At 63.9% G+C, this 57671-nt stretch carries 52 protein-coding genes (1 of these 52 running past the window's edge); 33 read left to right on the top strand and 19 right to left on the bottom strand.

Translation table 11 applies throughout. From position 1 onward, the window contains the following. Nucleotides 1–491, bottom strand: the beginning of a protein-coding gene (locus tag QMK31_RS10045; protein ID WP_349361556.1) for an MDR family MFS transporter. The gene continues 1111 nt to the left of window position 1, outside the view; the window shows 491 of its 1602 coding nt (coding positions 1–491); its start codon is at nt 489–491; the stop codon falls past the left edge of the window. A gap of 328 nt (nt 492–819) precedes the next feature. Between QMK31_RS10045 and rplJ the strand changes: the two genes are divergently transcribed. Together rplJ and rplL are read left to right on the top strand one after the other, a co-directional pair. Beyond that, nucleotides 820–1335 (top strand): 50S ribosomal protein L10, encoded by a 516-nt coding sequence (gene rplJ / locus QMK31_RS10040; RefSeq protein WP_092340410.1) that lies wholly within the window; start codon nt 820–822, stop codon nt 1333–1335. Nucleotides 1336–1388: 53 nt separating this feature from the next. Then, entirely contained in the window at nt 1389–1772 is a 384-nt protein-coding gene (gene rplL / locus QMK31_RS10035; protein ID WP_092340409.1) for a 50S ribosomal protein L7/L12, read from the top strand. Nucleotides 1773–1950: 178 nt separating this feature from the next. On the opposite strand, the gene QMK31_RS10030 is transcribed toward rplL, so the two are convergent. After that, on the bottom strand, nt 1951–2619 hold the full coding sequence (locus QMK31_RS10030; protein WP_283500808.1) for a GntR family transcriptional regulator: 669 nt from the start codon (nt 2617–2619) through the stop codon (nt 1951–1953). Between the two features lie 650 nt (nt 2620–3269). Between QMK31_RS10030 and QMK31_RS10025 the strand changes: the two genes are divergently transcribed. Then, on the top strand, nt 3270–4514 hold the full coding sequence (locus QMK31_RS10025; protein ID WP_283500807.1) for an amidohydrolase family protein: 1245 nt from the start codon (nt 3270–3272) through the stop codon (nt 4512–4514). Further along, nucleotides 4498–5727, top strand: a complete 1230-nt coding sequence (locus tag QMK31_RS10020; RefSeq protein WP_283500806.1) for an MFS transporter — start codon at nt 4498–4500, stop codon at nt 5725–5727. Before QMK31_RS10025 ends, QMK31_RS10020 begins: the two co-directional genes overlap by 17 nt. Nucleotides 5728–5740: 13 nt before the next feature. Here QMK31_RS10020 and QMK31_RS10015 read toward each other — a convergent pair whose 3' ends face one another. Beyond that, on the bottom strand, nt 5741–6754 hold the full coding sequence (locus tag QMK31_RS10015; RefSeq protein ID WP_283500805.1) for a LacI family DNA-binding transcriptional regulator: 1014 nt from the start codon (nt 6752–6754) through the stop codon (nt 5741–5743). Nucleotides 6755–7074: 320 nt separating this feature from the next. On the opposite strand from QMK31_RS10015, the gene QMK31_RS10010 reads away from it, so the two are divergent. The 4 genes from QMK31_RS10010 (at nt 7075) to QMK31_RS09995 (ending at nt 12712) form a co-directional block, all read left to right on the top strand. Further along, nucleotides 7075–8394: an ABC transporter substrate-binding protein gene (locus tag QMK31_RS10010; protein WP_283500804.1), complete on the top strand. Its 1320-nt coding sequence runs from the start codon at nt 7075–7077 to the stop codon at nt 8392–8394. A 149-nt stretch (nt 8395–8543) separates the two neighbouring features. Continuing rightward, nucleotides 8544–9677: a carbohydrate ABC transporter permease gene (locus tag QMK31_RS10005; RefSeq protein ID WP_283500803.1), complete on the top strand. Its 1134-nt coding sequence runs from the start codon at nt 8544–8546 to the stop codon at nt 9675–9677. Next, nucleotides 9674–10648, top strand: a complete 975-nt coding sequence (locus QMK31_RS10000) for a carbohydrate ABC transporter permease (RefSeq protein WP_283500802.1) — start codon at nt 9674–9676, stop codon at nt 10646–10648. The genes QMK31_RS10005 and QMK31_RS10000 overlap by 4 nt, the downstream gene beginning before the upstream one ends. Nucleotides 10649–10765: 117 nt before the next feature. Then, nucleotides 10766–12712, top strand: coding sequence for an ABC transporter ATP-binding protein (locus QMK31_RS09995; protein WP_502852992.1), 1947 nt, complete (start codon nt 10766–10768; stop codon nt 12710–12712). 131 nt (nt 12713–12843) lie between these two features. Here QMK31_RS09995 and QMK31_RS09990 read toward each other — a convergent pair whose 3' ends face one another. Continuing rightward, the gene (locus QMK31_RS09990; RefSeq protein WP_283500800.1) at nt 12844–13548 is read right to left on the bottom strand and encodes a DUF305 domain-containing protein; all 705 of its coding nucleotides are present in this window, start codon (nt 13546–13548) and stop codon (nt 12844–12846) included. A gap of 14 nt (nt 13549–13562) precedes the next feature. Then, nucleotides 13563–14261, bottom strand: a complete 699-nt coding sequence (locus tag QMK31_RS09985; RefSeq protein WP_283500799.1) for a thioredoxin-like domain-containing protein — start codon at nt 14259–14261, stop codon at nt 13563–13565. Between the two features lie 275 nt (nt 14262–14536). Between QMK31_RS09985 and QMK31_RS09980 the strand changes: the two genes are divergently transcribed. Beyond that, a complete protein-coding gene (locus QMK31_RS09980) occupies nt 14537–15901 on the top strand; it encodes a cystathionine beta-synthase (RefSeq protein WP_283500798.1) in 1365 nt (454 codons plus the stop codon). 26 nt (nt 15902–15927) lie between these two features. Then, complete coding sequence (locus QMK31_RS09975; protein WP_283500797.1) at nt 15928–17079, top strand: cystathionine gamma-synthase; 1152 nt, start codon at nt 15928–15930, stop codon at nt 17077–17079. A gap of 102 nt (nt 17080–17181) precedes the next feature. Here the strand turns inward: QMK31_RS09975 and QMK31_RS09970 are convergent, their stop codons facing one another. After that, the gene (locus tag QMK31_RS09970) at nt 17182–18000 is read right to left on the bottom strand and encodes a shikimate 5-dehydrogenase (protein ID WP_283500796.1); all 819 of its coding nucleotides are present in this window, start codon (nt 17998–18000) and stop codon (nt 17182–17184) included. Between the two features lie 162 nt (nt 18001–18162). Here QMK31_RS09970 and QMK31_RS09965 point away from each other — a divergent pair, with 162 nt between their 5' ends. From QMK31_RS09965 to QMK31_RS09910, 12 genes are all read left to right on the top strand, one after another. Continuing rightward, nucleotides 18163–19209: a LacI family DNA-binding transcriptional regulator gene (locus QMK31_RS09965; protein ID WP_283500795.1), complete on the top strand. Its 1047-nt coding sequence runs from the start codon at nt 18163–18165 to the stop codon at nt 19207–19209. Between the two features lie 84 nt (nt 19210–19293). Continuing rightward, a complete protein-coding gene (gene mmsA / locus QMK31_RS09960) occupies nt 19294–20844 on the top strand; it encodes a multiple monosaccharide ABC transporter ATP-binding protein (RefSeq protein ID WP_283500794.1) in 1551 nt (516 codons plus the stop codon). Further along, complete coding sequence (gene mmsB, locus QMK31_RS09955; RefSeq protein ID WP_283500793.1) at nt 20841–22178, top strand: multiple monosaccharide ABC transporter permease; 1338 nt, start codon at nt 20841–20843, stop codon at nt 22176–22178. Before mmsA ends, mmsB begins: the two co-directional genes overlap by 4 nt. An 80-nt stretch (nt 22179–22258) precedes the next feature. After that, nucleotides 22259–23350 carry a substrate-binding domain-containing protein gene (locus QMK31_RS09950; RefSeq protein WP_283500792.1) on the top strand — a complete coding sequence of 364 codons (1092 nt, stop codon included), beginning with the start codon at nt 22259–22261 and terminating at the stop codon, nt 23348–23350. 496 nt (nt 23351–23846) lie between these two features. Continuing rightward, on the top strand, nt 23847–24080 hold the full coding sequence (nrdH, locus tag QMK31_RS09945; RefSeq protein ID WP_283500791.1) for a glutaredoxin-like protein NrdH: 234 nt from the start codon (nt 23847–23849) through the stop codon (nt 24078–24080). 59 nt (nt 24081–24139) lie between these two features. Continuing rightward, on the top strand, nt 24140–24544 hold the full coding sequence (gene nrdI, locus QMK31_RS09940) for a class Ib ribonucleoside-diphosphate reductase assembly flavoprotein NrdI (RefSeq protein ID WP_283500790.1): 405 nt from the start codon (nt 24140–24142) through the stop codon (nt 24542–24544). Between the two features lie 29 nt (nt 24545–24573). After that, nucleotides 24574–26679: a class 1b ribonucleoside-diphosphate reductase subunit alpha gene (gene nrdE, locus QMK31_RS09935; protein WP_283501015.1), complete on the top strand. Its 2106-nt coding sequence runs from the start codon at nt 24574–24576 to the stop codon at nt 26677–26679. A gap of 46 nt (nt 26680–26725) precedes the next feature. Next, complete coding sequence (gene nrdF, locus QMK31_RS09930) at nt 26726–27700, top strand: class 1b ribonucleoside-diphosphate reductase subunit beta (RefSeq protein ID WP_283500789.1); 975 nt, start codon at nt 26726–26728, stop codon at nt 27698–27700. 176 nt (nt 27701–27876) lie between these two features. Beyond that, a complete protein-coding gene (locus QMK31_RS09925; protein WP_283500788.1) occupies nt 27877–28773 on the top strand; it encodes an ABC transporter ATP-binding protein in 897 nt (298 codons plus the stop codon). Next, complete coding sequence (locus QMK31_RS09920; protein ID WP_283500787.1) at nt 28755–30326, top strand: transporter; 1572 nt, start codon at nt 28755–28757, stop codon at nt 30324–30326. Before QMK31_RS09925 ends, QMK31_RS09920 begins: the two co-directional genes overlap by 19 nt. A gap of 140 nt (nt 30327–30466) precedes the next feature. Next, nucleotides 30467–31156, top strand: a complete 690-nt coding sequence (locus QMK31_RS09915; protein WP_283500786.1) for a hypothetical protein — start codon at nt 30467–30469, stop codon at nt 31154–31156. Then, nucleotides 31153–31482, top strand: coding sequence for a hypothetical protein (locus tag QMK31_RS09910; RefSeq protein WP_283500785.1), 330 nt, complete (start codon nt 31153–31155; stop codon nt 31480–31482). The genes QMK31_RS09915 and QMK31_RS09910 overlap by 4 nt, the downstream gene beginning before the upstream one ends. Nucleotides 31483–31489: 7 nt before the next feature. Here QMK31_RS09910 and QMK31_RS09905 read toward each other — a convergent pair whose 3' ends face one another. After that, nucleotides 31490–31894: a hypothetical protein gene (locus QMK31_RS09905; protein ID WP_283500784.1), complete on the bottom strand. Its 405-nt coding sequence runs from the start codon at nt 31892–31894 to the stop codon at nt 31490–31492. A 112-nt stretch (nt 31895–32006) separates the two neighbouring features. Between QMK31_RS09905 and QMK31_RS17365 the strand changes: the two genes are divergently transcribed. The 8 genes from QMK31_RS17365 to QMK31_RS09865 all read left to right on the top strand — a co-directional run bounded on the left by QMK31_RS17365 (nt 32007) and on the right by QMK31_RS09865 (nt 41474). Beyond that, nucleotides 32007–32318: a WXG100-like domain-containing protein gene (locus QMK31_RS17365; protein WP_502852989.1), complete on the top strand. Its 312-nt coding sequence runs from the start codon at nt 32007–32009 to the stop codon at nt 32316–32318. Between the two features lie 664 nt (nt 32319–32982). Further along, entirely contained in the window at nt 32983–33909 is a 927-nt protein-coding gene (locus QMK31_RS09895) for a TNT domain-containing protein (RefSeq protein WP_283500782.1), read from the top strand. Then, nucleotides 33906–34418, top strand: a complete 513-nt coding sequence (locus tag QMK31_RS09890; protein ID WP_283500781.1) for an Imm61 family immunity protein — start codon at nt 33906–33908, stop codon at nt 34416–34418. The genes QMK31_RS09895 and QMK31_RS09890 overlap by 4 nt, the downstream gene beginning before the upstream one ends. A gap of 367 nt (nt 34419–34785) precedes the next feature. Next, a complete protein-coding gene (locus QMK31_RS09885; protein WP_283500780.1) occupies nt 34786–35043 on the top strand; it encodes an SseB family protein in 258 nt (85 codons plus the stop codon). A gap of 652 nt (nt 35044–35695) precedes the next feature. Continuing rightward, nucleotides 35696–36181 (top strand): hypothetical protein, encoded by a 486-nt coding sequence (locus tag QMK31_RS09880; protein ID WP_283500779.1) that lies wholly within the window; start codon nt 35696–35698, stop codon nt 36179–36181. 113 nt (nt 36182–36294) lie between these two features. Then, entirely contained in the window at nt 36295–38415 is a 2121-nt protein-coding gene (gene betT, locus QMK31_RS09875; RefSeq protein ID WP_283500778.1) for a choline BCCT transporter BetT, read from the top strand. Next, on the top strand, nt 38412–39893 hold the full coding sequence (locus QMK31_RS09870; protein ID WP_283500777.1) for an aldehyde dehydrogenase family protein: 1482 nt from the start codon (nt 38412–38414) through the stop codon (nt 39891–39893). The genes betT and QMK31_RS09870 overlap by 4 nt, the downstream gene beginning before the upstream one ends. A 12-nt stretch (nt 39894–39905) precedes the next feature. Then, complete coding sequence (locus QMK31_RS09865) at nt 39906–41474, top strand: GMC family oxidoreductase (protein WP_283500776.1); 1569 nt, start codon at nt 39906–39908, stop codon at nt 41472–41474. 34 nt (nt 41475–41508) lie between these two features. Here the strand turns inward: QMK31_RS09865 and QMK31_RS09860 are convergent, their stop codons facing one another. The 6 genes from QMK31_RS09860 to QMK31_RS09835 form a co-directional block, all read right to left on the bottom strand. Next, nucleotides 41509–42867 (bottom strand): ABC transporter permease, encoded by a 1359-nt coding sequence (locus QMK31_RS09860; RefSeq protein ID WP_283500775.1) that lies wholly within the window; start codon nt 42865–42867, stop codon nt 41509–41511. After that, nucleotides 42864–43544 (bottom strand): ABC transporter ATP-binding protein, encoded by a 681-nt coding sequence (locus tag QMK31_RS09855; protein ID WP_283500774.1) that lies wholly within the window; start codon nt 43542–43544, stop codon nt 42864–42866. Before QMK31_RS09855 ends, QMK31_RS09860 begins: the two co-directional genes overlap by 4 nt. A 7-nt stretch (nt 43545–43551) precedes the next feature. After that, a complete protein-coding gene (locus tag QMK31_RS09850; RefSeq protein WP_283500773.1) occupies nt 43552–45150 on the bottom strand; it encodes an efflux RND transporter periplasmic adaptor subunit in 1599 nt (532 codons plus the stop codon). After that, complete coding sequence (locus QMK31_RS09845) at nt 45151–46107, bottom strand: hypothetical protein (protein ID WP_283500772.1); 957 nt, start codon at nt 46105–46107, stop codon at nt 45151–45153. A 342-nt stretch (nt 46108–46449) separates the two neighbouring features. After that, the gene (locus QMK31_RS09840) at nt 46450–47217 is read right to left on the bottom strand and encodes an MBL fold metallo-hydrolase (RefSeq protein ID WP_283500771.1); all 768 of its coding nucleotides are present in this window, start codon (nt 47215–47217) and stop codon (nt 46450–46452) included. Nucleotides 47218–47281: 64 nt separating this feature from the next. Then, nucleotides 47282–48337, bottom strand: a complete 1056-nt coding sequence (locus QMK31_RS09835) for a 2,3-butanediol dehydrogenase (protein ID WP_283500770.1) — start codon at nt 48335–48337, stop codon at nt 47282–47284. A gap of 162 nt (nt 48338–48499) precedes the next feature. Between QMK31_RS09835 and QMK31_RS09830 the strand changes: the two genes are divergently transcribed. Then, nucleotides 48500–49255, top strand: a complete 756-nt coding sequence (locus QMK31_RS09830) for an NUDIX hydrolase (RefSeq protein ID WP_283500769.1) — start codon at nt 48500–48502, stop codon at nt 49253–49255. A gap of 4 nt (nt 49256–49259) precedes the next feature. Here the strand turns inward: QMK31_RS09830 and QMK31_RS09825 are convergent, their stop codons facing one another. From QMK31_RS09825 to QMK31_RS09805, 5 genes are all read right to left on the bottom strand, one after another. Continuing rightward, nucleotides 49260–50468, bottom strand: coding sequence for a coiled-coil domain-containing protein (locus QMK31_RS09825; RefSeq protein WP_283500768.1), 1209 nt, complete (start codon nt 50466–50468; stop codon nt 49260–49262). Then, the gene (locus QMK31_RS09820) at nt 50465–51397 is read right to left on the bottom strand and encodes a hypothetical protein (RefSeq protein ID WP_283500767.1); all 933 of its coding nucleotides are present in this window, start codon (nt 51395–51397) and stop codon (nt 50465–50467) included. The genes QMK31_RS09825 and QMK31_RS09820 overlap by 4 nt, the downstream gene beginning before the upstream one ends. A 126-nt stretch (nt 51398–51523) precedes the next feature. After that, nucleotides 51524–52387, bottom strand: coding sequence for a universal stress protein (locus QMK31_RS09815; RefSeq protein WP_283500766.1), 864 nt, complete (start codon nt 52385–52387; stop codon nt 51524–51526). Nucleotides 52388–52539: 152 nt separating this feature from the next. Next, nucleotides 52540–53106 (bottom strand): flavodoxin family protein, encoded by a 567-nt coding sequence (locus QMK31_RS09810; RefSeq protein WP_283500765.1) that lies wholly within the window; start codon nt 53104–53106, stop codon nt 52540–52542. Nucleotides 53107–53131: 25 nt separating this feature from the next. After that, nucleotides 53132–54187 (bottom strand): zinc-dependent alcohol dehydrogenase family protein, encoded by a 1056-nt coding sequence (locus QMK31_RS09805; protein WP_283500764.1) that lies wholly within the window; start codon nt 54185–54187, stop codon nt 53132–53134. 232 nt (nt 54188–54419) lie between these two features. On the opposite strand from QMK31_RS09805, the gene QMK31_RS09800 reads away from it, so the two are divergent. Further along, nucleotides 54420–55274, top strand: a complete 855-nt coding sequence (locus QMK31_RS09800; RefSeq protein WP_283500763.1) for a universal stress protein — start codon at nt 54420–54422, stop codon at nt 55272–55274. 68 nt (nt 55275–55342) lie between these two features. After that, complete coding sequence (locus tag QMK31_RS09795; RefSeq protein WP_283500762.1) at nt 55343–57106, top strand: GAF domain-containing sensor histidine kinase; 1764 nt, start codon at nt 55343–55345, stop codon at nt 57104–57106. On the opposite strand, the gene QMK31_RS09790 is transcribed toward QMK31_RS09795, so the two are convergent. Next, nucleotides 57006–57665, bottom strand: a complete 660-nt coding sequence (locus QMK31_RS09790; RefSeq protein ID WP_283500761.1) for a response regulator — start codon at nt 57663–57665, stop codon at nt 57006–57008. The two genes, QMK31_RS09795 and QMK31_RS09790, sit on opposite strands and share 101 nt — an antisense overlap. Nucleotides 57666–57671 lie beyond the last annotated feature (6 nt).

Genomic DNA, 57671 nt, shown 5'->3' with positions numbered 1-57671 from the left:
CCGCCGATGGTGCCGAGCGCCATGACCGCGCCGAACAGGCCGGCATAGCGGCCGCGCTCCCGGGGGCTGATGATATCGGCCATGATGATCTGACTGAGGGCCACCAGGCCGCCGGCGCCGAGGCCCTGCAACACGCGGAAGGCGATGAGTGTGCCAGCATCCTGCGAGAAACCGGCGAGAGCGCTGCCGATCACGAACACGGCGAGGGCCAGCTGGATGAGTAGCTTGCGGTTGAACAGGTCTGCGAACTTGCCCCAGATCGGTGTGCTCACCGTCGTAGCCAGCAGGGTTGCCGTGACCACCCAGGTGTAGGCGGACTGCGAGCCCTTGAGGTCGCTGAGAATGAGCGGCAGCGACGTGCTCACGACGGTGTTCGCAAGAATCGACACGAACATGCCCAGCAGCAGGCCCGACAGGGCTTCGAGCACCTGCCGATGGGTCATTGACCCCGCGTTGATGGGCTCCCGAGCGGTACGGCTGGCGCGACTCATGCGTCTCCTAAAGTGATTGACAGCTATCAACAATAGATAAGTAGTTGACGAATGTCAACCATCTGTTCAGCGGATGCCGCCGTCCCCGACTTGCACGCGCCCAACCAGTGCCGTACAGTAAGCCTCAGCCACAGACCGCCGGTTGCTGCTCTATGTCGAAAGACAGAAGTGCAGACGAAGGTTCATTCACGTGAACGGCCCGCGCAGGTGTTCGAAGTTTAGTTACAGTCTTTTGGATTGTTCCCCCAAGCTCCGGCGCCCTGCGCTGGAGCTTTTTTCATGTCTGCGCCCCGGGCTAGCCGGCACATGATTATTAATGAGGAGCACCATGGCGAACAAGGAAGCAACGGTCGCCGAGCTTACGGAGAAATTCGAAAGCTCGACCGCCGTTCTGCTCACCGAGTACCGCGGTCTCACTGTTGCGCAGCTCAAGAGCCTGCGTAAGTCCATCAGTGAGGACGCCACGTACGCCGTGGTAAAGAACACGCTCACCAAGATTGCGGCCAACAAGGCCGGCATCACCTCGTTTGACGAGGAACTTGTCGGTCCGTCCGCTATCGCCTTCGTACACGGAGACCCTGTCGCCGTTGCGAAGACCCTGCGTGCCTTTACCAAGGCAAACCCTCTCCTGGTGGTAAAGGGCGGTTACTTTGACGGTAACCCGCTCACCGCAGCGGAGGTTGGCAAGCTTGCCGACCTCGAGTCCCGCGAGGTGCTGCTGGCCAAGCTGGCCGGCGCCTTCAAGGCATCGCTGTTCGGAGCCGCTTATCTCTTCCAGGCACCGCTGTCGAAGGCTGTTCGCACCATCGACGCGCTGCGTGAGAAGCAGGAGTCCGCGAACTAGGCATTTGCTTGGTTTACGGTTCACGAATTTTTAGAAACTATTAGGAGTACATCATGGCAAAGCTTTCCACTGAAGACCTGCTTGAGCAGTTCAAGGGCCTGACCCTCATCGAGCTCTCCGAGTTCGTCAAGGCGTTCGAGGAGACCTTCGAGGTCACCGCAGCCGCTCCCGTCGCCGCTGCCGGAGCCGCTGGCCCCGCCGCTGCTGCCGAAGAGGTTGAAGAGCAGACCGCGTTCGACGTCATCCTCGACGCCGTCGGCGACAAGAAGATCCAGGTCATCAAGGTTGTGCGCGAGCTCACCAGCCTGGGCCTCGGCGAGGCCAAGGCCGTTGTCGATGGCGCCCCGAAGGCCGTCCTCGAGGGCGTTGCCAAGGACGCAGCAGAGAAGGCCAAGGCTTCCCTCGAAGAGGCTGGCGCAACCGTTACCCTCAAGTAATCTGCGCCCCACAAGGGCTCTGATTGAGGTATGACTGGCGCTTGTCTTCGGGCAAGTTCAGAGGGCGTCATCTCCGCGAGGAGGTGACGCCCTTCTTATTTGAGTGATGCCGCGGTGGCCTGTTTTAAGCGAGCGGCCGCGTCATCGGTCGCCGTCGTAAACAGGTAGGCGACCAGGGTCAGGAATCGAGAAAGGATTCCAGGGCAGCCAGAGTGGGTGCGCGGCCAAGTTCGATGTGGGAATAGGCCTGCGCAGCAGCCAGCTCGGCGTTTCCGCTGACCAAAGCCTCATACAATTGCTGGTGCTCGAGGGTCTGCTCGGCCTCGCGCGAGGCGTGCGTAAGACCGAAGACCCACTCCATACGACCGAGCATAGGCTGCAGAAAATCAACCAATAGAGTATTGCCACTCAGGCGCACGATTTCGTCGTGAAAGCCGAGATTCGAGTTGAGACCGCGAGCTCCATCGCCCACCTCAAACGACCGCGTCGAGTCGAGCAGAAACTCATGCATCCGACTGGAATCGCCGATTCCGGCCTGTAAACGGTCGGCCGCCATGCGGGTGGCGAATGGTTCAATGCACAGGCGCGCATCGAAAAGCTGATTGATATCGTCGGTCGAGACCTTTCGAACAACAGCGCCGCGTCGGGGCTCGCTCAGCGCGAAGCCCTCCGCCTCGAGGCGTTGAATCGCCTGGCGCACGGGTACGCGCGACACGGAGTAGAGCTCCGAAAGCTCCCGTTCCTTCAGGCGAGTTCCCGGGCTACGGGCCCCGGAGATGATCGCACGAAGAAGATCACGATAGACCGGCTCGGCCAGAGACTCGCGGTCGGTCTCGGCGCTGGTCATTGCTCTAGATTACGGGGAAGACCGGGGGAACAGGTCATCTATCGTGCCGCCTAGGTAATCGCGCTCAGCGTAGGCGGCGCGCATCTTCTTGAACAATGCCGGCCCACGGCGCCGCATAGCCGCTAAATCTACGTCGCGGATTACGCCGTCGCGCAGCACGACGATCCCGGCCGCCATCGTGAACGCTGCATCGCGAGCGGTGCCACTTAATATGTTTTGGTATTCAGAACTCGCTTTCTGTGGCGAGCGGCAATCAGGCGCTAAAGGTCGAAGCGTCGATGAATTTAATCAAATTCCCTGCAATTTCGCGACATTTTCGATGAATTTCTCTGAAATATCCCGGAGAGATCCTCGCGGACCTTTTACACTTTTCTACCTTTGGTATACAATTACTCATAACAAAGCGGGCACCAGCGAGCAAAACCGTAAGGGATGCACAGCAGCGTGACAGACCACCACTCTGCGGGCTCGCCCGTGTCCACGCGACGAGGCCAACCGGCCCGTTGCTTATCGCTATCGCCTGACTGCGCATCACGAAGAGCCCGGTTGCCCTGATCTCGCGCAGCACAGTCGGCCCGTGGCTTGCCATCACCCGGCCACGGCAGCAACCCTGCTCGCGGGCCATGCCGTCTGATCTGAAAGGACACACAATGCCCAACAGGAATGTTCGTCTCATTCGAAACGTTCGCCCGTGGGGTGCTGACGCGGTCGATCTGCTCATCGAGCACGGACGGATCACCGAGGTTTCGCCGTACCGAGCGGCCCCAGAAAGTTCTGCGGTGAGTGTCGGCGACGGGCTGCTCGACGGTCGTGGACGGCTCGTAGTTCCCTCATTTAGTGATGTGCACGTGCACCTCGATTCGACTCGGATCGGACTGCCGTTTCGAAGGCACACCGGCGGTCCTGGCGTCTGGGCGATGATGATGAATGACCGTAACAATTGGCGTACCGCCGAGATCGGCATCGACGAACGAGTCGCCGGAACGCTTGAGCAGATGATTGCCAAGGGAACGACCAGGGTGCGCTCCTACGCCCAGGTTGACGTGGACTGCAAGCTCGAGAAGTTCGATGCGGTGATGGCGGCGAAGCAGAAATTTGCCGGGCACGCCGATGTGCAGGTCATGACCTTTCCTCAGGCCGGAATCCTTCGGGAGAAGGGCACAGTGGAGTTGCTTGAGGAGTCACTCAAGCAGGGTGCTGATGTCATGGGTGGCATCGATCCCAGCCAGCTTGACCGTGATCCGGTTAAGCACCTCGACATCGTTTTCGGTCTCGCCGAGAAGTACCAGGTCGAGGTCGATATCCATCTGCATGAGCCCGGTGAACTTGGTGTTTTCAGCACGGAGCTAGTGCTTGAGCGCCCGCGAGCGCTGGGCATGCAGGGCAAGGTCACGCTCTCTCACGCATACGAACTCGGCTCGGTATCTGAGGCGGTGAGCAGCCGCCTGATTGATGCATTCGCCGAACTTGACGTGGCGATGGCCACTGTCGCACCCTCGGTGAATCGGCAGCTCTCACTGCTCGCCCTGACCGAGGCCGGCGTTCGAGTCGGGCTCGGGCAGGATGGCCAGCGCGACTATTGGAGCCCCTACGGCAACTGCGACATGCTCGACCGCACCTGGCAGCTGGCATTCACAAACAACTTTCGTCGAGACGAGCACATTGAGCACTGCCTCGCCGTGGCTACCATTGGCGGTGCGAGCATCATGGATCACGACAGTGCCCGTCTCGCAGGGGTTACTGATCGGCCGGGCGTTGCCGTCGGTGATCGTGCCGACCTGCTGTTGGTCGATGGCGACAGCGTGGTCAGCGCCGTCATGGATCGCGGAATTGACCGGACCGTGCTGCACAACGGACGCATTGTGGCAGACGGGCTCCGTGTTCTCACCCGCTGATCCGTCACACCAGAAGCGAACGGCTCGACTTCTCGGTCTGGTCTCAGCGCTACTCATTGGCCTGAACCTTCGACCCGCGGTCACAAGCGTCGCCGCAACGCTCATTGAGGCGCAGCGGATGCTCGACCTGAGCGGGGTCGAGATGACCGTTCTCGCGACCCTTCCCGTCATCGCCTTTGGCTTGACCGCGCCGCTCGGCCCTTGGCTCACTCGCCGCTTCAGTGTGTCGCGGGTGCTGCTCTGGTCAATGTGTGCGCTCGCTGCCGCGCTGGTCATTCGGGTACTCTGGCTGCCGCTCCTGCTACCCGGCACGTTTCTCGCTGGTGCGGCCATCATGGCCGCTGGTACATTGCTGCCTCAGTATCTCAAGTCGCTGAATGCCTCCGGGTTATGGGTGGGGCTGTGCAGCATGACATTTGGTTTGGGCGCCGCCCTGGGTGCAGCGTTCGTCTCGCCCATCTACGCGGCTTCCGGTTACCGTATTGATGTGGCCTGGGGCGTGTGGGCGCTGCCAGCCGCGGTTGCCGCAGCGTCCCTGCTTCTGGGTGTTCTCCGCGCGCGCACCGCAGGCGGTGGGCGAGGCGAGTCGCGCGCGAAAATCGTCTTCACCTCGAATTCCGTGGGCACGATCGCCCTACTCACCCTGGTGTTCGGGGTGCAGGCACTACTTTATTTCGCGGTGACGGCATGGATGCCGTTGCTTTTGACAGATCGGGGGCTTGACACCGCACAGACCGGCTGGTTGCTCGCCTGGTTCAGCATCGCTGGGTTTATTCCGACACTGCTTACTCCCGTTATTGCCCGGCAACGGTCGATTCTGCTGTGGTTCGGCCCGGGGCTGGGAGTCGCGATCGCGGCCGGGATGCTGTGGCTTCTCCTGGCTCCGGCCGATCAGGTCGTCTGGGCAGTCGGTGGTTTGGGTGCCGTGCAGAGCGCGGCATTCGGGCTCTCTATCAGCCTGATCGTGACCATGTCTTCGAACCCAAGCACGGTCGGTGTCGTGTCCGCGTTCGGCCAGGGCGCTGGCTATGCACTCGCGGGTGCTGGCTCCTTGGGAATCGGGCTCCTGCACACTCTGACGGGCAGCTGGGTACCCAGTTTTCTCGTCATGGCTGCCCTTGGCTTGGTGCTGAGCCTGGTCACTGCGGTTGCCATTCGCAGGCACGGGGTTGATTTGGTTGGCAACCCTGCGGTAGCAGTCACAACCCGGTAAGGGCTAGGTGCGCCTAGACCGGTCGCGGGGCGCTCGTGCTTGAGCGGATGACGAGGTTGGTCGGCAGCAGCGTCGGGTTGCCAGGCGGGGCGGCCCCGGGCCCCAGTGCGCTTAGAAGAGAAGCAACGGCGAGTCGGCCCTGTTCTCTGGGGTGCTGCTCGAGCGTAGTGAGACGAAACATGTCGGCATACGGATGACCGTCAATGCCGATGACGCTGAGTTCAGCCGGAACCTGGATGCCGAGTTCTCGAGCGGCGACGATCAGACCGATAGCAATCTCGTCGCTCGCCGCGAAAATCGCGGTCGGGCGCCTGCGCGGATCACCGAGGAGCGCGAGGCCACGTTCGTAGCCGCCGGGGATGGTGAATTCGCAGGAGTAAAAGCATCCGTCTATATGACGGCCCGCGGCGAGCATTGCCGTCTGGAACCCGCGCAGACGATTGCTGTGCACGTGAAAGTCCATCTCGTCGAGCTGGCTGCCTCCCACGTGCAGAATCTCGACGTGGCCGAGGCTGAGCAGGTGTTCGGTGGCGAGTCGGGCTGCAGCAATGTCATCGATGGCGATGGTCGGTACCCCCCGGATCGTGCCGCCGATGCCCACGAGCGGGCGACCCAGCCGATGGAGCTGGTCAACTTCGGGGTCGCTGAGCGCGACACCGATCGAAATGATGCCGTCAAATCGTTTGCGGGCGAGAAAGAATTCAAAAATACTGTCGCGTTCGGGGGAATCCGCGGGGAGGTTGTACAGCGTCATGTCGTAGCCCTGCTCGAGCAGGGCAACCTCGATGCTTTCGAGGATTTCAGCGAAGAACCATCGGCTGATGAACGGGATGACGACCCCAATGCTTTTGGTTCGTCCGGTGACCAGGCTGGCCGCATTGGGGGAGGCGACGTAGCCGATCTGCCGAGCAGCATCGATGACCTTCTGGCGGGTTTCAACTGATACATATCCGCGACCGCTGAGAGCCCTGCTGGCGGTGGCCTTGGCGACGCCGGCCAGGCGCGCGACATCGGCGATCGCGCTCATGGGGCCTCCGTTCCTGAGGGCTGCTGGCAACAGGTTAGCCCTATTGCGGCCGAACTGGAACCGGTTCCATGACGGCCCTTGATTTACCCAAGTCTGCTTCAGTAGACTCATGGGCCACACAGTGGGAAAAATTCAATCTTTGTCATTTTGTTACATTTTCGGCCTTGCCAACCCTCAACCGGCCACGTAATTTATGGTCTGGAACCGGTTCCCGATCTGCGACGACGCGCGCCCGGCGCACGGCGGATCGTCCGCGTTCACCATTTTTCGGCGACTACTCAATTCGGCACCACCAACACCACTCAACGAGGAGAAACAAGATGCGGCCTTCCCTGCACCGTCGAATTACAGCACCGATTGCCATGGCGGCGATTGCTGGTCTGGCTCTGGCCGGTTGTTCCGGCGGCCCCGGGTCAACAGCCAATGACGCCGGAGCCGAGGGCGACGGTGTCGTCACCGTCTACAGCACCATCGCCGATTTTGAGGCCGAGCAGCTTGAGAAGTCCTGGGCCGACTGGGAGAAAGACAACAACATCGACATTCAGTACGAGTCGTCGAAAGAGTTCGAGTCCCAGATTTCCATTCGCGCCCAGGGTGGCAACCCGCCCGACATCGGAATCTTCCCCCAGCCGGGCCTACTGGCTGACCTGGCCAGCCGTGGCTTCATCAAGAAAGCCCCCGCCGCCGTCGAAGCCAACGTCGACGAATACTGGTCGGCTGACTGGAAGGCGTACGGCACCGTGGACGACGTCTTCTACGGCGCTCCATTCAAGGCCAATCTCAAGGGCTTCATCTGGTTCTCGCCAGCCAAGTTCGCCGAGTGGGGTGTCGAGGTTCCCGAGACCTGGGACGACCTGCTCGCCCTGACCAAGACCATCCAGGAAAAGACCGGGACGGCACCGTGGTGTGCCGGATTCGGTTCCGGTGACGCCACCGGCTGGCCGGGCACGGACTGGGTCGAAGACCTCGTGCTGCGTCAGGCCGGCCCCGACGTCTACGACCAGTGGGTCGCCAACGAGGTTCCCTTCACCGACCCCGCCATCGCCGAAGCCTTCGACTCGGTCGGCGAGATCCTGCTCAATCCGGCCTACGTGAATGCTGGCTTTGGCGACGTGAAGTCGATCAACAGCACCCCGTTCGGTGACGTGGCTGCCCCTATTGTCGACGGCACCTGCGCACTGACCCACCAGGCATCCTTCTTCGACGGATTCCTCGGTGACGCCGGCGGGAAGGTCGGCCCGGATTCGGACATCTGGGCGTTCATGACCCCGTCGATCGAAGCCGGTGGCCAGGCGGTGACCGGTGGTGGCGAGATCGTCGGTGCCTTCGCCGATGACGCCGACACCCAGGCCGTTCAGGAATACCTCTCCACCCCGGAGTGGGCGAACAGCCTCGTCTCGATCGGCGGCGGTATCAGCGCCAATAACGGGGTCGACCCTGACCTCGTCGACAGCCCGATCCTTGCCGAATCGATCAGGATCCTCCAAGACCCCGACACCACGTTCCGCTTCGACGCCTCCGACCTGATGCCGGGTGCGGTGGGAGCCGGAACGTTCTTCAAGGGCATTGTCAGCTGGGTCAACGGCACCCCCACCTCCGAGGTGCTCACGAGCATCGAAGCGGGCTGGCCGTCGAGCTAATCCAGTAACCAGCACCACAGCCTGACCGGTGTGCCGCCCGCCTCGAAACACGGGCGGCACACCTCGCTTGGCAGGTGTACGTTACCGATGTGTTTTCACCGGTTCGTGCGCGATCTCGAGGGTCCACTGTCGTACTCGAAAGGTTTCAGATGTCCGCATTCTTCTCCTGGTTGGCGCAACTCCCCGCGCTGGCGCAAGTTCCAATCATCATCCTGGCCTTCGCCGTTGTCGTCGCCGCCATCCTGTTCTTTGTTGAGATCGCCCCCCGCTCCGGGCGAATCTATACGGTCATTCGTCTCGCGGTCTGCGTGCTGGCACCGTTGCTCATCCTCGTCGCTGGCAACTCGTACACCTGGGCCATCATCGCCGCTGGCGTTCTGGGTTTGGGCTTCTTCTATATTGACTACCGCTCGCGCAAGGGTGCCGGCTACCTGTTCCAGCTGGTCGGATTTCTCGCTCCCGCCATGCTGCTGCTGGCCATCGGCCTCGTCATTCCGACCATTCAGACCACGGTGCAGGCCTTCATGAACGCCCGCGGAGACCGATTCGTCGGCCTGGAAAACTTCGCCTGGATCTTCACCCAGCCCGAGAACGTGCGCATCGTGCTCAACACGGTCGTCTGGGTACTCATCGTTCCCACCATTTCGACCATCGCCGGTCTCGCCTACGCGGTCTTCATCGATAAGAGTCGTGGTGAGAAATACTTCAAGATTCTGGTCTTCATGCCGATGGCTATTTCGCTGGTGGGAGCATCCATCATCTGGCGCTTCGTCTACACCGCCCGCCCGGCTGACCAGGAGCAGATCGGTCTGCTCAACCAGTTAGTTGTTCTGTTTGGCGGCCAGCCGGTCGATTTTCTCTCCGTCTCACCGTTCAACACCCTGTTCCTGATTGTCATCCTCATCTGGGTGCAGACCGGATTCGCCATGGTCGTGCTGTCGGCCGCGATTAAGGGCGTTCCGACCGAGCAGATGGAAGCCGCCGAACTCGACGGTACCAATGCCTGGGAGCAGTTCCTGAACGTGACCGTTCCGGGCATCCGCAGCGCACTCGTCGTCGTTCTGACGACAATCTCTATCGTCTCGCTCAAGGTCTTCGACATTGTGCGCACCACGACGGCCGGGTCGAACGAGACCAGCGTCGTCGCCAACGAGATGTACACGCAGTTCAAGAACTTCGAGCAGGGCCGCTCCGCAGCCTTCGCCCTGGTGCTGTTCCTGCTGGTGCTCCCGATCGTCGTTTACAACGCCCGCCAGATCAAGAAGCAGAGGGAAATCCGATGAGCGCGGTCATGCCCCTAGAACTTCCGCTCGACTCCCAGACCAAACGGCAGATCCGTCGCGGCGAACGCCGCCTGGAATCCTCCATTGCTCGCAAAACCAAGAAGCGGCTGACCAGCCGCGGGGCCACCATCGGGGCCCTCATTATCGCGGTGTTATGGTCCATCCCCACCCTCGGTCTGCTGGTCTCCTCGTTCCGCCCGGCGCAGCAGGTGCGCACCACCGGGTGGTGGACCATCTTCACCAACACCGGGGTTACATTCGACAACTACACCACCGCCCTGGCCGCCGGAAACAGCCAGCTGAACCTGGCCGGGTCATTCATCAACTCGGTCGCGATCACCCTGCCGGCTACGCTCATCCCGTTGATGGTAGCGAGCCTCGCCGCTTACGCCTTCGCCTGGATCGACTTTCGTGGCAAGAACGCCCTATTCATCGGCGTGTTCGCTCTGCAGATCGTGCCAATTCAGATGGCGCTGGTACCGCTGCTTCAGTTCTTCTCCGGCGGAACTATCTTCGGCTTTCCCGTCGTCGAAGCGCTCAACCCGGGCAGCGGCTACTCTCAGGTCTGGATCGCTCACAGCATGTTCGCCCTGCCGCTGGCCATCTACCTGCTGCACAACTTCATCTCAGAGATTCCGGGTGAGGTTATTGAAGCTGCTCGGGTCGACGGTGCCGGTCATGGGCAGATATTTTTCCGCATCGTGCTGCCGCTGACGATGCCGGCCATCGCCTCGATCGCTATCTTCCAGTTCCTGTGGGTGTGGAACGACCTGCTGGTGGCGCTGATCTTCGCCGATGGCGCGGTCGCCCCGATGACCAAGCTGCTCGCCGAACTCTCCGGTGCCCGCGGACAGGACTGGCATCTGCTCACCGCTGGAGCGTTCCTGTCCATTCTGGTGCCGTTGATCGTATTCTTCTCACTGCAACGCTTCTTCGTGCGGGGGCTGCTCGCGGGATCTACGAAGGGATAAGGCTGTTTCAAAGACTCGAGCTGGATTCTCGAGAAAGCGGATGCCCGCGGCCCGGCCGGCCGCGGGCATCCGTTCTGGCGGGTGCGTGGTGACGTTTAGAGTGAATGCATGAGTGGAATGCACGGTGCCCCTGGCCCTGGCCCTGGCCCTGGCCCTGGTTCGCGTCAGCAAGCGGGTGTGGAGCGCCCGCGCAAGAGGGTCAGTGGAGCGGATGCCGCAGCGCAGCGCGCCGAGAACGCGCTCGCCCCGCGCATCCCGCACCTGCTGGCTCGTATCGGCGCACTCTTCGCTTCGCACCGCAGCACGCTCAGCATCACCGTCGTGCTCGTTCTGGTCAGCGCCGCCCTCTCGGTGGTGCCGCCGCTGCTCACTCAGCGCGCCTTCGACGACGGCCTCTTTCCGCCAGCGGGTACCCCGAACCTTTCGGTGCTCGGGGTGCTGGTGGCGATGATGCTCGGCGTCTTCCTGGTGAATGCCCTGCTCGGCGTCTGGCAGACCTGGCTCACCGCCACCGTCGGCAACAAGGTGATGGGAGCCCTACGGGTGCGACTGTTCACCCACCTGCAGGCGATGGAGCTGAGCTTTTTCACCAAAACGAAGACCGGTGTGATCCAGTCGCGACTGCAGAACGATGTCGGCGGCGTCGCGACGGTGCTGACCAACACCATCTCAAGCATCCTCGGCAACACGGTCACGGTCATTGCCGCCTTCGTTGCGATGCTGCTGCTGAATTGGCAGCTGACCATCGTGGCTGTGGTGCTGATGCCGATCCTGGTGTTCGCGCAGCGCCGGGTGGGCCAGGTGCGGGCACGCATCGCCGGCAAAACCCAGGAATCGCTGTCGGACATGACGGCGATCACCCAGGAGACCCTGAGCGTTTCTGGCATTCTGCTATCGAAGAGTTTCACCAGGCAGCAGAACGAGATCGATCGGTATGCCGAAGAGAACCGCAACCAGGTGCGGCTGCAGGTCAGCCAGCAGATGAGCGGCCAGTGGTTCTTTGCCACGGTGAGCGTGTTCCTGTCGGCCATTCCCGCGATCGTGTATCTCGTGGCCGGGGCGCTCATGTTCAACGGCACCACGGATGTCACGCCCGGCACGATCGTCGCCTTCACGACCGTGCAGGCGCGCCTGATCTTTCCACTGCTCGGGCTCATGCGTGTCGCGCTCGATCTGCAGACCTCGTCAGCGTTGTTCGCGCGCATCTTCGAGTACCTCGACCTCAAGCCGGCGATCAGTGACAAGCCTGATGCCGCCCGGGTGCCGTCGGCCGGCTCCGAACGAGGTCGGGTCGAATTCGACCACGTGCGTTTCAACTACCCGGATGCCGGCGGTGACGCGCGTCCGACCCTCGACGACGTGTCATTAACAATCGAGCCGGGCCAGTTCGCGGCCTTCGTCGGCCCGTCGGGCGCCGGCAAGACCACCGTGTCATATCTGATTCCGCGTTTCTATGAGGCCTCGGCCGGTCGGGTGCTGTTTTCCGGCGTCGACGTGCGCGACCTGCAGCAGGAGTCGCTCGTGTCGCACATTGGCATCGTCAGCCAGGAGACCTACCTATTCCACGCGACGATCGCCGAGAACCTGCGCTACGCCAAGCCCGAAGCAACGGATGACGAACTGGTCACGGCCGCGCGCGCCGCCAACATTCACGACACGATCGACTCGTTCCCCGACAAGTACGACACGATGGTGGGGGAGCGCGGCTACCGGCTCTCCGGCGGCGAGAAGCAACGCATCGCCATCGCCAGGGTGCTGCTCAAGGACCCGCCGGTGCTCATTCTGGACGAGGCCACGAGCGCGCTCGACTCCATCTCGGAGAGCGTCGTGCAGGCCGCGCTCGACACGGCCAGCCACGGTCGTACCACCATCGCCATCGCCCACCGCCTGTCGACGATCGTCGGCGCCGACGTGATCTTCGTCGTCGAAGCCGGCCGCATCGTCGAGCGAGGTACCCACGCCGAGCTGCTCGCCCACGGCGCCGTCTACGCGAGCCTGTACGCCCGCCAAATCACCGCGAGCCCCGTCGCTGCCGAAGCCGCCGAGCGACTCCCCGCGCCCTAACGCCCCGCGCGACTTTTCCGCGGCCCCCGTGCCCGGGCGTATTTCTGGACGGGGCCCGGGCCCCGTCCCCGGGCCCGGTCTATAAACTGGGCCCGGGGACGTAAGGTGGGCCCGAGATCGACGGTGGCGGGTTACGAGCGGTCGGCGAGCATGCCGGTCATCAGGTCGATCTCGGACTTCTGGCTCAGCACCACTGAGGTGGCAAAGGCCTGCACGGTAGCATTCGTGCTGCGGTCCAGTACGGCCTCCGCCATCTCGATCGCGCCCTGGTGGTGGGCGATCATAATGACGAGAAACTGCCGTTCAGCTTCGATACCGGATGCCGCGGTGAGCGCCGCGATCTGCGCCGCGGTCGCGAGACCGGGCATCGGATCCCCGGCGACGTGGGCTGCGCCGGAGTCGGCCGTGTGCGACGAATCGTGCCCCTCGCCAGCAAGAGTGGGTCGGGTCATCCAGGTCATGGATGGTTCCGGCGCAAACTGGGGCAGACCCCAGACGGCGAGCCACCCCGACATCTGCCCGCTCTGCTTGGCCTGCGTGGTCGCAATGTCGTAGGCGAGCAGCCGAACGGGCCCATCCTGAGTGAGATCGCGCACGATCAGGGCGAGTTCGACACCCTGGTTGTGGTGCTCCTGCATGTCCCGGGTAAAGCCAGCCTCAGCACTCGTCGTGTCGGGGGTGGCGTCGACGATGGTACTGAGCCGGCCCGCAGAAAAGGCCACGGCGCCCATGACGAGCGCCGTGACCACCACCGAGACGACGATGGCGCGCAGAACCGTGCGGCGCGCTTGCGGCCGGCGGGCATCCGCTGTGGGTTGCGCGTTGTCAGAAGTCACGGTGCGCGTGCGTTCTAGGAAACCTTGCCCGGCGCGTCGATCGCGCCCGAGCAAGACGCGCCGTCTTCGGGCACGTTGACGCTCTTCCAAAACTCGGTGAGGAATTCGGCGATGCGCGGGTCGTCGGCGCTGTCAACCTGCAACTGTGCGTTCCAGCCGCTCAGCACGATCGGTGCGGGAATGTCCTCAAAAGGCGAGAGCACGATGTAACTCGACGGCAGTTCGGCTTTGAGCCGGTCGAGTTCGGCGTCGGAGATGGACGGGTCATAAGTGACCCAGATGGCCCCGTGCTCGAGCGAGTGAACGGCATTCTCGTTGGGAACGGCCTGCTCGTAGACGCCGCAGTTGAGCCAAGCCGCGTTGTGTTCGCCACCGGCGGGCGGCGTCTGCTCGTAGGTGACGGCGGTCTCGACGTGGCCAGTGGTGTTACTGAAGGTTTCGACCCCGTCGATCGTCGATGCATCGCCCGCGCCGCCGCCAGCATAGTTGACCGCCTTCGGGGTGAGCACGAATGCCGTCGCGATGAGGGCAATGATGACGACCACGGCCGCTGCGCCGCCGATGATTGCGATCAGCCGGTTTCGCTTGCCGCGCTTTTGCTGGCGGTGATATTCCTCCAGCTTTTTCGCGCGCTTCGCGGCGCGTTCTTCCTTGATGGACACTTTCGCGGTGTTCGCTGGAGTGCGTGCGGGGGAGCCGGGCTGGGGGGTCACGAGGGCCTCTCTGTTGGATCTGCTTCTATTCGAACGTATCAGTGGCCCTTGTAGCTTCCCCCGATGTCGCTCTCACAGTTATTTCTCAGGCTGGTCGCCGGCTCTGCCTGCCCGATAGAGTGGAATTGTGCCCGTTTATTCATCGTGTTGCTGCTGTCGTTAGCCGACCCTCCACGTTCGTAACCGGCCGCAAACGAGCCAGCGTGTAACCTGCCCGGTGTGCAATCCGAGGCCGTTCCCGCCTGATAGCGCGCGGCTCGACAGAAGGAAATTCCATGAAGATCGCAAACACCATCCTCGACCTCATCGGGGAGACCCCGCTGGTCAAACTGCACAAGGTCACAGCTGGAGTGAGCGCCACGGTGCTCGTGAAGCTCGAATACCTCAACCCGGGCGGCTCGGCGAAGGACCGCATCGCGGTGCGAATCATCGATGCTGCCGAGCGCGACGGTCTCTTGAAACCGGGAGGCACAATCGTGGAGCCCACCTCGGGCAACACCGGCGTCGGCCTGGCCCTGGTGGCCCAACAGCGCGGTTACAAGTGCGTGTTTGTGCTGCCAGACAAGGTGGGCGAAGACAAGCGCAATGTGCTCACGGCCTATGGCGCCGAGATCGTCGTGACGCCGACCTCGGTGGCCCCGGAGGACCCCGAGTCGTATTACAGCGTCTCGGACCGGCTGGCGCGCGATATTCCCGGCGCCTTCAAGCCCAATCAGTATTTTAATCCGAACGGACCGCTCAGCCACTACGAGACGACCGGTCCCGAGATCTGGCGCGATACCGACGGCACAGTGACGCACTTCGTGGCGGGTGTCGGCACCGGCGGCACCATCACCGGAACCGGCCGCTATCTGCGTGAGGTATCGAACGACGCTGTACGCATCATCGGCGCCGACCCCGAAGGCTCGGTCTACTCCGGAGGAACCGGCCGCCCCTACCTTGTCGAGGGCGTGGGCGAGGACTTCTGGCCGGGTGCTTACGACCCCACCGTCGTGCACGAGGTCATCGCCGTCTCCGACGCCGACTCCTTCGCCATGACCCGCCGCCTCGCCCTCGAAGAGGGAATCCTCGTGGGTGGCTCGAGCGGAATGGCGGTCGTCGCTGCCCTGCGCGCGGCCGAGAAGCTCGGCCCTGACGACACGATCGTGGTGCTGCTGCCCGACGGCGGTCGCGGCTATCTGGGCAAAATCTTCAACGACGGGTGGATGCGCAGCTACGGTTTCAGCAACGCACCGGCCGGTCACACGGTCGCCAACCTGCTGGAATCGAAGACGGGCAGCCTGCCGGCACTGGTCTATGTGCACCCGAGCGACACCGTGCACGATGCCATCGAAACCATGACCAGCCAGGGCGTGTCACAGCTGCTGGTACTGAACGCCAAGCCGCCCGTCGTTATGGGCGAGGTGCTCGGAGCCGTGGATGAGCGTGCCCTGATGGGATTGGTTTTCTCCGGAGACGCCAAGCTCACCGACCGGGTCGGCTCCATCGTCGGCGACGCGCTGACGCTGATCGGCGTCAACGAACCCGTGGCCGCCGCGCGCGCCGCCTTCGCCGAACACGACGCCCTGCTCGTGACCGACGGCGGCAAGCCGCTCGGTGTTATCACCCGGCACGACCTGCTCAGCTACCTGAGCGTCTAGTCATCATTTTCAACGAGGGAGTACCCATGGCCAACAGCCCGAAGTTCGACACGATCGCCATCCACGCCGGCCAGGAATTCGACCCGACCACCGGCGCCGTCATCCCGCCGATCTACCAGACCTCCACCTACGTGCAGGACGGCATCGGCAACCTGCGTGGCGGCTACGAGTACAGCCGTGGTGGTAACCCCACCCGCACCGTGCTCGAGACCCTGCTCGCCGCGCTCGAGGGCGGCAAGCACGGCCTTTCATTCGCGAGCGGACTCGCCGCGGAAGACACCATCCTTCGCGCCATCCTCAAACCCGGCGACCACGTTGTGCTCGGCAACGACGTTTACGGCGGAACCCACCGCCTCATCAACAAGGTGCATGCCGCCTGGGGCGTGCAGAACACCACGGTCGAGATGAGCGACCTCGCGGCGGTCGAGGCGGCGATTCGCCCGGAAACGAAGATTCTCTGGGTCGAGACTCCGAGCAACCCACTCATGAAGATCAGCGACATTGCGGCGCTCGCCGAGATCGCGCACCGGCACGGCGTGGTCGCGATCGTCGACAACACCTTTGCGTCACCGGCGCTGCAGCATCCGCTTGAATTCGGCGCTGACGTCGTCGTGCACTCGACCACGAAGTACCTCGGCGGCCACTCCGACGTGCTCGGCGGCGCTCTCATCATCAACGACGACGAGCTGCACGAGAAGGCCCAGTTTCTGCAGTTTGCGGCTGGCCCGGTTTCGGCGCCACTCGACGCCTGGCTCACCGTGCGCGGTATCAAGACGCTCTCGGTGCGCATGGACCGCCACTGCCGCAATGCCCAGGCGATCGCCGAGTATCTCGACGGTCATCCCGCCATCTCGCAGGTCTACTACCCGGGCCTGCCCGGCCACCCCGGCCATGAGTTGGCGAAAAAGCAGATGTTGGGCTTCGGCGGCATGATTTCCGTCGCGTTCGCTGGCGGCGCGGCCGCTGCGCGCTTGTTCGCCGAGTCGATGCACCTGTTCCAGCTGGCCGAGTCGCTCGGCGGGGTCGAGTCGCTCGTGAACTACCCCTCCGAGATGACGCACGCCTCCGTGCGCGGCACCGAGCTGGAGGTTCCCGATAACATCGTGCGCCTGTCGGTCGGTATCGAAGACGCCTCTGACCTCATCGCCGACCTCGAGAGCGCCCTGCCCCGCGCCTAACCCGGCATGCCTTTTGGGACGGGGCCCGGGCCCGGAACGTGGGCCCAGTTTATAAACTGGGCCCGGGGACGGGGCCTGGGCCCCGTCCAGAGAGAACACGGGTCAGGGGGCCCGGGAGAAGGCGGAGGCCCGTCGCACCTGATCGGGGGTGGGACGGATGCCCGTGTACAGAAAGAACTGCTCCTCGGCCTGCAGGGCCACAACCTCAGCCCCAGTGATGACCGGCTTGCCGCGCGCCCGCGCCGCCACAATGAGCGGTGTCTCGGCGGGCGAGGCCACCACGTCAAAGACCATGCTCGCCGCCTCGATCGCCGCGGGAGAAAACGATGTGGGTTCGGCCGCGGCGCCGCCGGCCATGCCGATCGGAGTGACATTGACGATCAGGTCGGCGGTGAGGCCTTCTACCTCGGGCGCCCAGTCGTAGCCGTAGAGCGTGGCCAGGGCCCGGCCGGTGACCTCGTTGCGTGCCACGATCGTACCGCGGGCGAAACCGGCATCGTGCAGGGCTGCGGCGACGGCCTTTGCCATGCCTCCGCTGCCGCGCAGGATCACCGAGTACCCGCTCGACACCTCGTGCTCGGCCAACAGCCGTTGCACGGCGGAATAGTCGGTGTTGTAGGCGGTCAGATGGCCGTTGTCGTTCACGATCGTATTGACCGAGTCGATAGCAGACGCCGACGCATCCATGTCATCGATGAGCGCGATGACGTTTTCCTTGTAGGGCATAGACACCGCACACCCGCGGATGCCCAACCCGCGCACGCCCGCAATCGCATCGGCCAGGTTAGTCGGAGCGAACGCCTTGTAGATGAAGTTCAGGCCCAACTCCTCATAGAGATAGTTGTGAAACCGGGTGCCCAGATTGCTCGGCCGGGCCGACAACGAAATGCACAGGGTCATGTCTTTGTTCAGAATGGGCATGCGTACAGTGTGGCCTCTTCCGTCGGTTTTCGTCTCGTACCTTCGGTGCCGTACGCCGGGCCAGACGGTGCCCCAAAAACTGGGTCCGCGGGAAAACCGGCCGGGGAGCATAATGGACCTGCGCTCACAATTGTGACCGTGCACATGCGAGCAAGGTTGTCAATGTCGGCAGATCTTCCCAAAGATCGCGCACCCAGCATCCGTGATGTTGCGCGCCTCGCCGGGGTATCCCACCAGACGGTATCGCGCGTGCTCAACGACCACCCCAGCATTCGAGAAACTACGAAGGCCCGCATTCTCCAGGCGATGGAGGAGCTGCAATACCGACCGAACCAGGCGGCCAGGGCGCTGTCGAAGGGGCGGTCCCGCACCATCGGCGTGCTGACCGCGTCGAGCGCCCAATACGGTCCGGCCCGAAGCGTCGCTGCCATCGAGGACGCCGCCAGGCGGCAGGGATACTTCGTCGACACCGCCAATCTGGGCGTGGCCGACCCGGCGGCGATCGAGGATGCCCTGGAGCACCTTCTCGACCAGGCGGTTGAGGGCCTCGTGATCATTGCGCCGCAGGAACGAGTCTTTGATGTGCTCGAGCGTCTGGATATCGCTGTGCCATACGTCAGCCTGCAATCCACCGGAAAACACGACCTGCGGGCGCTCGCGGCCGACCAGATTCTGGGTGCCAGGATGGCGACCCGACACCTCATCGATTTAGGTCACCGGGAGATCGTTCACCTGGCCGGTCCGCAGGACTGGAACGAGGCGGAAGCGCGCATGCGCGGATTCCTGCTCGAGATCGACGACGCCGACCTGATGACCAACCCGCCGATTCTCGGAGACTGGAGCGCCGACTTCGGGTATTTCGCGGGTCAGGAGCTGCTCCGTTCTCGGGACTTCTCGGCGGTGTTCGCGGCCAATGACGAAATGGCATTGGGGCTGCTGCACGCCTTGCACGACGCCAGGCTCAGCGTTCCGGGCGACGTGAGCATCGTTGGATTCGACGACGTGCCGGTGGCCAGCCACAGCTGGCCACCACTCACCACGGTGCATCAGGACTTTGACGGGATCGGCCGTCTGGCCTTCGCGACGCTCCTGCGTGAGATGGGAACGGGTGTGGAAGTGCCAACGGCCCCCATTGCTCCGCGGTTGGTTGTGCGTGGATCGACCGGACCGGTGCCGGTCTCTCGGCTGCCGTTACTTAAGCGTTATTAACGGCCCTTGACATGACTGGGCGCAGAGGCCAGCATAGACTTCGATGTGAACGGTCACAATGGCCGCTGACGGAGGAGCAAACCAATGGCGGTTGAGCACGTGATTTTGGAGATGCGTTCCATCACCAAGGAGTTTCCGGGAGTGAAAGCGCTCTCCAATGTGTCGCTCACCGTCAGGGCCGGAGAAATCCACGCGATCTGCGGCGAGAACGGTGCCGGCAAGTCCACCCTCATGAAAGTGCTCTCCGGGGTATACCCGTACGGTTCATATTCGGGTGACATCATTTTTCAGGGCGCTGAGATGCGGTTCAAGGACATTCGGTCGAGCGAAGCCGCCGGAATTGCCATCATCCATCAGGAACTGGCCCTCATTCCTGAACTCTCGATCACCGAGAACATCTTTTTGGGCAATGAGCCCACCAAGTGGGGCGCCATCGACTGGGTCGGTGCCAAACGCACCGCCTACGAGCTCCTCGCCCGGGTCGGTCTTCGCGACGACCCCGACACCCTGATCAAGAACATCGGCGTTGGCAAGCAGCAGCTGGTTGAAATCGCCAAAGCCCTCAACAAGTCAGTGAAGGTGCTCATTCTCGACGAGCCGACCGCCGCGCTCAACGAGGCCGACTCCCAGCACCTGCTCGACCTCATTCGGGGGCTCAAGGGCAAGGGAATCAGCTCGATCATGATCTCGCACAAGCTCAACGAGATCGAACAGATCGCCGACTCCATCACCATTATCCGCGACGGTCGGGCCATCGAGACCCTCGACATCGCCGCCGACGGCGTCAATGAAGACCGCATCATTCGCGGCATGGTCGGGCGCAGCCTGGAGAGCCGGTTTCCCGACCGAACACCGAAAATCGGTGAGGTGTTCTTCGAGGTGCGGGACTGGACCGTGCAACACCCGCAGGTGTCAGAGCGGATGGTCGTGAAAGGATCCAACCTGACCGTTCGCACCGGCGAGATCGTCGGCATCGCCGGGCTGATGGGTGCCGGGCGCACCGAGCTCGCCATGAGCATCTTCGGCCGCTCGTACGGCAACTTCATCTCCGGCCAAATCTTCAAGGACGGCAAGGAGATCGAGCTGCGCAACGTTGGCGAGGCCATCGAGCACGGTCTCGCGTACGTGAGTGAAGACCGCAAGGCGCTCGGGCTCAATCTGCTCGACGACATCAAGCGCTCCATCGTCTCGGCCAAGCTCTCGAAAATCTCCGCCGGCCCCGTCGTGAACGACGCCAAGGAATACTCCATCGCCGAGGAGTACCGCAAAAACCTGCGCATCAAGACGCCCAACGTCGACATGGGCGTGAGCAAACTTTCCGGTGGTAACCAGCAAAAGGTGGTGCTGGCCAAGTGGATGTTCACTGACCCCGACATCCTGATCCTGGATGAACCCACCCGAGGCATCGATGTCGGGGCGAAATACGAGATCTACGGCATCATCCAGGCCCTCGCCGCCCAGGGTAAGGGCGTGATCCTGATCTCGTCCGAGCTGCCGGAGCTGCTCGGTCTGGCCGACCGCATCTACACAATCTTCGAGGGCGCAATCACCGACTGCATTGACGGTGCCGATGCCGACCCGGAATCCCTGATGAAAAGCATGACCTCTGCCAAGAAGAAGGTGCGCAGCATATGAGCAGCAACACGGCCCCGATCGACACGAAAAAAGACGAAGGTCGCAAGTCGATCTTCGGCCGCGGCAAGGGTAATCTGCGTCAATTTGGAATCCTATTCAGCCTGATCGCCATAATCCTGCTGTTCCAGTTTCTGACCGACGGCCTCACCCTCTCGTCGGGCAACCTGATCAACCTGGTCAGCCAGTACTCCTACATTCTCATTCTTGCCATCGGCATGGTCATGGTGATCATCGCCGGCCATATCGACCTGTCGGTCGGTTCGGTCGCGGCGTTCTCCGGCATCGTCGTGGCCATCTCCATGTCGGACTGGAACTTTCCCTGGCCCCTCGCCATACTTTTTGGCCTCTTCGTCGGCGCGCTGATCGGCGCCTGGCAGGGATTCTGGGTGGCCTACATCGGTGTTCCCGCCTTCATCGTGACGCTGGCCGGCATGCTCATCTTTCGTGGCGGCAACCAGTTGATCGGCAACGCCGACACCGTGCCGGTTCCGGACGGCTTCACCCTGATCGGTGCCGGCTATCTCCCCGAAGTGGGACCGATCACCGGATTCAACAACCTCACGCTCGTACTGGGCTTTCTGATCGCCGTCGCGATTGCCGTTCGTGAGTGGCGGGCGCGCAAGGTACAGAAAACAATGCACTCCGAGATGTCCCCACTCTGGGGCAGCGTACTCAAGGTCGGACTGCTCGACGCGGTCGTCATCTACGCAACCTTCCTCTTTGCCGGTGGCCGGGTTGGCACGAGTTTTCCGGTGTCGGGCATCATCCTCGGTGTGCTGGTCCTGTTCTACAGCTTCGTCACCCGCAACACCATCGTCGGTCGCCATGTCTACGCGGTTGGCGGCAACAAGCTCGCTGCGGAACTCTCCGGTGTCAACTCCCGCCGGGTCAACTTTCTCGTCATGATGAACATGTCGATCCTGGCCTCCCTGGCCGGTATGATCTTCGTGGCTCGCGCCGGGGCATCCGGCCCTCAAGACGGCCTGAGCTGGGAACTCGACGCCATCGCGGCCGTCTTCATCGGAGGCGCGGCGGTGTCAGGCGGCATTGGAACAGTGATTGGTTCCATCGTCGGTGGTCTGGTCATGGCCGTTCTGAACAACGGACTGCAGCTGCTCGGCGTGGGCTCCGACCTGGTGCAGATCATCAAGGGCATGGTACTTCTAGCTGCCGTCGGCGTGGACGTCTGGAACAAGAGCCAGGGTCGACCGTCGATCATCGGTTTGCTCACCCGCAACCGCAGGGTGTCGGATCCGCCGCAACCTCCCCCCGCGGTGCTCCCGGATGCCGGCACGCCCTCCTCGGCGCGGCCCGCGGACAACCCCACGAATTGAACGCCAGCGTTCCTTGAACGCCACCGGTGCGACGATTTTCCCGCTCTATCCTCTACAACCCAAAACAGAAAGTGATTGACATGCGAAAAATTCTCACGGTCACAGCGGTAGCCGCGGTAGCGCTCATGGCGCTCTCCGGCTGCTCAAGCCGAGCGCCAGAGACGGCCGGCGGCAGCGATGCGGCAGCCGGATTCGCGGCGGACTCCGTCATCGGCGTCGCCCTTCCCTCGAAGACGAGCGAGAACTGGGTGCTGGCCGGCGGACTCTTCGAGGACGGCCTCAAGGAGGCCGGATTCGAGGGTGACGTGCAGTACGCCGGAGCGTCGACGACGGTCAAGGACCAGCAGGACCAGATCTCCGCCATGGTCACCAACGGCGCCAAGGTCATCATCGTCGGAGCCCAGGACGGCGGCCAGCTCGGCACGCAGGTCAAGGACGCCCACGACGCCGGTGCCATCGTCATCGCCTATGACCGCCTCATCCTGAACACCGACGACGTCGACTACTACGTAGCCTTCGACAACTTCAAGGTCGGCGAGCTCCAGGGGCAAGCGCTGCTCGATGGTCTCGCAGCCCAGAAGCCCGAGGGACCGTACAACATCGAACTGTTCTCGGGCAACTCCGCCGACGCCAATGCGCCCGTGTTCTTCAACGGTGCGATGAGCGTGCTGCAGCCGAAGATCGACGACGGAACCCTCGTCGTCGCCTCCGGTCAGACCGACATCAAGCAGACCGCGACGGCCGACTGGAAGGCCGAAAACGCCCAGAGCCGCATGGACTCGCTGCTCACCAGCACCTACGGTGACAAGGAAATCGACGGGGTGCTCTCGCCCAACGACACCCTGGCCCGCGCCATCATCACCTCGGTGAAAGCGGCTGGCAAGCCCATTCCGGTTGTCACCGGTCAGGACTCCGAAGTGGAGTCGGTCAAGTCGATCATGGCGGGAGAGCAGTACTCCACCATCAACAAGGACACCCGTCTTCTCGTTGCGCAGGCCATTGACATGATCAAGGCGCTGCAGACCGGCGGCACTCCTGAGACCAACGACGACACCTACGACAACGGCAACAAGATCGTGCCGGCGTACCTGATCCCCCCGGTCATCGTCACCAAGGAGAATGCGGCCGAGGCGTACGCCAGCGACCCGAAGCTATCGCCGCTGACCAAGTAGCGCGCAGCATCCACTGCTAGCCAGCACCGCCCGACGGGCCGGTCTCCACCTTCTGTGGCGGCCGGTCCGTTTCTGCGCGCCCGGCCAGCTTTGCGGTTAACGGCGGATGCCCGCTGGCCGCCGGGCTCGACACGCCGCCAGCGATTCCACAGGCAAAATAATGTCGAGAACCGTGCCTGTGGATAACTGGCCGAAGTTCCGCGGAATCCGGGCGGTTTCTCATCGTGGAGCTGTGGGCAACATGTGGAATCTCGGTGGATAACTACACAAATGTAATTACTGCATGTAGTGGCTATTGAGCCGGGAGATCACAAGATGTAGTATTGAAACTCTAGTCAGGCGCTACGGCCAGACAGCACACTTGCTCATTTTGCACCATGGTATGCACCGCGATCACTAACGAACTTTTGCGGGCTATCACAGAGTTTCATCGAACATACTTGCGAAGTATGTCGAACGGATTTAGACTGAACTGCCAAGAAGAAAGGCCATAACCATGGCAATCACCGTTTACACGAAGCCCTCCTGCGTGCAGTGCACGGCCACCTACCGCGCCCTCGACAACAAGGGCATCGAGTACGAGGTGCTCGACCTCTCGGTCGACGAAAACGCCCTGCAAGCCGTCAAGGCCCTTGGGTACCTGCAGGCCCCCGTCGTGATCACCGACGAAGAACATTGGTCAGGCTTTCGCCCCGACAAGATCAACGCACTCGCCGCTCGCCTCGCGTAGTCACCATCAACGCGCAACACCCCGAACCACCTGTCGCCCGACCAGAAACGCCACACTAGATGACTGACATCGTGTACTTCTCGAGCACCTCGGGCAACACGCGTCGGTTCGTCGAGAAGCTCGGTCGGTCGGCAGCGCGCATTCCTCTGCACGCGCGCGAGGAGCCGCTCGTCGCCGAGGAGCCGTTCGTGCTGTGCGTGCCCACCTATGGCGGCGGCAGTATGGGCGGGGCGGTACCCAAGCAGGTCATCAAATTTTTGAACAACGAAACCAATCGGTCGTTGATTCGCGGCGTCATCGGCGCCGGCAACATGAATTTCGGTACGGCCTACTGTCTGGCCGGCGACATCATCGCCGCTAAGTGCAAGGTGCCTCACCTCTATCGCTTTGAAGTATTTGGAACACCGGATGATGTGCGCATCGTTCACGACGGATTGGAAGAATTTTGGAAACAACAGCCGTGAAGGTCACGCCCATCGATGCACCGTTGGGCATGGACTACCACTCGCTCAACGCGATGCTCAACCTGTACGGCCCGAACGGAGAGATTCAGTTCGACAAAGACCGCCAGGCCGCCCGCGAGTTCTTTCTGCAACACGTGAACCAAAACACGGTGTTCTTTCACTCGCTGCGTGAGCGCCTCGACTACCTGGTTGAGAAGGAATACTACGAGCAGGCCGTACTCGACCAGTACTCGTTCGAGTTCATCACAAGCCTGAACGACCTGGCTTACTCCAAGAAGTTTCGCTTTCAGAGCTTTCTCGGCGCGTTCAAGTACTACACCTCCTACACGCTGAAGACCTTCGACGGCAAGCGGTACCTCGAGCGGTTCGAAGACCGCGTCGTGATGACCGCGCTGGGCCTGGCTGCCGGAGACGAAAAACTCGCCGTCGCCCTGGTCGAAGAGATCATCGCTGGTCGCTTTCAGCCGGCGACCCCTACCTTTTTGAACTCCGGCAAGGCGCAGCGCGGCGAGCTCGTCTCGTGCTTTTTGCTGCGCATTGAAGACAACATGGAGTCGATCTCCCGCGGCATCAACTCTTCGCTGCAGCTTTCCAAGCGCGGCGGGGGCGTGGCCCTGCTGCTCAGCAACATTCGTGAGGCCGGCGCCCCGATCAAGAAGATAGAGAACCAGTCCAGCGGCATCATCCCGGTCATGAAGCTGCTTGAAGACTCTTTTAGCTATGCCAACCAGCTCGGTGCCCGCCAGGGCGCCGGCGCCGTGTACCTGCACGCGCACCACCCCGACATCATGCGTTTTCTCGACACCAAGCGGGAGAACGCCGACGAGAAGATTCGCATCAAGACCCTCTCGCTCGGTGTCGTCATTCCCGACATCACCTTCGAGCTGGCTAAAAATGACGAGTGGATGTACCTCTTCTCGCCCTACGACGTTGAGCGCGTTTACGGCATGCCCTTCGCTGATATCTCCGTGACCGAGAAGTATCACGAGATGGTCGACAACCCTCGCATTAAGAAGTCGAAGATGAAGGCGCGCGAGTTCTTCCAGACCCTCGCTGAGATTCAGTTTGAGTCGGGCTACCCGTACATCATGTTTGAAGACACGGTGAACAAGGCCAACCCCATCCAGGGCCGCATCAACATGTCGAACCTGTGCTCCGAGATTTTGCAGGTGAACACCCCGACGACGTACCACGAAGACCTGTCGTACAACGAGATCGGCAAGGACATCTCCTGCAACCTCGGGTCGATGAACATTGCCCTGGCGATGGACTCCGGCGACCTCGGCCGCACCGTCGACGCCGCCATTCGCGGCTTGAACGCGGTGTCAGAGCAGAGCCACATCAGCTCGGTGCGCTCGATCGAAGACGGCAACGACCGCTCGCACGCCATCGGCCTCGGCCAGATGAACCTGCACGGCTACCTCGCCCGCGAGCGCGTCTACTACGGCAGCGCCGAAAGCATCGACTTCACCAACATCTACTTCTACACGGTGCTGTTCCACGCCCTGCGCGCCTCGAACGCCATCGCGATCGAACGCGGGCGCACCTTTGAAGGCTTCGAAGACTCCGCCTACGCCTCTGGTGCATTCTTCGACAAGTACACCGACCAGGTCTGGGAGCCGACCACGACCCGCGGCGCCGAGCTCTTTGCGCAGGCCGGGGTGTCGATTCCAACGCAGGCAGACTGGGCCGAGCTGAAGGCATCCGTTGTGCAGCACGGTATCTACAACCAGAACCTGCAGGCCGTGCCGCCGACCGGCTCTATCTCGTACATCAACAACTCGACCGCGTCGATTCACCCGATCGCGGCGAAGATTGAGATTCGCAAGGAAGGCAAGCTGGGCCGCGTGTACTACCCCGCGCCGTTCATGACGAACGACAACCTGGAGTTCTATCAGGACGCCTACGAGATCGGTGCCGAGAAGGTTATCGACGTCTACGCCGCGGCCACCCAGCACGTTGACCAGGGGCTCTCGCTCACGTTGTTCTTCAAGGACACGGCAACGACCCGCGACATCAACCGGGCCCAGATCTACGCCTGGAAAAAGGGCATTAAGACCATCTATTACATCCGTCTGCGCCAGATGGCCCTGGAGGGGACGGAAATCGAGGGTTGCGTCTCGTGCGCGCTTTAAGTTCGCTGAACATTCTTTACACGACTTGAACGAAGGACTACCTCCAATGATTGACAAGCTCAAGCTGGTGTCGCACGTGGACGCGATCAACTGGAACAGGATCGAAGACGAGAAAGACGTCGAGGTCTGGAACCGGCTGACCAACAACTTCTGGCTGCCGGAGAAGATTCCGCTCAGCAACGACATCCAGTCGTGGAACCAGCTGACCCCGGTGGAGCAGCAGCTCACCCTGCGCGTGTTCACCGGGCTCACCCTGCTCGACACGATTCAGGGCACCGTGGGCGCCGTCTCGCTCATTCCCGACGCCATCACTCCGCACGAAGAGGCCGTGTACACGAACATTGCCTTCATGGAATCGGTGCACGCCAAGAGCTACTCGTCGATCTTCTCCACCCTCAGCAACACCAAGGACATCGACGAGGCGTTTCGCTGGTCGACCGAGAACGAAAACCTGCAGCGCAAAGCCTCGATCGTCATGGAGTATTACCAGGGCGATGACCCGCTCAAGCGCAAGGTCGCCTCGGTGCTGCTGGAGTCGTTCCTGTTCTACTCCGGCTTTTACCTGCCGATGTATTTCTCCAGCCGGGCGCGCCTGACCAACACGGCCGACCTCATCCGTTTGATCATTCGGGATGAAGCGGTGCACGGTTACTACATCGGTTACAAGTTTCAAAAGGGTATGGAAAAAGAGACCCAGGAGCGCCGCGACGAGATCAAGGACTATGCGTTCAGCCTGGTCTTCGAGTTGTACGAGAACGAGGTGCAGTACACGCAGGACCTGTACGACGAGGTCGGTCTGACCGAAGACGTGAAGATGTTTTTGCACTACAACGCCAACAAGGCGTTGATGAACCTGGGGTTTGAAGCCATCTTCCCCAAGGACGTCTGCGACGTGAACCCGGCGATTCTCTCGGCGCTCTCACCGAACGGCGACGAGAACCACGACTTCTTCAGCGGGTCTGGCTCGTCGTACGTGATCGGTAAAGCCGTCGTAACCGAAGACGACGACTGGGACTTCTAAAGCTCGCAGTAAAGCCGAAGGCCCCCGAAAATTCGGGGGCCTTTGCCGGTTCAGGGTCACACCGATCGGCGAAAACGCTGCACTTCACGTACCTCAGGAGATGCGCCCCGGTATGCGCTGTCTATACCCTGAAGTAGCCGTAACGATTATCGGGCCCGCGCGGCAAGCTCGAATAGATGACAGCACACCAGGAAGAGGTCAATGCCATGCCGGAGCCCACCGAAGCCGAGTCGATCCGTGAGCGGATCAACGCAAACGCGCAGGCAGCCCCACCGCCTGCGCCGCAGCCCTCCCCGCCGCCCACGCTACAAGGTAACGCTTCGGCCGCGCTCTCGATTCGTGGGCTCGGCAAGCGCTTCGGCGAAACCGTGGCCGTGAACGGCATCAACCTCGACGTGCCCGTTGGCTCCTTCTACGGTCTCGTCGGACCCAACGGTGCCGGCAAGACCACGACGCTGTCGATGGCGACCGGCCTGCTGCGCCCGGACGTTGGGAAGATCTGGATTCAGGGTGTCGACGTGTGGCAGAACCCGCTCGAGGCCAAGCGACTCGTGGGCATCCTGGCCGACGGCGTGCGGCTTTTCGACCGGCTGTCCGGCGAACAACTCGTCACCTACTCGGGCCTGCTTTCGGGCATGACCCGCGACACCGTGGCTGAACGCGTGGCGGACCTGTTACGCCTGCTCGACCTTCAAGACGCCGCCGGCAACCTCGTGGTGGACTATTCCGCCGGCATGACCAAGAAGATCGCGCTAGCCTGTGCTCTCGTGCACGCCCCGAGACTGCTCGTGCTCGACGAACCCTTTGAATCGGTCGACCCGGTGTCGGCTGCGAACATCCGCGACATTTTGCAGGGCTATGTGCGCTCGGGTGGCACCGTAATCGTGTCTAGCCACGCCATGGACCTAGTGCAGCGGATGTGTGACCATGTGGCCGTGATCGCCGCCGGCCGTGTTGTGGCCGCGGGCACCATCGATGAAGTGCGCGCTGGGTCTACCCTCGAAGAGCGCTTCGTGCAACTTGTCGGTGGCCGCCACCACGCAGAGGGGCCGGCGTGGTTAAACATCTCGTAACGCTACGCCTGCTTCTGCTCCGCAATGGCCTGCGCCGCAGTCCGTGGCAGGTGGTGGCCCTGATCTTTGGTGCCGTCTATGGTCTCGGTCTGCTCCTAATCGTCACCTTCGGCCTGGTGGTTCTTGGCAACGCCCCGGTGGAACTGGCGCGCACCATAGTCATTCTGGCCGGGTCGGCGACGATTCTCGGCTGGCTCGTGCTGCCTATCGTGGTGGCCGGCATCGACCAGACCCTCGACACCGCCCGGCTCGTAAACTTTCCCATCCCGCTCGGCCAGATGCAGATCGGGCTCATGTTTGCCGGGGTGCTCGGCATCCCCGGTATCGTTACAGTTCTCGCCGCCCTCGCCACAGCAACAACCTGGTGGCGGCATCCGCTCATCGCCGTGGTCGCGCTTGTGTGCGGGGTGCTCGCCGCACTCACGTGTGTCGTGGGATCGCGCATGGTGGCGTCCCTCAGCAGCACGCTCACCTCGGGGCGCCGGTTTCGCGAAGTGGGCGGAACGCTCATCCTTATTCCGATGTTCCTCGCCGGACCGATCATTGTCGGTGTCTCCAGCGGGATCAGCAACGCCCAGGATGCCTTGCCCGGGGTGGCCGAGGCACTATCGTGGACACCCCTCGGAGCCCTCTGGGCGGTGCCGTCGGAACTCGCGCTCGGCCACTACGGCATCGCCGGGCTCAAATTTCTGATTGGCCTGGCGACACTGGTGGTGATGGCGCTTGTGTGGCGACGAGCCCTGGCCACTGTGCTCGTCGCGCCGCCGCGTTCCACCGCGCGCGCGAGCACCCACGGCAAACTCGGTCTGTTCGCGGTCGTTCCCGAAACGCCAACCGGGGCGGTCATGGCGCGCTCGCTCACCTACTGGATTCGGGATCCGCGCTATTCCAAGCAACTGATTCTCGTTCCGCTGATGCCCGCGCTTCTGTGGTTCTACAGTTCGACGAACGACTCGCCCGCGTTCTTCAACGCGATGGCGCCGATCGCGGCGCTGTTTCTCGCCCTCGCCATCTTCACCGATCTGTCCTACGACGGCACCGCCTTCGCCAGCCATATGTCACTCGGGGTCACCGGAATTGCTGACCGCACCGGTCGGGCCCTGGCGGTTTTGGTTTTCGCTGGACCAATTGTGCTCATCTTCTCGGTCGTATCGGTAATGCTCTCCTCCACGTGGAGCCTGTTGCCGGGAATCCTCGGCCTGTCGATCGGTATTTTGCTCAGCGGCCTGGGGCTTTCGAGTGTGTCCTCGGCGACGGTAGTGGTTCCGGTTCCGGCTCCGGGCGACAGCCCGTTCAAGTCGCCGCCAGGGGCTGGCTTCACGACCGTCGTATCGTCGATGGCTACCTGGGGGATTCTTTCCCTACTGGTCGCGCCCGAGCTCACGCTGCTGATCGTGGCTGCGGTGACCGGTCAGGCGCTCTTCAGTTGGCTCGCGCTGGTCGTGGGTCTAATACTCGGGTTGGTGTTCTTCCAGATGGGTATCCGCTGGGGTGGCGCGCGGCTCGACCGCCGCGCCCCCGAACTGCTCGAGTCACTCGCGCTACAGAGATAACTCCCACCGCAGGTGCTGCCCGCGTCGCTCCAAATTGCGACACAGTACGATGGAGGCTCGTCGACTAGTCCGCGAATGGGGGTCAGGACGGCCCGCTGACGTCGATTTGCCTCCAGCGACGTACGTGAGGAGCTGCAACCATGGAACCAACGCCGCCCAACCTGGCGAACGCCTACGTTGCCCGGTACGCGCCGGGCCTCGCCGCCAAGTATCGGCGAGCCAACACCGTCGCCGGCCTGGTTTTCACGCTCTTTCTTCTGGGCGGCCTGGTCGCCAGCGCCCTCACGGCCCGTTCGTGGTTCGCGTACGTCTTCGCCATTCTCATCTTTGGCATCGGAGCAGCGACCAGCTTGTTCACCGCGCGCCAGGCCGAGAACAAGTGGAATGCCGACAATCGCCTCGCGCTGTCCGTCTCCGAGGTTGGTCTTGGCCTGCCGCGACTGGGAACCATCGCCTGGGCCGAGGTCAGCTACGTGAGAATCTACGACCATTCGCTGACTCCTCGGGGGATGTCGCCGTACACCTCAACCGTGACGCATCTGTTCGGCACGGACTCGACGATGTTCGTCGACGTCTTCGTCACAGACTCCGACGGGGTGCTGGCCCGGGTCGGCAACCCGCCGAAGGTGTTGCGCGCCCTCGACGCCGACAAGAAGGTGACCGGGTTCAAGGGCGTCTGGGGTCAGGGCCTGGTCGACCCCGTTTTTCAAGACGCGGTTCAGGCTCTCGTGACCGCCGCCGAACGTCACGGGGTTGCCGTGACGTATGACGTGACGAATACCTCGGCCTGGTACATGCCCAGAAACAACCAAACGAAGGCGAACGGATGACCGCCGTGCTGCGTGACCGTTGCACCCGCCTGGCCGAACCCGTCGTCGCTCTTATGCAGCGTGTGATTGAGAGTCAGGGCAATGCCACGGTGATGCCGATGGTCATTTCGCTGATCGGCCCGGTGCGCACGGTCGCCGCGGAGGGCGCTGACGGCATCGACAACGCGGATTACGTGAAGTGGGCGGCGGGCGCCCCGCGCACGCTCGACGCGATGGAGCAGGCGGCCCGATCGGGCGACACCGCGGGGGTGTGGCGCGCATTCACCGACCAGGAGGCCGGCCTGAACCGCCTCGGCATCGCCTGCGCCGGCATCGCCGGCTGGTAGCGCTCGTCTAGCAGGCCTGCACGATCGGTGCCGGCGTCGAAATCGTAACGACCGTTCCCCACGCCGAAAAGCGCACGTCAGCAACTCTGAGCGCGTCGCCCACGGTGAGACGGCTGGGCGGCGGATGCCCGTCGGCCGCGATCACGAGACTGCCAGCCGACCCCTCGCCCGAGTCGATCACGACACTGATGCGCGCCGGTTCTCCGGTGACCGGGCCCGTGGACGGGTCGGCGCCGCCGGCGAGCGACTCGAGGAGCAGCGCCGGGTCGAAGAGGGTGCGCCACTCGTCGAGGATTTCGTCGCCGATGAGCAGTGGCGCGCGGGGAATCCAGGCTTCCCGGCTCCTCACAAGCTGCGACACATCGAGCACGTCGCCGCTGTGGCCACCCACAGCGAAGAGCGCATAGAGCACGTCCGGGCCGTCCTAGGTGACGTGCACGTTTCTGGACGTCGTCGTTACCGCAACGGATGCCGCGGTCGCGTCGCTGTTCTGCGCGCCGATCACGAGCCAGACGACCAGCCCGATGATGGACGATCAGCCGTTGGCATCCGCTGAGTCGGTGGAGGTTGCTGGTATTTCGACGATGGTGTCGGGGTTGGCGACCGAGGTGCGGGCGTTGGTGTCGGAGGCGCGGTCGTTGTCGGAGGACTGCACGGAGTATGCCGGGGACGTGGAGAGTGCCCACGCTGAGGTGTGGAAGATGTTGGCGCAGTTGGCGGTGGAGATCGCGGCGACGGTGGGGATCAGCCTGGCGTTGGCGGCGTTGGCGGCGTTCACGGCGGGTATTTCGGCCGGTGTGGGTGCGGCGGCCTTGGCGGTTCGGGTGGCGGGTTGATGGTTTCGGTGTGCAAATTGCGGCGAATGCGGCGGGTGGTGGCATTGAGGGTGGGGTGTCGTCCCTGATCACGGAGGGTTCGTTTAATGCGCAGGCGATTGTCATTGGTGCTGTGGCCGCGGGTACTCCGGCGGGGTCCGAAACGACGACGTCGCCGGGCGCGCTGAATGCTCCGGCCGTTCCGGGCGCGGCTGCAGGGCCCGTCGTTCGCCCGGATGTTGACGCTCCCCGCGCAAATGATGATGTCGTGCCGGCATCGGGCGCGTCTGGTAGTTCTGACCGTCTTCCTCCAGATGTCGATGCCGATGCCGATGCACCGCGCGACAGGCACGACGACTCGGTGCCGCCGGTTGCGGGTGCTGCCGGCAGCTCTGACCGTCTCCCGACGGACGCCGACACTGACGCGCCAAGCGACGCAGGCCGGGAGCGGGTGCTGGCCTCAGTTTCGGTGGGCCCATCTGCTACGGCAGGCTCGGCCGTGCCGGCTGTTGATGCGCCACCGGCTGTCAGCCACCCAGCGCTTGACGGCAATGTCACCGGTTACCAGCCCGGCGGCAGAAATTTTGATGACGCCGCTCCGACCGGGGCGAATGGCCAAGCGGATGCGACGCCTGTCGGCAGCAGTGCCGACCAGGCTCAGGCATCCCCGGTTGCCAATAACGCCATGCCTTCAGCAGCGGATGCAGCGCCACCGCAGGGTCTGTCGCGGTCCTCGGCGGACGCATCCGGCGTGGGCGAGGGCGCACGGCCCGCGGGCCTGGCGACGGTCTCGGGCGATGGAGCGCCCTCAGCGGGCACGCCGACCACCAGCGTCGTTGACCTCGATGAGCGATTCGACAAACTCTCTGATGACATCAATGCCGACTTCGACAAGCTCGAGGCCGATGCGGCCGCGAGCTCTGACCGGCTCGATACCGGCGATGGCGAAATCCCCGCTGCATCCATTCAAGATCGAATCGACACGTTGACAGACCCGCTTCATTCTTGCGCATCTCGAGGTGAGGGCTGGGAACGCTTAGCAGATGATCCCGTTACGCCGAAAGATCTGCACTATGGTGAGACCCTGTCGGGATCTGGCACGTCAACTTACCCCGTGGAGACGCCGATGAACGAGAAAACTTTCGACCTTATTGCTGACTCCGCCGCGCCGTACGGGCGTGAGGTGGACGGAACTCCGCTTAGTCAAGGGACGTTCGATTCTCGCTACGTGTTTCTAAACGGGCACGATAATTACCCGCCGAATTCTGGCGCCACCCGCGGTACCCGCGTCGCCTACGACGACTACGGTGCGCTTCAGCGCGACTATGGGACAACACTTGACCGGATCGGCTATCCGGGAGGTACCTATCTCGGTTTGAGAGTCGACGGAGTTTCAGCACCCTTCGAAGCGCGATCTCTGCCAATCTCGTCACTGGATAAGCCATTCGCTGCCTACGACGTCATGGGTGTCTTGCCGCCGGGGTGGACAGTCAAGGTGAGTGAAATAGCGCCAGGCGTTGGTCGTGCCGGTGGAGGTATTCAGATCAGATACATTGATGACGCTGGCGAAGCCGTTCCGGTCTACGACCTACTTGGGGTGCTGATCAAGTGAACGTCAATGTCTTTTCGTCAGCTTTCCGACGCTGGGTAGACCGGGCGGCAAACACCATCACGTTTGACTCCGGCGAATCCGCCGTCGTGATCGCCGACGGTGGAGGAGAAATTCGGTTCTATGTTCGTGGGGGAGGATCGGACTCCTTCGCCCTCACACGAGCAGAGCGCAGTGAGGCCGAACGGTTCGTCATGAGTTCAGATGATGTGACGGACATCGAGAGGGCCCTCGCTGTTGAACTGGCTGGGAATGTCCGTCAGAGGGAGGGACTGGCGCGGCTGCAGGTTCCCGGTCGCGTCGGGGAGTATGCCGCTGGTATTTCTGCGCGTGAAGAGGATGGGCTCGTGAGATTGCTGGTCGGGCAGCGCGGTCCCATCCGGTTCGTAAAGCGTGATCCCTATCGGTTGCAGCCGGATGTGCAGTTCTCATATTTCGCCAATGCCAGCGTGACTGAGATCATCGAGTCGGCAGGCAGCATTTCCGGCGGTCCGCTCTTTTCGACTCAATGAGTTCGAGATCGTGACGATTTCTTGGCAGGATTAGTGGAAGAACTCGAATCAGGCGCTTCCCTCCGTGTGGTTTCGCAGCAGCAATATGGTGGACGGGAAGAGCTGTGGCTTGGCCAGCCAATGGTTGGCGTATTCAGCTCCCGTGCGAGCAATTATCACCCTGCTGTACGTGCTTCCTATTCTTGCTCAATGTCATTCCTCAAACTGCGCGGAGTGTTTCTGGAACCTGACGCTCGACCGCTGGGTGTGGCCTAAAGCTGGAGGTCGGGCCTGAGGCGGATGCCGGTCGGCCGGTTCGGGGCCCGCGGATGCGCTTCCGAGGCAACTTATCAAGAAGCTATTACGTATTTTGGAGAGGATGTTCTAGATGACCAGCGAATCTCGGCCGACGACGGTGCTCGAACGCGCCATAGTAAAGGCGCGCCAGGGGTCGCTGACTGTGCAGGCATTGCTCTGGACGTTGGCAGCCTCAGAGGTTCTGTTGCTCTCGCGAGCACCATTCACGGACGTGGGGGAATTCGAGCCGCTCGTGGTGGAACGCGACGGTAGTCGTTTCCTGGCAGTCTTTACCCATTCTGATTTGATGCGGGCTTTTGAACGACCAGAACGTTCGTGGTTGTCATGACCGGGCTGGAGTTCTTCAGACGGATCCCTGCGGACGCTGGGATCACCGTCAACCCCGGAACAACCTTCGGATTTGAGCTACCGGCTCTTGGCGCAGTGGATTTTGCGAGCGAGTTGACGAGCTCCTAGCCTGCGGACAAATCGGCTCCGGTTGTTAGCGTCATCGCGATACGCCCTTCGCGTCGCGCGCGGACCTGCTGCCGGACATCGTCTATCACGTCGACGGTCGTGGAGATTTCTTTACGGATGCGCAGGGGTCGGTCGCATACGTGGAGACGCGGTATGGCGGTACGGGTACTTTGAATGCGGATTTGATGACGCCGCAGCCGAACACGACGTATGTGGTGCATCCGGACGTGGCTAGCGCTGCTGACGGTGCCAGTTATGCGCATGTGTTTAAGACGGATGATCTGGGGCGCACGGTGTTGGCGCATACGGAGCGTTTGGCGTTGGGTGATGCGCGCTTAACCGGGGCGGCGGCGAGAGCTTCTTCAATCTGGAGAACACGTGGCGCACGATGCTGACCGCCGACCCGAATACCGGGATCATGGTCGATGTACGACCGCACTATTCAGACGGAGGCAAGGTGACCGACAGATTTAAGGTTTAATACAGCATTAACGGTGCCGATCCCATCGAAAGGGTCTTCAAGAATGTCTGAGTCTTACGGGCTGCTGGCCGAGCAAGAAGCTTTCACTGCCGTAGCGCGAGCTTTGTCTGCGATGCTCGAGGACGGCGACGAGCACGTCGAGTTTCGCGCGAGCATGACGATCCCCGTGTCGGCACTCAAGGTGCGAGTCTTTAACCCGTCCGGTCGCCGCGAGATGCCCGAGGGGCGATACAACACGCCCACCACGCCGGACGAAGTTGGCGACGCTCTTGAGGTATTGCGGGCGGCGTCTTATCGTCCGGGGGCGGGGACGTGGTTCAGTATTTTTGTGGTCGTGCAGGCATCGGGTGGCGCTACGGCGGAGTACAACTATGACCAGGAGGCAGACTGGGACGATGCTCCGATAGATCCGATCTGTTACCTGCAGGATCAGGAGATTTTTCCGACCGATGAAGACAAGCAGCCGGAGTGGTTGAACGTGCGGTTGGCTGAGGGGCGTGCCCGGCTCGCTGCCCGAGACAAATCGTAGGAAGATTTAGGGTCAACGTGGTGTGCGCGGGGCCACCAAAAATGGGGGGTTGTTAGACTAGTCCCTCCCAACCCCCGTTGCCGTTGCCGGGGGAGGACGCGTCGCTCCAATCTTTGAGGTTCACCATTTCTCTGTCTACCACCGTTTCTACCGCGGCTGACGAAGCCCCCTCCAGAGTCAACAAGACCGTATTCATTGGCTCTGCGACGGGCATTATCGCCATTGCCCTCTGGGCCATTTTGGCCCCCGACAACGCCAGCGCTGTCATCGGAGCTGTCGTTGGCTGGGTCTCTACCAACCTCGGTTGGTACTACTTTCTGATCGTCACCATTGTGCTGGCCTTCGTCATCTTCATCGCCCTGTCGCGGGTGGGTAAGACGAGACTGGGTCCCGACCACTCACGCCCGCAATACAGTCTGTTTACCTGGACCGCTATGCTTTTTGCGGCTGGAATCGGCATCGACCTGATGTTCTTCTCGGTGTCTGAGCCGGTCACCCAATATCTGGCGCCCCCGACGGGCGATGGCAGCACCCTAGAGGCGGCACGCCAGGCCATGGTGTGGACACTGTTCCACTACGGCATCACCGGCTGGGCGCTCTACGCGCTCATGGGCCTGGCGCTTGGCTACTTTGCGTACCGCCAGAACCTGCCACTGAGCATCCGCTCTGCGTTGTACCCCATATTTGGCAAGCGCATTCACGGCCCGATCGGTCACGCGGTGGACATCGCGGCCATTCTCGGCACCATCTTCGGCATCGCCACCAGCCTCGGCATCGGCGTCGCTCAGCTCAACTACGGCCTGACCTTCATGTTCGATGCGCCGCAAACAATGTTCGTGCAGGGATCGCTCATTGCGTTGTCGGTGGTGATGGCCACTATTTCGGCCGTGACCGGCGTTGAGCGGGGCATCCGCCGGTTGTCAGAATTGAACGTGCTGCTCTCCGTCGGGCTCATGCTGTTCGTGCTCGTCGTGGGTAACACCTCATTTTTGCTCGACGCCATCGTACAAAACGTCGGCGATACGCTCAGCCGGTTTCCCGGCATGACCCTCAACACCTTCGCCTACGATCGACCGGATGCCTGGCTGAACGGCTGGACCCTCTTCTTCTGGGCGTGGTGGATTGCCTGGGCGCCGTTCGTGGGGCTGTTCCTGGCTCGCATCTCGCGCGGTCGCACGATTCGTCAGTTCGTTTCGGGCGTTCTCGTGGTGCCGTTCGCGTTCATCCTGCTGTGGATCGCCGTCTTCGGAAACAGCGCCCTGGCCATCGTGATCGGTGGTGACGCCGGCTTCGGTGAAATTGCGATGAACTCCCCGGAGCAGGCTTTCTACTCTCTACTCGACCAGTTTCCCCTGGCGCCGCTGACCGCCGCCATCGCCACCTTTACTGGCCTCCTGTTCTACGTCACGTCCGCCGACTCCGGGGCGCTTGTGATGGCCAACTTCACCTCGCACCTGAAGAACTCCGAATCCGACGGCCCGAAGTGGCTGCGCGTGTTCTGGGCGGTCACAACCGGCCTCCTGACCTTCGCCATGCTGCTGGTGGGAGGCATCCCGGTGCTGCAGAATGCCACGATCATTATGGGGCTGCCCTTCTCGGCGGTGTTGTTGTTAGTTATGTTGGGCCTGTATAAGGCCCTTCGTGTGGAGCAGTCTGTCACCGACAGCTACCGGGTCAGCCTGCCCGGATTGCTTTCCGGTCGTAGTGGCGACCCTGCCCGCACGCGCAACTGGCGTCAGCGCCTCAGTCGAGCAATGAGCTACCCTGGCCAGCGCCAGGCCGAGCATTTTGTGTCGACCGTGGCACTACCGGCGTTGCGGGAAGTGCATGAAGAGCTTCGGGCCCAGGGCGCCGAGGTGACCCTAACCGAGGGCGTCGTCGACGGGCTGCAGATTCCCCACCTTGACCTGCTGGTGTCGATGGGCGACGAGCGCGAATTCAAGTACCAGATTTACCCCGTTCAGTTGGATATTCCCACCTACGCCGTGCGCACCGAGTCGGAGCGTGGCAAGTACTACCGCATGGAGGTGTTCTCCCTCGAGGGCAGCCACGGGTACGACCTCTCGGGCTATAGCAAGGAGCAAGTCATTACCGACGTGCTCGACCACTATGAGACACACCTCGACTTTCTGCACCTCAACCGCACTGAGCCCGGCAACACCGCCCTGCCCGATGACCAGATGTCTAAAGACAACTGGGAAGCCGATTACGACTCCGAAGACGTGAAGAAATGAGCAATATGACCTCGACCCTATTCATTAACGGCACTTGGATGCCCGCCGCCGACGGCGGTACCCGCCTCATTAGCTGCCCGGCCGACGGTGAGCCGGTTGGCACCGTCTCTGAAGCCACCACAGCAGATGTTGAGGCCGCGATCCAGTCGGCCCGCACCTCGTTTGATAGCGGCGTCTGGTCTTTAGTTCCCGCTCCCGAGCGCGGCGATTTTCTGCTGCGCGTGGCCGCGGAATTGCGGGTGCGTAAGGCGCAGTTTGCTCGCGCCGAGACCCTGGACACCGGCAAGCGCCTGGTCGAGAGTGAAATCGACATGGACGATATCGCCAATTGCTTCGCCTACTTCGGCAAGCTCGCCGGTCAGGATGCCGGGCGGATCGTTGATGCGGGCGACGAGAGTGTGGTCAGCCGCATCGTGGTCGAACCGGTTGGTGTGTGCGGCCTCATCGCTCCCTGGAACTACCCGCTTCTGCAGGCCGCCTGGAAGATCGCCCCGGCGCTGGCCGCAGGCAACAGCTTTATTCTCAAGCCCAGCGAGCTCACCCCGCATACCTCGATTCTGATGATGGTGCTGCTGAATGACCTTGGACTGCCCGCCGGCGTTGCCAACCTCGTGCTCGGCGCCGGGGCCGTGGCCGGTGCGCCGCTGTCCAGCCACCCGGATATCGACCTGGTCAGCTTTACCGGGGGCCTGGAAACCGGCAAAAAGATTGCTGCTGCGGCTGCCGGAACGGTGAAGAAGGTTGCCCTAGAACTCGGTGGGAAGAATCCCAACGTTGTTTTTGCCGATGCCGACTTTCACGCCGCCGTCGACAATGCGCTTAACGGGGCGTTCGTGCACTCGGGGCAGGTCTGCTCGGCGGGTGCGCGGCTCGTGGTGGAGGCATCCGTTGCGGAAAGGTTTGTAGATGAACTCGTGCGCCGCGCCAACCAGATACAGCTCGGCGGTCCGTTCGACCCCAACGCCGAAACCGGGCCACTGATCTCTGCCGCGCACCGCGACAAGGTGAGCGCCTACGTGAAGAAGGGCCTTGAGGAGGGTGCCCGCCTGCGCTGCGGCGGCACCTGGGGCACCGGCGAGTTGGAAAAGGGCTTCTACTACACCCCGACCATTCTTGACCAGGTCAAGCGCGGCATGAGCGTCGTCATCGACGAGGCGTTCGGCCCGGTAGTGACGGTGGAAACATTTGAGACCGAAGATGAAGCCGTCGCTATTGCCAACGACACCGTCTACGGCCTCGCCGGCGCTGTGTGGACCCAGGATGCCGGTCGAGCGCAGCGGATGGCGAAGCGCCTACGCCACGGCACCGTCTGGATCAACGACTTTCATCCATACCTGCCGCAAGCGGAATGGGGCGGTTACGGCCAGTCCGGCGTGGGTCGGGAGCTCGGCCCGAGCGGCCTCGCTGAGTACCAGGAGACCAAGCATATTTACCAGAACACCGCCCCCGCCGTCACCGGCTGGTTCGCGGCGCGTTAGAGAGCGACCCAGATGACTGAACTAACCAAGACTGACTTTGACTACATCGTGATCGGCGGCGGCTCGGCCGGTGCCGCCGTCGCCGCCCGCCTCAGCGAGGACCCTGCCGTGCAGGTAGCACTCGTGGAGGCCGGCCCCGACGACCGCGGCATTGACGCTATTTTGCAGCTCGACCGTTGGATGGAACTGCTCGAGTCCGGTTATGACTGGGACTACCCGATCGAACCGCAGGAGAACGGCAACTCGTTCATGCGCCATGCCCGAGCCAAGGTGATGGGCGGATGCTCCAGCCACAACTCCTGCATCGCGTTCTGGGCCCCGGCCGAAGACCTCGACGACTGGGCCGAAAAGCACGGCGCCACCGGCTGGGAATCCGCCAATACCTTTCCGCTGTTTCAGAAGCTTGAGAGCAATTCCGACCCGGCGCCCCACCACGGGCACGACGGACCGGTGCACCTCATGGACGTGCCGCCGAACGATCCCAGCGGCGTCGCCCTGCTGGATGCTTGTGAGCAGACCGGCATTCCGCGGGTCACGTTCAACTCCGGCGGGACGGTGGTCAACGGCGCGAACTTCTTCCAGATCAACCGGCAGGCTGATGGTACCCGGGCATCCTCTTCGGTGTCGTACATCCACCCCATTTTGGAGCGGAAAAACTTTACCCTGCTGACGGACCTGCGCGCGCGGCAACTTACCTTCGACGCTGCCAAGCGGTGCACGGGCGTGCTCGTTGTCGATGCGGTCGGCCGCACGCGGGCTCTCACCGCGACAGGTGAAGTGATTCTCTCGGCCGGCGCTATTGATTCTCCGAAGCTGCTCATGCTCTCCGGGGTCGGCCCCGCCGCGCAATTGCAGGAGCACGGCATTGCGGTGCTCGCCGATTCGCCCGGAGTGGGCGAGAACTTTCAAGACCACCCCGAAGGTGTGATTCAGTGGGAGGCCAAGCAGCCGATGCCGACCGAGTCGACCCAGTGGTGGGAGCTCGGCATTTTCACCACCACCGAAGAGGGCCTCGACCGCCCCGACCTGATGTTTCACTACGGTTCGGTGCCCTTTGACATGCACACGGCCCGCCAGGGGTATCCGACCACGGAGAACGGCTTCTGCCTCACGCCGAACGTGACCCACGCGCGCTCGCGCGGAACCGTGAAGCTGCGCAGCCGCGACTATCGCGATAAGCCGCTCGTCGACCCGCGTTATTTCACTGACCCGCACGACATGCGGGTGATGATCGCCGGTATTCGCAAGGCCCGCGAAATTGTGGCCCAGCCGGCCATGGCCGCCTGGGCGGGCGAGGAGCTGTACCCGGGCACGGCCGTACAAACGGATGCCGAGATCACCGCGTACATTCAGAAGACGCACAACACGGTGTATCACCCGGCCGGTACCGTGCGGATGGGCGCCGTGGACGACATCGGCTCGCCGCTTGACCCCGAGCTTCGCGTCAAGGGGGTCACCGGACTGCGCGTTGCCGACGCTTCCGTGATGCCCGAGCTGGTGACCGTGAACCCCAACATCACGACCATGATGATCGGCGAGCGGTGCGCCCTGCTGGTGCAGGCAGCCCGAGCCGCACGCTGATGGTGGCTGGCCAGCCTGGGTCGCGCCGGGCTGGCTAGGTGCCGCCGCGAAGCGCTGTGATCGGCTCGATGTTCGAGGCGCGCACCGCGGGGTAGGCACCGGCGGCGAGACCGACGACGGTTCCGAGCAGGGCAGCTCCGATGGCGACGAAGGGGTCGAGAATGGGCGTCCAGCCCTGCAGCAGCGACACGACGACGACCGCGAACACCCCGAGAGCTGAGCCGATCAGACCGCCGAGCAGGCCGATCACCGCCGACTCCACGATGAACTGTCGAGCGATGTCGCGTTTGGTCGCGCCGAGCGCCCGGCGCAGGCCGATCTCACCGACCCGTTCCATCACCGAGAGCAGCGTCACGTTGGCGATGCCGAGCCCGCCGGCGAGCAGCGCGAGAATGCCGAGGGTGAGAAAAACGATGTTGATGTCGGCCTGGATGTTGTCTTGCAGCGACGACGCCGCAGCGGGAGCTTGCACCTTAAAATTCTCGGGCGCGCCTGGATCGAGGGCTATCGGTGCCTGGCGGGCGACAAGCGTGCCGGCGCCGACATTGATTTGCACGTGCAGTTCGGCGGGAGCAGCCAGAGCGAATTCGGTGCGCGCGGTGTTCAGCGGCACGATGACCGCGTCGAGCAGGTTGGCACGACGCTCGACGCCGTCGATGATACCGATAACCGTGTAGGGAACCTCGCCGATAAAGATGGATGGCTGTGAGTCGACGCGGTTGATGCCGAGCGTTTCGGCGGCCCGCGCGCCGAGCACTGCCACCCGGTCTCCGCGCTCGTCATGGCCGGCGTCGAAGTACCGTCCGGTGACGACGTCGCCGCGCACGGCGGCGAGCAGACCCGGTGAGGTGGCGATCACTGCGGGGCTTAGGGTCTGCGCGGCCGAGGGGTCATTGACCGGAACAGAGGTGATGAGCGCTCCGGCAACGTCGACATCGGCCACGAGACCGGCGCGTTTCACCCCGGCGAGCCGATCGACCCGCTCCGGGGAATCCCACGGCAACCGACCGGTAGCCTGCTCATTGCCGCTCGAATTACGCGTCGAGGCCGGTTCGATCATAATCTGGGTCGCCGAGACGGCGTCGAACTGGTTGGAAATCTGCCCGGCGGCGGTCTGCGCGAACCCGATCGTGACCACGAGCGAGGCAATACCGAGCACGGTGCCGAGGGTCGTCATGACGAGTCGACTGGGGCGGGCCCCCACGCCGTAGCTTGCCTCTATGAGTAGATCCTGCACCGAGAATCGGTTGGCGCGGGCAATGACTGGAACGATGCTGGGCGCAGTCAGTTCAGCGGATGTCGCCGGCTCGGTGCCCGAGACAGCGGCGACCGGCTCGGGGGCGGCGGCGGCGCGGGAACGGCGGCGCAGCATCCGCTTGCCGAAGAATGTCATGACAGTTCGCTCAGGCGGCCGTCGGTGATGCGCACGCGGCGTTCGGCGCGATCGCTCACCGCCTGGTCGTGGGTGATGACGATGAGGGTGAGGCCGTCGGCGTGCAGCTCTTCGAACAGGTCCATGACCTCGCCGCCGGTGGTCTCGTCGAGGTTTCCGGTGGGTTCGTCGGCGAGCAGTAGTTCGGGCGAGGCGACGACGGCGCGGGCGACCGCGACGCGTTGGCGCTCTCCACCGGAGAGGGTGCCTGGCAGAAAATTGAGCCGATGGTTGAGGCCTACCCGGTCAAGCGCGGCGCGGGCGCGATCCTCCCGTTCGGCACGGGGAACACCGCTGTACAGGGTGGCGAGCAGCACGTTATCGAGCACGTTGCGGTGGGGTAGCAGGTGAAATGACTGAAAAACAAACCCGATGGTGCCGCCACGCACGATGGCGCGCTGCTTCTCATCGAGAAGACTCGTTGACGTTCCGTCGAGGTGGTATTCACCGACGCTCGGCCGGTCGAGGAGGCCGAGCAGGTTGAGCATCGTCGACTTTCCGGAGCCACTCGGGCCAACGATCGACAGGTAGTCGCCGCGTTCAACCCGCAGGTTCACCGATTTGAGAGCCTGTACCTCGGGCGGGCCGGGAAACGACCGCGTCACGTTGACCAGTTCGACGACCGGGGCTGTCACCACCGGCCCATCACCGGCCCACCACGACGAGGTCGCCGACGCTCAGCGAGCCGTCGACCGCGGTGATCTCGACGAAGCCTTCGGCCGCGAGCCCGGTGGTGACCTCGACCAGTACGGTCTCGGCACCCTCGCCGGGATCAAACTCGACCCGGGATTCACCGCCGGCCCCGGCGGTGAGCGCGGCGAGCGGAACGGCGAGCACCTCGCCGTCGGTCGAGCTGACCGGGATGCGCACACGCACGTTGCTGCCCTGCACGGCCTGGATCTGTTCGTCGGTGAGCGCGTCGGGAGCGAACAGAACGGTGAAGCGGCCGCTGGCTGGTTCACCGCTGGCCGGTTCGGCGGGCAGGATCGAGCTGATCGTGGCCGGCTGGTCGCCGTCGGGCATGGCGAGGATGGCGGGGGCGCCGACCTCGAGCAGCGCGGCATCGCTCGCCGTGGCCGAGCCGGAGATGACGAGCGTCGCTCCGGAGACCCGCATGACCGGTCCGGAGATGCTCGATCCGCGCTTCACGCTGATCTCGTCGACCCGGCGGGGCAGGCCGGGCAGGTAGAGCACCTCGCCGGCAGGCAGGTAGGCGAGCGCGCCGTCGCGGGCGTCACTCAGGGTCTCCCCGGCACGGGTCAGCTCGGCTTTGGCGGCGGTGACGGCCGCCTTTTCGGCGCTCGCGTCGCGCGGGGCCAACGCCTGGGCCTGGCGCGCGACGGCCAGGGTGACGGCGTCCTCGGCATCCGCTATCTCGTTGGGAGTTCCTTCGGTGCGGGCCAGGGCGAGCGCCCGTTCGGCGCTGCGCACGTTGTTGCCCTGCTCGACCACGTCGACGTGGGAGGCGGCGCCCTGCACGGTGGTGAGGGCGCCGGCGGCGCTGTCGACGGATGCCTGCGCGCTCGTGACTCCGGCTTCGGCGCTGCTCACCGCGGTGGCGACATCGCTGCCGCCGGTGGGCGCCGGGTAGCCGACCTTGGCGTAGAGCGCCGTGACGGCGCTCGCTGTGCGGGCGTCGAATACGTCGGAGTCAAGCGCGCCGGGGTCGATTCCGGCCGCGCTCAGGCTCTGCTTGAACTGCAGCACATCGGGGCCGGAGACCCCGACCCGCAGGGTGCGGTAGACCGGCAGGTCGCCGGGCAGCACGATCACCGGGCGGCCGGTGACCTCGAGCGCGATCGAGGCCGTGTCGAAGATCGCGGCGACGTCTGGGACCTGCCCGGTGACGATGGGCGCGCCGGCGAGTTCGCCTGTTTCGATGGACACCTCGACCGAGTCGGCGTAGGCGGCGTCGCCGCGCATGGTGACGTCGTTGGCCAGGGTGCGGTTTTCGATCGGAACGGTGATGAGACCGGCGGCGGGAGCGTCGGCATCCGCTGCCGCCTGCCCGGGTGAGACGATCAGCTGGCCGAGGCCGAGGCCGGCCACGAGCGCGACGATGGCCACGGTAGCCATCACCCAGATCACCCGGTTGCCGGCGAACAGGCGGCGCCAGCCCTGGCTGCGCGAGGGGGTGGCGGGGTCGGCATCGATGTTGTCCGAAACGGTGGTGTCGCCAGAGGTGGCATCGATCGCCTCGGTCGTGTGGGGCTCGCTCTGTCGTCGGCCGAACCGGCGCGACACCTACTTGCCTTGCTCGGAGTCTGCGATGAGCGCGTCGAGCTCGGACTTGTGATCGGTGATGAACTGCTCTTCGAGTTCGAACTGCACCTTCATCGACGATTCGGTGTAGTCGACCTTTTCTGCGCAGGTGAAATCAGCCATGGCCAGGGCGAGTTCCTTCTCGTGCAGGTCAGCGAGGCTCTGCTCGTTCGGGCCGGTCGCCGCCTGGCTTTCGTAGAGAGTGTTCTGCTCGTTCATGATCAATTCCCGGGCGTCGGCCTTTTTCAGGAAGGTTGAATATCCCGCGCCAGCCATGCAGGCGGCCCAGTCGGCGTCGAGCTTCACGACGGTCGGGGACGACTGGGCGTCTTCGTACAGTGCGCCCATGGCTTCGTACAGCGCCGCGTGCTCATCTTCTGACGGCTGGTCCCCGTTGACCTCGTGGCTGGCAAATCCCTGGCAGCCGGATGTCTCCCAGTTGTATTCGTAAGAACCGTCATCGCCGAGTTCCTCCTCGGTAGGCTGAACGCCGGAGAGAACCTCGTAGTACGCGCCTTGTTCGCTCTCGGAGAGGGACGAGACGTAATCCTGGTTCGGGTCGACGAATTCTTCGCTCTGCGCCTGCTGCTCGGCGATCTGCTCGGGAGACTGGCTCATGCCGTAGCCGTTCTCGGCCACCCATTTTTCGGTGCCGTATTCCTCGCCACCATCGCTCATGCCGCTGTACTGCGAGTTATCGACGGGTACGTAGTCAAAGCCTTCATCAGCCATGCAGGTGGCCACGATTTCTTCCTGCTCGTTCTGCATCGCCATCGCCGAGTCTTCGTCGTAGTCCTGGTAGGTCGCTGCCATGTATTTCGCTAGCGGGCTTTCAGCCGGGTCGAGTTTCGTGTCAGCCTTCTCGGCGCTGCACCCCGCGAGCGACAACGACAGAAAAGCGACGGTGGCGACGGCAGTGAGTAATGAGCGATGGCGCATGAAGTTCCCCTTTGAGCATTTTCTGGGCTGCGCCGCTGACCGATCGCCGCCCCCGATCTCCCCATAAGCTAGCGCACTACGCAGACGAACGGGGGTGAACGCCAAGTTGCAGCGCTACAAAAAATCATACCGCCTGGTCTGTTTCGGGTGCAAAAGGGAGTCCGGCCCGGTTGTCTCGGGAGATGGCCGGGTAAGCGTGCTCCGCGCATAACTCCTGCAATTTCTCAGACCCGACGATCAGAGCGCCGTAACGACGGAAGAGTTGACGGCCATCGAGACGGATTGCAGGAGTTATGACCTGCGCCTGGGTGTGCGGCACCGCCAGACCGCACGGCGTACAGTTCAGGCTTGCGTGCGCAGGTAGGCGAGCTGCGCGCGAACGGATGCTTCGGCGGCGAACCGCACCGCGGCATCCGTTTGCGCGTAGACGAGATCGGTGACCTGCGACACTGTCGCTGCGGAACCGAGCTCACCGAGCGCTGCCCGCACCTGGTCGAGGCGCTCGTGGCGGTGCTTGAGGTAAGCGGTGCAGATGGCTGCGAGGTCGGGCAAAACCGGGCCGTGCGCCGGCAATACGGTGGCCGGCCCGAGCGACCGCAACGACTCGAGCGAGGCGAGGTAGTCGGCCAGGCTGCCGTCGATGATCGTGGTTCCGCGGCCGAGAATGGTGTCGCCGGTGATCACCGATCCGGCGTCGCCGTCGCCCGGCAGGTGCAGGCAGACCGAGTCGTCGGTGTGTCCGGGGGTGGCGATCACCCGGATGCTGGTGCCGGCGACCGAAAGCAGCTCACCGTCGTTGAGGGGGTCACCATTCACGCAATGCTCGGCATCGAACGCCCGTACCGGGGCGCCGGTGAGCTCGGCGAAGCGCACGCTCCCGGCCGTGTGGTCGGCGTGCCGGTGGGTGATCAGCACGAGCTCGACCCGGCCGGCCGCTGCGAGAGCGGCGAGGTGGCCCTCGTGCAGCGGCCCGGGGTCGACGACGACCAGGGCCGGTGCGTCGGGGGCGCCGATGAGATAGCTGTTGGTGCCGTCGAGCGTCATCGGCCCGGCGTTCGGCGCGAGCAGGCTGCGGGTGAGGGCACTCGTGCGCGTGATGTCGGCGGGCATGATTGGCAGTTTACCGCCGCGATCGGCGGCACCCCCGGTTGGAGGCGCCGCCGATTGGCGCTTCTTAGGGGTGAACGATGATCTTGACCGCGGTCTCGTTGTGGTTGATCAGCGTGTCGAAACCCTGGGTGATCAGGTCATCGAGCGCGATACGTCCCGTGATGAACGGAGCCAGCTTGACCCGGCCCTCCTGCACGAGCTTGATCGTGGCCGGGTGATCGCGCACGTAGGCGATCGTTCCGCGCAGGTCGATCTCCTTGAGCACGAGCTTCTGCATGTCGATGGTGGCCGGCTTGCCCCAGATCGACACGTTGACGATGACGCCGGCGGGCCGCACCGCGTCGAACAGCTGGTTGAGCACAACGTTCACGCTCGTGCATTCGAAGCACACGTCGGCGCCGTTGCCGCCGGTGAGCTCGTGCACCCGGGCGACGACGTCTTCCTTGCTGGGGTCGAGCACGTAATCGGCAACGCCGGTGTCGCGCGCCTTAGCCTTGCGTGCTTCGCTGAGCTCGGACATGATCACGGTCAGGCCCTCGGCCTTGCACACTGCGGCAACGAGCAGGCCGATGGGGCCGGCTCCGCCGATGAGTGCCACATCGCCCGCTTTGGCGCCACTGCGCACGAAGGCGTGGTGGGCAACGGAGAGCGGTTCAATCAGCGCGGCCTCATCGAGGGGAATGTCGCCAATGGCGTGCACCCAGCGGCGGTCGACGACGACCTTCTCGCTGAGTCCGCCGCCTCCACCGGCCAGGCCGATGAAGCCCATCTTGGTGCAGAGGTGGTAGTTGCCGGCCAGGCACGGCGCACACTCGTTACAGACGAAATAGGGTTCGACGACGACGTTGTCGCCGACAGCGAGGTCGGTCACGCCCTCGCCGAGTGCGCTGACGGTGCCCGAGAATTCGTGGCCGAGCGTGACCGGTTCCTCCTCGTGCGAAAGCGGATGCGGGTGGCCCTCGGCCGGAATGAAGATGGGCCCCTCGAGGTATTCGTGCAAATCTGTTCCGCAGATGCCACACCAGGCCACGTCGATGGCGACGGCTCCCGGTCGAAGCTGGGGTTCGGGAATGTCCTCGATGCGAATGTCTGCCGGGCCGTGAAAACGAGCTGCCTTCATGATGCGTCACTCCTCCTTGCACCGGAACAGCGACGGTACCCTCGTGGCACCTGCGGTACGCTCCGGGGTACTTTCAGCCTACGCCGGGATGCGGTCGTTGTGGGTTCAGAGCCCGGCGCTAGGGTGGGAAAACCCGCACGACCGACACCTTAAGGACCAGCGATGACGCTAGACACCGAGACCGCGCACGTTTCGATCGGAGTCGCGGCGACCGTGGTCTTGCTGCGGGACAGCCCAGAGGGCCCAGAAGTGCTGTTGCTCGAGCGGCCGCGGCACCGCGGGTCCTTCGCCGGCGCATGGGTCTTTCCCGGCGGCGGCGTCGATGCCGAGGACCGGTTGTCAACGGATGCCGCAGCGCCAGCCGGCCGCGCCACCGGGGAAGCCACCGGGGAAGCCTCCGCAGCGCAGGCCGAGGCCATCGAAGAGCTCGCCGCCCGCCGGGCTGCGGTGCGCGAGGTGCTCGAGGAGACTGCACTGGAGGTCGCACCCGAGGCCCTCGTGGCCACGGCGCTGTGGGTTCCGCCGCTGAACGTGCCGAAACGGCTGCGCACCTGGTTCTACCTCACGACGGCGCCGCCGGGCACCATCGTGCTCGCCGAAGACGAGGTCATCGACTTCGTCTGGCTGCGTCCGGAGGAGGCGCTGGAGCGGCACGCATCCGCTGTGATGACCCTGGTAGCACCAACCTGGGTAACGCTGCACGGACTGCAGGGGCACGCATCGGTGGCCGACATCGTGGCCGAAGCCGGGCAGCGCGGGCTCGCACACTACGAAACCCGGCTCGGTGCGAGCGCGCGCGGGCCGGCGCTGTTCTGGGCGGGGGATGTGGCGTACGCCGATGACGCGCTCGCCGAGCAGGCCGGGGGGCGGAACCGCCTCGAGATCGGCGGGCTGCCGTGGGCGTACAGCGTGGGCTAGTGGCTCAATACCAGTTGTGAGTCTCGGAGTGCGCCCAGGCCCCGCAGGGGGTGCCGTAACGGGAGGTGATGTAGCCAAGACCCCAGCTGATCTGGGTTGCCGGATTGGTCTGCCAGTCGTCGCCGGCCGACGCCATCTTGCTGCCGGGCAACGACTGCGGAATTCCGTACGCGCCGCTGCTCGTGTTGTAGGCGTTCACTCGCCAGCCTGACTCGCGCTGCCACAGCGAGACCAGGCAGGTCAGCTCCGAGTCGCCCCAGCCCCGGGCCGCCACCTGGTCTGCCGCGATGCGCTTCGCGCCGGCGCGGTCGATCACGGCGCCGCTCAGGGGAACGATCGGGGGAACGGTGGGAACGGACGGGGCGCCGGGTGCGACCGGCTGGGCTGGGGCATCCGCTGCGGCAGCGTTTACCGCAGCCTGCCGTTGCTGCTCGTCGTAATTCTGCTGCGCGGTGACGCCGGTGCGGTACTGCCGCTCCACCTCCGCTGACGAATTCTTGAGTGAGGCCAGCTGGGCGTACAGCACCTCGCCGGCGGAGCGTTGAAGTTCAACCTCGGTATCCGCCGCATGCTGCGCTGTTTCGGTGGCGGCCAGTGCGGCCTCGGCTTCGTCGCGCAGGCGGTCGCGCTCGCGCGTCTTCAGCTCGGCCTGGGCGGCAAGGGTCTCGGCCGTATTGCGCTCGGCCTCGGCGAGCTCCGTGAGGCGCCCCGTCTGCTCCGTGAGCCGGGTCATGGCGCCGAGCTGGAACAAGAGTTTGTCGGCCTGCCCGCTGTCGAAGAGGGCGCCCACCGCGAGGCTGCTGCCGCCGGAACGGTAGAGCTGGGCACCGAGCACCCCGAGTTGCTCGCCGCTGATATCAGCCCGAGCGGATGCCGCTTCCGATTGCGCAGTCAGCACAGTTTGCTGGGTGGTCGCCACCGTCAGATCGGTTTGGGCCTGGGCGGCGTGGGCCGTCTCGGTCACGGCCTGATCGCCGAGAGCGCCCGCACGCGACTGCAGGCCGTTGAGGGCGGACTCGATCCGTTGCACCTCGGCAGCCGTAGCGGCCTCGCTCGACCGGGCAGCTTCGACCTCAGGCCAGGTGGGATAGTAGTCGGCGGCTGACGCGGAGGACACCAGGACGATGCTCGAGGCTAGAACCAGGGTGATCGTGGCCAGGCCGGTTGCCTGCGTCAGCCGCCTAATGCGCACACGACCGAAGACCTGAGTCACGCTGTCGGCAGGAGCGCCGGAACACGGCAGCCCTGGCCGTTTGCGAAGTTGAGGCAGTCGTCGAAGATGACCGAGAACGGTTCGAGGGTCGAAGCCCCGAACCAATTCGTGTAGAACAACCAGAAATTGAGGTTACCGTAGGTGGAGCAGGCATCGCCCTCGTCGCCGGCGTTCTCGATGGCAACCGGGTTGGGCTGGTACGGCGTGTAGTTGTACAGATTGGCGGTGGCCTGGTTCCTAATAGCCACGGCGGAGGCCCCGCACTCAGCGTTGGGGTTGAAACCCACGTCGACAGTCCCGATCTGGAACGCCCGGTCGGGCTCCTGGGTGTACTGCCGAAACTGCCAGGCAGCGTTGTAAACCTGGTTGAAGAAACCGAAGTATTGGTCGTCGCAGTCCGCGGTGTCGGGGCAGCCGTAGCCGGTGGCGCGCAGATAACCGGATGCCGTGGGCCGGGTCAGCAGCGACTGTTCCTTTTGCAGCAGCACCAGCAAGACCTCGGGGCTGATGGTGCAGGCCGTCGCGATCTTCGCGATGATGCGGGCGGCCGTTTCGTTCTCGGCACCGACGTAGGGCAGGCAGTGGCCGGCGCCCTGGGCCGGTTGGCTGGTTGTCGTCTCACGGTACTCCCAGAGGCAGGGCACTCCGTCGCTCGGGCGGCAGGAGCGCTGCTCGAGAAAATCCTGAATTTGCACCACGGTGAGGGCATCGGGGTTGAAGAAGTTGTAGTCGCTGATGATGAGTCCCGGGTTGAACGTCGCGGGATCGTCCGGTGCCTCGTCGGTCGCGGCCAGGATAGTGGCGGTCGGCAGCCCCGCCGCGGCGGCCGATGTGGCCGGCAGCGCAATAAGCGTCGCCGCGAGCCCGACGAGGGCCATCCCGGTCGCCAGCACGCGCAGTCTACGACGGGTCTGCGCGAAGAGTCTCATACCCAAACCCTAACCGCGGTCGGGCTGCGGGCCGGCCGCGGTCATCCGTTCGCAGCACTCGCTAGCGAAGCGGGCACTCGTTGTTAGGGGTGCTGCGAACCCGCGCCGGAGCAGCGGCTGGGCCGGTCAGGCGGGCGGGGCCGGGATGATCACCATGGGCGACTGGATGTTCAGCACGATCGAATGGCTGACCGAACCGAGCAGCACTTTCGAGACGCCCTTGAGCCCGTGGTCACCGACGACGAGCAGCGCGGCCCCGCGGGCGGCGTCGAGCAGCGCCGATTGTGGGGCGCCACGCACGAGTGAGGCGCGAATACCGAGCGCCGGATAGCGCCGGGAGACGGCGAGCAGCGACTCGTCGAGGATACGACGATGCGAGGTTTCCAGCGTCTGCAGAAACCGGGCATCGGGCTCGGTCGTATCGCGCCAGACCAGCGGTTCCTGCCAGGCGTGAATCGCGTGCAGCTCCTGGCCGCTTATATCGGCCTCGGCCGCGGCGAACTCCACGGCGGCATTCGAGGCCGTCGATCCGTCGACGCCGACCACGATGCCCGAGTGGTGCTTGTTGTCACTCTCCGGGATGATCGCGATCGGTCCGTTGGCCGAACCGGCCAGGCGCGCCCCCATCGACCATTCGTAGCGCAGGGTCGACCCGCGACGCCGGTGCGTTCCGACCACGACGAGAGTGTCGGTTCCGCTCAGGGCCCGCAGTTCGGTGATCGGGTCGCCGGAGCGCAGGTCGGCGTGCACGGTGCGGGTCGGATACTTTGCGCTCACCCGGTCCGCGTCATCTTTGAGTACCTCGCGGGCCCGTTCCGTGGCGGATTCCAGGGTGAAATAATCGGCTGACGACACCGTGCGGTCGAGGATGCGCACCAGGGTGAGGTCGCCGCCGTTCGAACGGGCGAGCGACCAGTCCAGGGCTGCCCTGGCGGGCTCCGAACCGTCCCAGGCGACCACCGTCTGGCTCCGTGTGAGTGTGTGCGTCATCAGCCCAATCCCTTCTCCGGCGGCGGGCCACGAGCGGAAATGCCGTGTGAGCGTCACCAACGATTGGTCTTCACGTTAGCCATCATGGCCACCCCCGAGTAGGGCCTTAAGTCACCTCCCGCCGTGAGGCAGCCGGTAAATCGAGGGGTGCCTCAGGCTGTGGTGATCGATCCAGTGTCGCTGAACGGATGCCGCGGTCCGGCCGCCGCCCGCTCCCGCAGCGACCCGCCCCACGCTTCAGCGCGGCGAAGCTCGCCGGGCACCAGGGCGATGCTCTTGTTCACCAGAAAACTCTCCGACTCGGCCACGAGATCTGCTCCGGCTGTGAGCAGGTGCTTGCCGATGCTCTTGGCGGCGTGCCCGGTCAGCAGGATCGGCCCCTCCTGCCGGGTATCGAACGCTGCCGCGCGGCAGGTCAGCCCCCTCAGGGGCGCGAGCCATTCGCGCACGCCGTTGCCCGCGGCATCCGCTTCGATGTGCAGGGTGTGCTGCGGGGTCACGGCCGCGTCGATCGCGCCCTGGCGGGTGCTCGGCCGGCTCATGCCGTGCACGTGGGTGGGGCCGCCGACCACGAGCAGGTCGACCTGGGACAGGTCGATGCCCGCAGCCTGGCTGGTGGGCACGAGGATGACCTCGGCCGGGGCCAGGCCGCGCCCGATCGCCTCCGCTACGAGACGGGTATTGCCGTACATCGATTCAAAGACGATCAGGGCGCGCATGAAACCTCCAGGAGTGTGCAGCGGACTAACGGGAAATGACAACCTTGAGCGCCTTGGTTTCGGCCGCGCGGCCGAAGGTGTCGTAGGCCTCAAGAAACTGGTCGAAGCTGAAATGGTGCGTGGCGAGCTTCTCGGCCGCCAACTTCTTGCTGGCGACGAGCTTCAACAGCATCTTCGTGGTGTTGGCGTTGACCAGGCCCATGCTTATGTTGATGTTCTGAATCCACAGGTTCTCCAGGTGCAGGTCGACCGGCTTGCCGTGCACGCCCACGTTGGCGACGTTGCCGCCCGGTCGCACGATCTCTGTAGCCATCGTGAAAGTCTGGGGAATGCCGACAGCCTCAATCGCCACGTCGACGCCCGCGCCATCGGTGAGGGCGAGCACCTGCTCTTTCCAATCCTTGGCACCGGAGACGACCGTGTCGGTGGCACCGAAGTCGCGGGCGCGCTCCAGCCGGTTCTCGTCGAGGTCGATCGCGATAATGGCGGCGGCACCATAGAGCCCGGCAGTGGCGATGGCGGCGAGGCCAACCGGGCCGGCGCCGATGACGGCGACAACATCGCCGGGCTTGACCCGGCCGTACTGCACGCCGATCTCAAAACCGGTCGGCAGAATGTCGCTGAGCATCACGCCCTGGTCGTCGCTGACGCCCTCTGGCAGTTTGTGCAGGGAGTTGTCGGCGTAGGGCACGCGCACGAACTCGGCCTGGGTGCCGTCGATGAGGTGCCCGAAGACCCAGCCGATGCCGGAGGCACCCTCGTCGCCGAGGCAGTGCGAGTACAGGCCGGCGCTGCAATTGCTGCAGTGACCGCAGCTCTTGATGCAGGAGATGATGACCCGGTCGCCGACCTTCAGGTTGCTCACCGCTGAGCCGACCTCGGTGATGGTACCGACGCCTTCATGGCCGAGGATACGCCCGACAGTGACGGCGGGAACGTCGCCCTTAAGAATGTGCAGGTCGGTGCCGCAAATCGTCGTCGTGTCCACGCGCACGATCGCGTCGGTCGGGCTCTGCAGTGTCGGGTCAGGAACATCGGTCCAGCTCTTCAGACCGGGGCCGCCATAGACGAGTGCCTTCACGAGTTTCTCCTTTTGTGGCAAATGGGGCGGGCAAACGACCCGTCAGAGCTACGGTACGACCGGGGACCGGATGCGGCTAGGGCCGAAGGTCCCGTAGCGCCGGCGCGGGGAATGGGCGGCTAATCGGGACTTCCGGCCCTATTCGCGAGGCCTGCGGACTGACAGGATGGATAAGAGGTGATGGGGCACCAGTTCTGGGCCCGCCCTTTCGAGTGCAGAACGAGGTAGAGCAATGAACCGGATGATTGTGGTTGGCATCGACGATTCGGCTGCCGGCGAAACCGCCCTCGCGTGGGCCATGGCCCGGGCCGAGAACGTCAAGAGCCCGGTGACGCTCATGCACACCGTGTATGAAACCTGGTTGGCCGACGGCTACGGCTATTACGACTCCATCCTCGACGCCGAGAAGAAGCTGCTCGCCGACGCTGGCGCCCGCGCCGCGGCCCTCGCCCCCACGGTCGTCACCCACACCGAGCTACGCACCGGCAGTGCACCGCGCGTGCTCAGCGAGCTGTCGAAGGATGCCGACCTCGTTGTCGTCGGCACCGCCCACAAGGGCCGGGTCGAGGGTGAACTCTTCGGCAGTGTCAGCCTGCAGATCGCCGCGCTGGCGACCTCCCCGGTGGCCGTCATTCCCGCGCTGCCCGAAACCGAGCGCTCCGGCGTCTATGTGGGCGTTGACGGCTCGGCCGACTCGGTGACCGCCGTGGCGTTCGCCGCGGCCGAAGCCGACCGCACCGGCCAGGAGCTGTTTGCCCTCTACGCGGTGCACCTGCCGAATCGTCGGGTGCTGCGCAGCATTCCGGCCGAGGCCGTGACCGAGCGCATGGAAGAGGAACGCGTCGTTCTCGCCGAGTCGGTGGCGGGACTCACCGCACGTTACCCCGACCTGGTGGTGCATCAGGTGCTCGAGACCGACGAGTCGCCGGCCCGGGCGCTCGTGGCCGCAGCCCGGCACGCGCAGCTGCTCGTGGTGGGCAGCCGCGGTCGCGGATCGCTGCAGCGCCTGCTGATGGGATCGGTCAGCCACGAGGTGCTGCTGCACATCACCTGCCCGACAATTGTCACCAGAACCGCCCACAAGTAGGGGCACCACCCGCCAAAGCGTGCGAAGGTTAGAGCCTAAGTCGTACTTGATGGGTGGGGACGAGAACAATGACGGATCAGACTGCCGCCGAGCTTGCCCTCACCCAGGAACGAATGCGCGGCCTGCTCGATGCCGTCGTGTCGGTGGCCGAAGACCTCAGCCTCGAAGCGGTACTCGAACGCGTCGTCACCGCAGCCTGCCAGCTTGTGCGGGCCCGGTTCGGCGCGCTCGGCGTGATCGGCGCCGGTCAGGCGCTCAGCCACTTCGTCACCGTGGGCTTCGACGACGAGACCGTGCGCAAGATCGGCCCGCTGCCGGTCGGTCACGGTGTGCTCGGGCTGCTCATTCGAGAACCGCACCCCATTCGCCTGCATGACCTGCACGATCACCCCGACTCCTTCGGCTTTCCAGCGCATCACCCGCCGATGAGGTCGTTTCTCGGCGTTCCGGTTCGGGTGCGCGACACGGTATTCGGCAACCTCTATCTCACCGAGAAGGAGGGTGGCGGCGACTTCACCGACGAAGATCAGGAACTTGCCGTTGCGCTCGCCGCGGCCGCCGGCGTCACGATCGAAAACGCCCGCCTCTACGACGAGGCCCGCGGTCGTTCACGCTGGCTCGAAGCGGTCGCCGAAATGGGCCGCGACCTGCTGCGACCGGTTGACGGCGACGAAGACAACGGCCTCGACCTCGTTGCCGAGCGGGTGCTCGCGGCGTCGGGCGCCGACCTGGCCGTGATCGGATTCCCCACCGGCGACAGCCTGTTCTGTGCGGCGGCGGCCGGCGCGCCAGCGTCTGAGGCGTCTGCGTCCGCCCTGGTTGGCACGACCGTGCTGCTCCAGGCCGATGTTTTGCGCGATGTGCGCGCGACCGGCCGGTCCGCGATGCTCGCGGGGCCGCCACTGCACCCAGCGGATGCCTCGCCCGGCCCCGCCGCGCACTGGTCGCTCCTGGGTTCCACCCTCGTGGCCGCGCTCGGGCCGGCCGGGGACGGCCAGGGCGTGATTCTGCTGTCGCGGGCGCCGGCATCCGCTGGGTACAGCCTCACCGATGTGGAGATGAGCGCGGTCTTCGGCGCCCAGGTGTCGCTGGCGCTCGAACTGGCCTCTGTGCATCGCATGCGCGAGGAGCAGGCCGTGCTCGGTGACCGCGACCGCATTGCCCGCGACCTGCACGACCTGGTCATTCAGCGGCTGTTCGCCGCCGGGCTGAGCATGCAGAGCCTGCGGCGGTTCACCAATGATCCAATCGCGCTCGACCGGATCAACGCCGTGACCAACGAACTCGACGACACCATTCGGGAACTGCGCGACACGATCTATTCGCTGCGCGGAATGGCGCAGGACACCGGCACGCTCAGCAGTCGCATCCTGGCCGTCATTAAAGAGGGCGCGGCGAGCCTCACCTTTGCGCCGCGCATCCGCTTGTCTGGACCGATCGATGCGCCGGTCACCGACGAGCTAAGCAGCAGCCTGCTGGCCGTGATCTCTGAGGGACTCAGCAATGCTGCGCGGCATTCCAGGGCGAGTTCGATCGACATCACGGTCGACGCCGATGCCGACCGCATCAAGCTCGTCATCGCCGACAACGGTTGCGGCTTCAGCAAGCCCACCCGGCGCAGCGGCCTCGACAACCTCAAGGAGCGCGCGGCGCTGCTCGGCGGCAAGTTCTCTGTGCGCAGCGTCGTGGGCGAGGGGACCCGGCTGCGCTGGTCGGTGCCGGTGCCGGAGGTTACCGTTGGTGTTCGTCTCCACGTTTCGCAACGTACACGGCGGCCTGGGTTCGGCGCTGAAAGTCCAGCTTCGCCAGCATCGACGACACGTAGTTCTTGACCGTCTTCTCGGCGAGAAACATGGTCTGACCGATTTCACGGTTGGTCAGGCCCTCGCCGATCAGGTCGAGCACCTTGCGCTCCTGCGCGGTGAGCGACGCGAGGCGGGCGTCTTGCGGGTCGGCCAGCCCGGCGATGATGCCGGCCTTGATTGTCGGGTCGAACAGCGAATCGCCGGCCGCCGCGCGCCGAATCTTGCCGAGCAGGTCGGTACTGCGAATCTCTTTCAGCACGTAACCGGCGGCCCCGGCGAGTACCGCTCCGCGCAGGGCCTGCTCGTCGTCGTAGCTCGTGAGAATGAGGCAGTGCACGGAGGGATCGGCCGACCGAACGTCGCGGCAGACCTCGATGCCGGTGCCGTCGGGCAGGCGGGCGTCGAGAATGGCCACATCGGGGCGTAACTGCAGAATCAGCGGTGTTGCCTCGGCCGCCAGGCCGCTGTCGGCAACTACGTCGAAACCCTCACCCTCGAGCAGCTCGCGCAGGCCGCGGCGCACCAATTCGTGGTCGTCGAGGATGAAGACGCGAATGCGGTCGGGCGTGCGCGCTGGGGTGATCATGGGGGT

This window comes from Cryobacterium sp. PH31-O1 (assembly GCF_030063455.1).
Classification (GTDB): Bacteria; Actinomycetota; Actinomycetes; order Actinomycetales; family Microbacteriaceae; genus Cryobacterium.
This window is presented reverse-complemented; position numbering and strand designations above follow the sequence as displayed.

What these genes read in the sequence shown, in the direction of transcription:
- rplL (WP_092340409.1), top strand. Translation starts at nt 1,389, where the DNA reads ATGGCAAAGCTTTCCACTGAAGACCTGCTTGAGCAGTTCAAGGGCCTG.
- QMK31_RS09865 (WP_283500776.1), top strand. Translation starts at nt 39,906, where the DNA reads ATGACTGAACTAACCAAGACTGACTTTGACTACATCGTGATCGGCGGC.
- QMK31_RS10015 (WP_283500805.1), bottom strand. Translation starts at nt 6,754, where the DNA reads ATGAGCGCGATCGCCGATGTCGCGCGCCTGGCCGGCGTCGCCAAGGCC.
- QMK31_RS09860 (WP_283500775.1), bottom strand. Translation starts at nt 42,867, where the DNA reads ATGACATTCTTCGGCAAGCGGATGCTGCGCCGCCGTTCCCGCGCCGCC.
- QMK31_RS10000 (WP_283500802.1), top strand. Translation starts at nt 9,674, where the DNA reads ATGAGCGCGGTCATGCCCCTAGAACTTCCGCTCGACTCCCAGACCAAA.
- QMK31_RS09830 (WP_283500769.1), top strand. Translation starts at nt 48,500, where the DNA reads ATGACGCTAGACACCGAGACCGCGCACGTTTCGATCGGAGTCGCGGCG.
- QMK31_RS10005 (WP_283500803.1), top strand. Translation starts at nt 8,544, where the DNA reads ATGTCCGCATTCTTCTCCTGGTTGGCGCAACTCCCCGCGCTGGCGCAA.
- QMK31_RS10025 (WP_283500807.1), top strand. Translation starts at nt 3,270, where the DNA reads ATGCCCAACAGGAATGTTCGTCTCATTCGAAACGTTCGCCCGTGGGGT.
- mmsA (WP_283500794.1), top strand. Translation starts at nt 19,294, where the DNA reads ATGGCGGTTGAGCACGTGATTTTGGAGATGCGTTCCATCACCAAGGAG.
- QMK31_RS09790 (WP_283500761.1), bottom strand. Translation starts at nt 57,665, where the DNA reads ATGATCACCCCAGCGCGCACGCCCGACCGCATTCGCGTCTTCATCCTC.
- QMK31_RS09870 (WP_283500777.1), top strand. Translation starts at nt 38,412, where the DNA reads ATGAGCAATATGACCTCGACCCTATTCATTAACGGCACTTGGATGCCC.
- QMK31_RS09925 (WP_283500788.1), top strand. Translation starts at nt 27,877, where the DNA reads ATGACAGCACACCAGGAAGAGGTCAATGCCATGCCGGAGCCCACCGAA.
- mmsB (WP_283500793.1), top strand. Translation starts at nt 20,841, where the DNA reads ATGAGCAGCAACACGGCCCCGATCGACACGAAAAAAGACGAAGGTCGC.
- nrdI (WP_283500790.1), top strand. Translation starts at nt 24,140, where the DNA reads ATGACTGACATCGTGTACTTCTCGAGCACCTCGGGCAACACGCGTCGG.
- QMK31_RS09815 (WP_283500766.1), bottom strand. Translation starts at nt 52,387, where the DNA reads ATGACGCACACACTCACACGGAGCCAGACGGTGGTCGCCTGGGACGGT.
- QMK31_RS09840 (WP_283500771.1), bottom strand. Translation starts at nt 47,217, where the DNA reads ATGCCCGCCGACATCACGCGCACGAGTGCCCTCACCCGCAGCCTGCTC.
- QMK31_RS17365 (WP_502852989.1), top strand. Translation starts at nt 32,007, where the DNA reads ATGATGGACGATCAGCCGTTGGCATCCGCTGAGTCGGTGGAGGTTGCT.
- nrdH (WP_283500791.1), top strand. Translation starts at nt 23,847, where the DNA reads ATGGCAATCACCGTTTACACGAAGCCCTCCTGCGTGCAGTGCACGGCC.
- QMK31_RS09915 (WP_283500786.1), top strand. Translation starts at nt 30,467, where the DNA reads ATGGAACCAACGCCGCCCAACCTGGCGAACGCCTACGTTGCCCGGTAC.
- QMK31_RS09910 (WP_283500785.1), top strand. Translation starts at nt 31,153, where the DNA reads ATGACCGCCGTGCTGCGTGACCGTTGCACCCGCCTGGCCGAACCCGTC.
- QMK31_RS09835 (WP_283500770.1), bottom strand. Translation starts at nt 48,337, where the DNA reads ATGAAGGCAGCTCGTTTTCACGGCCCGGCAGACATTCGCATCGAGGAC.
- QMK31_RS09885 (WP_283500780.1), top strand. Translation starts at nt 34,786, where the DNA reads ATGACCAGCGAATCTCGGCCGACGACGGTGCTCGAACGCGCCATAGTA.
- QMK31_RS10010 (WP_283500804.1), top strand. Translation starts at nt 7,075, where the DNA reads ATGCGGCCTTCCCTGCACCGTCGAATTACAGCACCGATTGCCATGGCG.
- QMK31_RS09895 (WP_283500782.1), top strand. Translation starts at nt 32,983, where the DNA reads ATGCCTTCAGCAGCGGATGCAGCGCCACCGCAGGGTCTGTCGCGGTCC.
- QMK31_RS09980 (WP_283500798.1), top strand. Translation starts at nt 14,537, where the DNA reads ATGAAGATCGCAAACACCATCCTCGACCTCATCGGGGAGACCCCGCTG.
- QMK31_RS09965 (WP_283500795.1), top strand. Translation starts at nt 18,163, where the DNA reads ATGTCGGCAGATCTTCCCAAAGATCGCGCACCCAGCATCCGTGATGTT.
- QMK31_RS09975 (WP_283500797.1), top strand. Translation starts at nt 15,928, where the DNA reads ATGGCCAACAGCCCGAAGTTCGACACGATCGCCATCCACGCCGGCCAG.
- rplJ (WP_092340410.1), top strand. Translation starts at nt 820, where the DNA reads ATGGCGAACAAGGAAGCAACGGTCGCCGAGCTTACGGAGAAATTCGAA.
- QMK31_RS09880 (WP_283500779.1), top strand. Translation starts at nt 35,696, where the DNA reads ATGTCTGAGTCTTACGGGCTGCTGGCCGAGCAAGAAGCTTTCACTGCC.
- QMK31_RS09845 (WP_283500772.1), bottom strand. Translation starts at nt 46,107, where the DNA reads ATGCGCCATCGCTCATTACTCACTGCCGTCGCCACCGTCGCTTTTCTG.
- QMK31_RS09795 (WP_283500762.1), top strand. Translation starts at nt 55,343, where the DNA reads ATGACGGATCAGACTGCCGCCGAGCTTGCCCTCACCCAGGAACGAATG.
- QMK31_RS09810 (WP_283500765.1), bottom strand. Translation starts at nt 53,106, where the DNA reads ATGCGCGCCCTGATCGTCTTTGAATCGATGTACGGCAATACCCGTCTC.
- QMK31_RS09995 (WP_502852992.1), top strand. Translation starts at nt 10,766, where the DNA reads ATGCACGGTGCCCCTGGCCCTGGCCCTGGCCCTGGCCCTGGTTCGCGT.
- QMK31_RS09970 (WP_283500796.1), bottom strand. Translation starts at nt 18,000, where the DNA reads ATGCCCATTCTGAACAAAGACATGACCCTGTGCATTTCGTTGTCGGCC.
- QMK31_RS09800 (WP_283500763.1), top strand. Translation starts at nt 54,420, where the DNA reads ATGAACCGGATGATTGTGGTTGGCATCGACGATTCGGCTGCCGGCGAA.
- QMK31_RS09820 (WP_283500767.1), bottom strand. Translation starts at nt 51,397, where the DNA reads ATGAGACTCTTCGCGCAGACCCGTCGTAGACTGCGCGTGCTGGCGACC.
- nrdE (WP_283501015.1), top strand. Translation starts at nt 24,574, where the DNA reads ATGGACTACCACTCGCTCAACGCGATGCTCAACCTGTACGGCCCGAAC.
- nrdF (WP_283500789.1), top strand. Translation starts at nt 26,726, where the DNA reads ATGATTGACAAGCTCAAGCTGGTGTCGCACGTGGACGCGATCAACTGG.
- QMK31_RS10030 (WP_283500808.1), bottom strand. Translation starts at nt 2,619, where the DNA reads ATGACCAGCGCCGAGACCGACCGCGAGTCTCTGGCCGAGCCGGTCTAT.
- QMK31_RS09950 (WP_283500792.1), top strand. Translation starts at nt 22,259, where the DNA reads ATGCGAAAAATTCTCACGGTCACAGCGGTAGCCGCGGTAGCGCTCATG.